The sequence below is a fragment of the Roseiconus nitratireducens genome (assembly GCF_008629675.1).
Lineage (GTDB): Bacteria > Planctomycetota > Planctomycetia > Pirellulales > Pirellulaceae > Stieleria > Stieleria nitratireducens.
The window spans coordinates 1-57,671 of the sequence record NZ_VWOX01000009.1; the positions used below are offsets into that span (position 1 = coordinate 1).

Annotated in this window: 35 protein-coding genes; 23 read left to right on the top strand and 12 right to left on the bottom strand. The window is 60.1% G+C overall.

Going from position 1 to position 57,671, the window contains the following annotated elements; translation table 11 throughout:
* Positions 1 to 323: 323 nt before the first annotated feature.
* The 3 genes from FYK55_RS16040 to FYK55_RS16050 all read left to right on the top strand — a co-directional run bounded on the left by FYK55_RS16040 (position 324) and on the right by FYK55_RS16050 (position 8,922).
* Positions 324 to 1,772 (top strand): hypothetical protein, encoded by a 1,449-nt coding sequence (locus tag FYK55_RS16040; protein WP_201743729.1) that lies wholly within the window; start codon positions 324 to 326, stop codon positions 1,770 to 1,772.
* Between the two features lie 63 nt (positions 1,773 to 1,835).
* A complete protein-coding gene (locus tag FYK55_RS16045) occupies positions 1,836 to 3,038 on the top strand; it encodes a cellulase family glycosylhydrolase (RefSeq protein WP_315854048.1) in 1,203 nt (400 codons plus the stop codon).
* A 178-nt stretch (positions 3,039 to 3,216) separates the two neighbouring features.
* Positions 3,217 to 8,922 carry a sulfatase-like hydrolase/transferase gene (locus tag FYK55_RS16050; protein WP_161604545.1) on the top strand — a complete coding sequence of 1,902 codons (5,706 nt, stop codon included), beginning with the start codon at positions 3,217 to 3,219 and terminating at the stop codon, positions 8,920 to 8,922.
* A gap of 87 nt (positions 8,923 to 9,009) precedes the next feature.
* Here the strand turns inward: FYK55_RS16050 and FYK55_RS16055 are convergent, their stop codons facing one another.
* Complete coding sequence (locus FYK55_RS16055) at positions 9,010 to 10,050, bottom strand: sialidase family protein (protein WP_235908729.1); 1,041 nt, start codon at positions 10,048 to 10,050, stop codon at positions 9,010 to 9,012.
* Between the two features lie 682 nt (positions 10,051 to 10,732).
* Between FYK55_RS16055 and FYK55_RS16060 the strand changes: the two genes are divergently transcribed.
* Both FYK55_RS16060 and FYK55_RS16065 read left to right on the top strand, forming a co-directional pair.
* Positions 10,733 to 12,049, top strand: a complete 1,317-nt coding sequence (locus tag FYK55_RS16060) for an FMN-binding protein (protein WP_161604546.1) — start codon at positions 10,733 to 10,735, stop codon at positions 12,047 to 12,049.
* 111 nt (positions 12,050 to 12,160) lie between these two features.
* Positions 12,161 to 14,620: a 4Fe-4S binding protein gene (locus FYK55_RS16065; RefSeq protein WP_235908730.1), complete on the top strand. Its 2,460-nt coding sequence runs from the start codon at positions 12,161 to 12,163 to the stop codon at positions 14,618 to 14,620.
* Between the two features lie 48 nt (positions 14,621 to 14,668).
* Here the strand turns inward: FYK55_RS16065 and FYK55_RS16070 are convergent, their stop codons facing one another.
* Positions 14,669 to 15,358 carry a trimeric intracellular cation channel family protein gene (locus FYK55_RS16070; protein ID WP_150077466.1) on the bottom strand — a complete coding sequence of 230 codons (690 nt, stop codon included), beginning with the start codon at positions 15,356 to 15,358 and terminating at the stop codon, positions 14,669 to 14,671.
* 131 nt (positions 15,359 to 15,489) lie between these two features.
* On the opposite strand from FYK55_RS16070, the gene FYK55_RS16075 reads away from it, so the two are divergent.
* Both FYK55_RS16075 and FYK55_RS16080 read left to right on the top strand, forming a co-directional pair.
* Positions 15,490 to 17,817 carry an alkaline phosphatase D family protein gene (locus FYK55_RS16075; protein WP_161604548.1) on the top strand — a complete coding sequence of 776 codons (2,328 nt, stop codon included), beginning with the start codon at positions 15,490 to 15,492 and terminating at the stop codon, positions 17,815 to 17,817.
* Position 17,818: 1 nt separating this feature from the next.
* Positions 17,819 to 19,231: an L-serine ammonia-lyase gene (locus FYK55_RS16080; protein WP_150077468.1), complete on the top strand. Its 1,413-nt coding sequence runs from the start codon at positions 17,819 to 17,821 to the stop codon at positions 19,229 to 19,231.
* 84 nt (positions 19,232 to 19,315) lie between these two features.
* Here the strand turns inward: FYK55_RS16080 and FYK55_RS16085 are convergent, their stop codons facing one another.
* Positions 19,316 to 19,894: a sigma-70 family RNA polymerase sigma factor gene (locus FYK55_RS16085; protein WP_150077469.1), complete on the bottom strand. Its 579-nt coding sequence runs from the start codon at positions 19,892 to 19,894 to the stop codon at positions 19,316 to 19,318.
* A gap of 362 nt (positions 19,895 to 20,256) precedes the next feature.
* Here FYK55_RS16085 and FYK55_RS16090 point away from each other — a divergent pair, with 362 nt between their 5' ends.
* From FYK55_RS16090 to FYK55_RS16130, 10 genes are all read left to right on the top strand, one after another.
* A complete protein-coding gene (locus FYK55_RS16090; protein ID WP_161604549.1) occupies positions 20,257 to 22,557 on the top strand; it encodes a TlpA family protein disulfide reductase in 2,301 nt (766 codons plus the stop codon).
* A 60-nt stretch (positions 22,558 to 22,617) separates the two neighbouring features.
* The gene (locus FYK55_RS16095; protein WP_161604550.1) at positions 22,618 to 23,142 is read left to right on the top strand and encodes a hypothetical protein; all 525 of its coding nucleotides are present in this window, start codon (positions 22,618 to 22,620) and stop codon (positions 23,140 to 23,142) included.
* A 216-nt stretch (positions 23,143 to 23,358) separates the two neighbouring features.
* Positions 23,359 to 24,336: a cation diffusion facilitator family transporter gene (locus FYK55_RS16100; RefSeq protein WP_235908731.1), complete on the top strand. Its 978-nt coding sequence runs from the start codon at positions 23,359 to 23,361 to the stop codon at positions 24,334 to 24,336.
* 436 nt (positions 24,337 to 24,772) lie between these two features.
* Positions 24,773 to 24,931, top strand: a complete 159-nt coding sequence (locus tag FYK55_RS29145) for a hypothetical protein (protein ID WP_161604551.1) — start codon at positions 24,773 to 24,775, stop codon at positions 24,929 to 24,931.
* Between the two features lie 1,186 nt (positions 24,932 to 26,117).
* A complete protein-coding gene (locus FYK55_RS16105) occupies positions 26,118 to 26,603 on the top strand; it encodes a HEAT repeat domain-containing protein (RefSeq protein WP_150077472.1) in 486 nt (161 codons plus the stop codon).
* 78 nt (positions 26,604 to 26,681) lie between these two features.
* Complete coding sequence (locus FYK55_RS16110) at positions 26,682 to 27,758, top strand: endonuclease/exonuclease/phosphatase family protein (RefSeq protein ID WP_150077473.1); 1,077 nt, start codon at positions 26,682 to 26,684, stop codon at positions 27,756 to 27,758.
* Between the two features lie 615 nt (positions 27,759 to 28,373).
* A complete protein-coding gene (gene floA / locus FYK55_RS16115; RefSeq protein WP_235908732.1) occupies positions 28,374 to 29,495 on the top strand; it encodes a flotillin-like protein FloA in 1,122 nt (373 codons plus the stop codon).
* 19 nt (positions 29,496 to 29,514) lie between these two features.
* Positions 29,515 to 30,021 (top strand): hypothetical protein, encoded by a 507-nt coding sequence (locus FYK55_RS16120; RefSeq protein ID WP_150077474.1) that lies wholly within the window; start codon positions 29,515 to 29,517, stop codon positions 30,019 to 30,021.
* Positions 30,022 to 30,821: 800 nt separating this feature from the next.
* Positions 30,822 to 32,117 (top strand): DEAD/DEAH box helicase, encoded by a 1,296-nt coding sequence (locus tag FYK55_RS16125; protein WP_235908733.1) that lies wholly within the window; start codon positions 30,822 to 30,824, stop codon positions 32,115 to 32,117.
* A 141-nt stretch (positions 32,118 to 32,258) separates the two neighbouring features.
* Complete coding sequence (locus FYK55_RS16130; RefSeq protein ID WP_449314225.1) at positions 32,259 to 32,531, top strand: cold-shock protein; 273 nt, start codon at positions 32,259 to 32,261, stop codon at positions 32,529 to 32,531.
* 190 nt (positions 32,532 to 32,721) lie between these two features.
* Here the strand turns inward: FYK55_RS16130 and FYK55_RS16135 are convergent, their stop codons facing one another.
* The 3 genes from FYK55_RS16135 to FYK55_RS16145 form a co-directional block, all read right to left on the bottom strand.
* Positions 32,722 to 33,540, bottom strand: a complete 819-nt coding sequence (locus tag FYK55_RS16135) for an endonuclease/exonuclease/phosphatase family protein (protein WP_235908735.1) — start codon at positions 33,538 to 33,540, stop codon at positions 32,722 to 32,724.
* 184 nt (positions 33,541 to 33,724) lie between these two features.
* Positions 33,725 to 35,665, bottom strand: coding sequence for an autotransporter outer membrane beta-barrel domain-containing protein (locus tag FYK55_RS16140; RefSeq protein ID WP_150077475.1), 1,941 nt, complete (start codon positions 35,663 to 35,665; stop codon positions 33,725 to 33,727).
* Positions 35,666 to 35,877: 212 nt separating this feature from the next.
* Positions 35,878 to 38,076 carry a patatin-like phospholipase family protein gene (locus FYK55_RS16145; protein ID WP_161604552.1) on the bottom strand — a complete coding sequence of 733 codons (2,199 nt, stop codon included), beginning with the start codon at positions 38,074 to 38,076 and terminating at the stop codon, positions 35,878 to 35,880.
* 325 nt (positions 38,077 to 38,401) lie between these two features.
* Here FYK55_RS16145 and FYK55_RS16150 point away from each other — a divergent pair, with 325 nt between their 5' ends.
* Complete coding sequence (locus tag FYK55_RS16150; protein ID WP_150077477.1) at positions 38,402 to 39,952, top strand: DcaP family trimeric outer membrane transporter; 1,551 nt, start codon at positions 38,402 to 38,404, stop codon at positions 39,950 to 39,952.
* Positions 39,953 to 40,027: 75 nt separating this feature from the next.
* Here the strand turns inward: FYK55_RS16150 and FYK55_RS16155 are convergent, their stop codons facing one another.
* On the bottom strand, positions 40,028 to 41,473 hold the full coding sequence (locus tag FYK55_RS16155) for a DUF1501 domain-containing protein (RefSeq protein ID WP_150077478.1): 1,446 nt from the start codon (positions 41,471 to 41,473) through the stop codon (positions 40,028 to 40,030).
* The gene (locus FYK55_RS16160; protein ID WP_150077479.1) at positions 41,463 to 45,698 is read right to left on the bottom strand and encodes a DUF1553 domain-containing protein; all 4,236 of its coding nucleotides are present in this window, start codon (positions 45,696 to 45,698) and stop codon (positions 41,463 to 41,465) included. Before FYK55_RS16160 ends, FYK55_RS16155 begins: the two co-directional genes overlap by 11 nt.
* A gap of 760 nt (positions 45,699 to 46,458) precedes the next feature.
* On the opposite strand from FYK55_RS16160, the gene FYK55_RS16165 reads away from it, so the two are divergent.
* From FYK55_RS16165 to FYK55_RS16175, 3 genes are all read left to right on the top strand, one after another.
* Complete coding sequence (locus FYK55_RS16165; RefSeq protein ID WP_150077672.1) at positions 46,459 to 47,952, top strand: carbon-nitrogen hydrolase family protein; 1,494 nt, start codon at positions 46,459 to 46,461, stop codon at positions 47,950 to 47,952.
* Between the two features lie 63 nt (positions 47,953 to 48,015).
* Entirely contained in the window at positions 48,016 to 48,861 is an 846-nt protein-coding gene (locus FYK55_RS16170; protein WP_150077480.1) for a serine/threonine-protein kinase, read from the top strand.
* A 53-nt stretch (positions 48,862 to 48,914) separates the two neighbouring features.
* Positions 48,915 to 49,733: a PP2C family protein-serine/threonine phosphatase gene (locus tag FYK55_RS16175; protein WP_150077481.1), complete on the top strand. Its 819-nt coding sequence runs from the start codon at positions 48,915 to 48,917 to the stop codon at positions 49,731 to 49,733.
* A 32-nt stretch (positions 49,734 to 49,765) separates the two neighbouring features.
* On the opposite strand, the gene corA is transcribed toward FYK55_RS16175, so the two are convergent.
* From corA to FYK55_RS16190, 3 genes are all read right to left on the bottom strand, one after another.
* A complete protein-coding gene (gene corA, locus FYK55_RS16180) occupies positions 49,766 to 50,851 on the bottom strand; it encodes a magnesium/cobalt transporter CorA (RefSeq protein WP_235908736.1) in 1,086 nt (361 codons plus the stop codon).
* Positions 50,852 to 50,874: 23 nt separating this feature from the next.
* Entirely contained in the window at positions 50,875 to 51,954 is a 1,080-nt protein-coding gene (locus tag FYK55_RS16185; protein WP_161604553.1) for a transporter substrate-binding domain-containing protein, read from the bottom strand.
* Between the two features lie 200 nt (positions 51,955 to 52,154).
* On the bottom strand, positions 52,155 to 53,438 hold the full coding sequence (locus FYK55_RS16190; RefSeq protein WP_150077483.1) for a protein phosphatase 2C domain-containing protein: 1,284 nt from the start codon (positions 53,436 to 53,438) through the stop codon (positions 52,155 to 52,157).
* A 263-nt stretch (positions 53,439 to 53,701) separates the two neighbouring features.
* Between FYK55_RS16190 and FYK55_RS16195 the strand changes: the two genes are divergently transcribed.
* Both FYK55_RS16195 and FYK55_RS16200 read left to right on the top strand, forming a co-directional pair.
* On the top strand, positions 53,702 to 54,454 hold the full coding sequence (locus FYK55_RS16195) for a hypothetical protein (protein WP_235908737.1): 753 nt from the start codon (positions 53,702 to 53,704) through the stop codon (positions 54,452 to 54,454).
* Positions 54,451 to 56,139 carry a serine/threonine protein kinase gene (locus tag FYK55_RS16200; RefSeq protein ID WP_150077484.1) on the top strand — a complete coding sequence of 563 codons (1,689 nt, stop codon included), beginning with the start codon at positions 54,451 to 54,453 and terminating at the stop codon, positions 56,137 to 56,139. The genes FYK55_RS16195 and FYK55_RS16200 overlap by 4 nt, the downstream gene beginning before the upstream one ends.
* Before the next feature lie 374 nt (positions 56,140 to 56,513).
* Here FYK55_RS16200 and FYK55_RS16205 read toward each other — a convergent pair whose 3' ends face one another.
* Positions 56,514 to 57,590 (bottom strand): transposase, encoded by a 1,077-nt coding sequence (locus tag FYK55_RS16205; protein ID WP_150077485.1) that lies wholly within the window; start codon positions 57,588 to 57,590, stop codon positions 56,514 to 56,516.
* Positions 57,591 to 57,671: the final 81 nt, after the last annotated feature.

Consider the following 57,671-nt stretch of genomic DNA (forward strand, 5'->3'; position numbering starts at 1 on the left):
CAAGCAAGGGTGAACTGGCCAAGTACGACGTCGCTGGTCACATCCAAAACACGGGAACCACTAGCTGACGGCGCACCGTGAGTCACCCACTCTGGTCAAGGGGTTGATTCGGGTGAAGTCGGCCGGAAAACGTGGTAGGATCGTCCGGCCAGGTTTCCCCGACCGCCGGACTGCGGCACTTCAGAGAGCGACGCTCGCCTACGCGTCGAAGATGCGGCTCAGCCACCGTCTGCAACGGTTGCGACATCAAGCCCGCAACCGACGAGCGTTTTGCTTCAACGTGAGGCTGCCGAGTTGGGATTCCAACAGCACAGGATTCCGCTTTGCTCAGCCCATCCGATCATCCCATTCGTCGAACAGCATTCACAGCCTTGCTCGGCCTGCTCTGGATCAGCACGATCACTTGGTGCCCACTCCTTGCCGTGTCCGCGGCCGATCGTGACGCTCCCTTTCGCATCGAAGTCGTTGATCAGGAGAACGGCTGGCCCGTTCCACTGGTGTCGCTGACCACCACGCATCAAGTCGAGTTCGTCACGGACAACGCGGGCGTCATCGCCATCGATCAGTCCGACCTGATGGGGCGAGAAGTCTTTTTCGACGTCAATGGACGCGGGTATGAAGTCGCGGCGGACGGATTTGGCATTCGCGGCGTCCGCTTGACTCCTGAACGCGGAGGCTCCGCGCGTGTTGAAGTGCATCGAACGATCATCGCCAAACGCGTCGGCCGGCTGACGGGTGCCGGACAGTTTGTCCACCGACAACAGTTTTCCGAGCCTCCCGCGGGCTTCACTGAGACGGGCGTCTATGGCTGCGACAGCGTCCAGTTGGCCACGCACCGCGGTCGCCTGTTTTGGCTGTGGGGCGACACCACGCTGGCGCGCTACCCGCTGGGCATCTTTGACTCCAGCAGCGCCACGACGTCGCTGCGGCCCCTGAATCACGACCGGCCGCCGCTGCAAATCGATTACGAATATTTTCGCGATGACGAGGAGCGTCTGCGTGGGGTCGCAAAAATGCCCGGCAGCGGTCCGACCTGGTTGAGCGGCTACGTCAGCTTGAACGATCACGAAGGCCAGCCGCACCTGGTCGCGACCTACACCAAGATCCGACCACCGCTGGAAGCCTACGAGCGAGGTCTGTGTGTTTGGGATGACGGCACGGAGCGCTTTGAGCGGTCGCAGGTGCTGTGGAGCAAGACCGACGACTCGCCCGAACCACCGCCCGCCCCGATGGGTCACGTCGCATTGTGGAACGATGCTTCCGGACACCGCTGGGCATTGTTTGGCGACCCGTTTCCGACCATGCGCATGCCGGCCACCTTCGAAGCCTGGCAAAATCCGCAGACATGGGAAACGCTGCGTCCCCAAGCCAAACTGGTTGCCGGTGATGGCACCGAAAAGGCGGTCCGCCCCCACAGCGGGTCGATCGCTTGGAATGCGCATCGCAACCGCTGGGTGACCGTGTTCATGCAACGGTTTGGCGATCCCTCGGCATTCGGCGAGTTGTGGTACGCGGAATCGGATGCGCCCACCGGCCCCTGGGGACCGGCCATCAAAATCCTCAGCCATGATAACTATACGTTTTACAACCCCCGGGTTCATCCGGAATTGACCGACCCCGACAGCCCGTACCTGCTGTTTGAAGGGACCTACACCAAACAGTTTGCGGACTCACCGCCGCCGACCCCACGCTACGATTACAACCAGATCTTGTATCGGCTGGATCTGCAGGATGATCGCTTGCAGCCGGCGCACGGCGCGTCACTTGAATGAGTTTCCGCCACGTCCAAAGGTGTCGCAGGGCGACCTGCGACGACTTGCAATCAGGAGCCACCCATGAACCCGTTGCATCGTCTCTTTGCGTCGCTTCGTCTTCCCCTGTTGCTGTGTCTGTCCGTCACCGGCGTTGTGGCGCGCATGGCGACTGGCCAAGAGAATGCACCGCACGAATCCGCGGAAGCAAGCGAACAGCGTTTGCGGCCGATCGCCGTCAGCTCGGACGGAAAGCATTTTGTCTACGACGGAACCGAAGAACCGTTTGTTGTTTGGGGCGTCAACTACGATCACGACCGTGACGGGCAATTGCTGGACGAGTACTGGATGGAGCACTGGGACACCGTGGAACAGGACTTCCGCGAAATCAAAGCATTGGGTGCCAACTGCGTCCGGATCCATTTGCAACTGGGCAAGTTCATGGATCAACCCGACCGCCCCAACGACCGGGCGTTGCAACAGTTGGCAAAGCTGTTGCATCTGGCCGAAGACGTCGGACTGTATTTGGACATCACCGGCTTGGCTTGTTACCACAAGAAGAACATTCCCCCTTGGTATGACTCACTTTCCGCACAGGATCGTTGGAACGTGCAGGCCTTGTTCTGCGAATCCATCGCCAAGACCTGTCACGAGAGCCCGGCGGTGTTTTGCTACGACCTGATGAATGAACCGATCTTGCCCGGAAAGGAACCGGCGACCGAATGGTTGGGCGGTGAACTGGGTGGCAAGTTCTTTGTCCAGCGACTTTCACTGGACCTGGATGGACGCACCCGACAGGAGTTGGCGGGACAGTGGATCCGGCAGATGACCGGCGCGATCAAGCGGCACGACGACCATCATCTGGTCACGGTCGGTGTGATTCCCTGGGTGTTTGTCTTTGGCGGCGGAAAGCCCCTGCTTCATTCCCCCGAAGTCGGTGACGAGCTGGATTTCGTCGCCGTGCACTTTTACCCGGAGTCGGGAAAACTGGACCGTGCCGTCGAATCGCTGTTGGCCTACGAGGTTGGCAAACCGATCGTCGTCGAGGAAATGTTCCCGATGAAGTGTTCGCCGGACGAGCTGATTGAATTCGTTCGCCGTTCGTCCAAACACGTCGATGGTTGGATCAGTTTTTACTGGGGAGCGACGGCGGACGAATTGACCGAATCGCCGCAAAGCGGGCTGGCCGGCGCGATCACCGCGAAATGGTTGAAAGAGTTTGAAAACGAGTCTCAACGAATCCGTGGCGCCGGCGGTTCCACGATCGACGAACCGGAATCAAACTGAGCCAGAGTTGATCCAGCACGTCGGGTCATCGCGCCGCGAACGGACCGTCGGTTCGCGTGCCCCCGACGCGGCCACTATGATGGATCACCGCCGTTCCAACGCCCTCCCCCACCGACTTTTCGATGACCGAACACGCCTGGCGGATCTCCCGCCGCCGCGTGCCCGTCTCGCTTTCGCAATGAAACGATTCCTCTGGCTCACGCTGGCCTTCAGCAGCGTCTGTACCGTTGCCTCCATTCACTCGCCGAACGTCGCGGCGGACTCACCCGATCGGCACGATCGCCCCAACATCGTCGTGCTGTTCGCCGACGACATGGGTTTTTCCGATGTCGGATGCTATGGCAGCGAAATCAAAACGCCGAACATTGACCGGCTGGCTGCGGGCGGTCTGCGGTTTTCGCACTTCTACAACACGGGCCGCTGCTGTCCTTCCCGAGCCTCCATCCTGACGGGGCTGTATCCACACCAGGCCGACATCGGACACATGGCCGGCGATCTGCAAGTCGACGGCTACCGCGACCGCCTGAGCTTCAACGCTGTCACCCTGGCTGAGGTCTTGGGCCAGGCGGGATACCACACGATCATGACCGGCAAATGGCATCTCGGCTGGCGGGATGAAGGCAGTCCGACGGCGCGAGGTTTTCAACACTTCTACGGAACACGCGGCTACATCGACAGTTACTACACGATCGTGCCTCGCACGGAAGTGTATCTGAACAACGAAATCGTCCTGCCGGTTGGGGAACATCCCGTCAACGACCTGCATCCGGATCAGGAATGGTACACCACCGATGTGTTCACCGATTACGCGCTGCACTTCATCGATCAGGTGCGCAAGCAGGATCGCGAGCCGTTCTTTTTGTATCTGGCCTACAACGCGCCGCACTTTCCGCTGCACGCCAAACCGGAAGATATTGGTCAGTACCGCGGCACGTATCGCGACGGCTGGCAACATTTCCGCAAACGTCGCTATGAACAACTGGTCGAGTTGGGCATCCTCGATGACTCCTGGCCGCTTTCGCCGCTGGACGTTCCGGAGTGGGACACGCTGACCGACCAACAACGCGACGACATGGACTTTAAGATGTCGCTGTTTGCGGCGATTGTCGATCGGTTGGACCAGAACATCGGTCGCGTGATCGATCACTTGCAGGCGATCGGCGAACTGGACAACACCTTGATTGTGTTTCTCTCTGACAACGGCGGGACCAAGGAAACGGGGCTGTTTGGAATCAAGGGCCAGCAGCACACCGTCAACAACTATCCCAGTTGGGCGAAGGTCGGCGGATGGACCAGCAGTTACGGCCAGGGCTGGGCAAACCTGAGCAACACCCCGTTTCGACGCTACAAGCGAGAAAACCACGAAGGCGGGATCAGCGCCCCGTTCATTCTTCATTGGCCGGCCGTCATCAAGGACGCCGGCGCGCTGCGGCATCAACCCGCCCACCTGATCGACCTGATGCCCACGTTTGTGGAACTGTCCGGGGCCCAGTACCCCGAACAATTCAACGGCCAGCCCACTCAACCGATGCAGGGAACCAGTCTGACCCCCACGTTCGACTCCGATCAAATCCGCCCACGCACCTTGTACTGGGAACACGAAGGCAATCGCGCCATTCGCGATGGAGACATGAAACTGGTCGGACGTCGCAACGAACCCTGGGAACTGTACGACATTGCTCAAGATCGCACGGAATTGAACGATTTGGCGGCTGACCGGCCGGACACGTTTCAGCGGCTGCGTCGCAAATGGGACGCCTGGGCCGATGACGTCGGCGTTTTGTCGGTCACCGAATTTGATCAGGCCGTTCAAGAAATGCGGCAGCGAAATCGCAAACCGAAATCGGCCGCGCCCGCCCCGTCAACTGAAGGCAAGACGTCAACTGCAACCAAGACGAAGTCACAACCCGATGACTCCGACCCGTCCGAAACGACAAACGCGGGCGACAACGCTGCCAATGCCAACACGCCCTACGTGTTCAACCGAGCTCCGCTGGCGACCAAGCCCTACAGCGAACTGCCGCTGGGCACGATCCAACCCCAGGGCTGGCTCCGGGACGAGCTGACCCGCATGGCCAACGGCATGACCGGTCATTTGGACCAGTGGTACCCGGAGGTTTGTGGGCCACGCAACGCTTGGCTGGGTGGAGACGGAGACACCTGGGAACGCGGCCCCTATTGGATCGACGGCCTGTACCCGCTTGCGAAACTGCTGGACGATCCGGCGTTGCAGGCCAAAGCACAACGTTGGATCGAATGGACTTTGGCAAATCAACGACCCGACGGACAAATTGGACCGCGCGAATTGAAGGATGCGGATCGTGAGGTTCCCCCGCCACCCGGCGCCCAGACCATCAAGCCCGATGATTGGTGGCCGCGGATGGTGATGCTAAAAATCCTGCAGCAACACTATCTGGCGACCGGCGACCAGCGAGTCATCCAATGCCTGACAGACTATTTTCGATTCCAACTGCGTGAATTGCCCGACCGTCCGCTTCACGATCCCTCCAATCCCCGCAGCGGGTCCTGGTGGGCAGCCCAGCGCGGCGGCGACAACCTGATGGTGGTGCTGTGGCTGTACAACGTCACCGGCGATGAATTCCTGTTGGACCTTGCCGATTTGATTCATCAGCAAACGGTACCGGTCACCGATTGGTTCAACCGCAAAGACAATAAAGTCATCCTGCGGGCCGACCAGGGAGACGCGCTGCATTGCGTGAATCTGGCCCAGATGATGAAGACCCCCGTGATCCGCTGGCAACAGGACCAGGACCCGAACCATCTGGATGCGGTGGCAACCGCGCTGGCCGACATCCGCACTTTCCACGGCCAACCGCACGGGCTGTACGGAGGTGACGAGGGGATGCATGGCGACGCGCCCGATCGTGGTTCGGAACTCTGCTCGGCCGTCGAAATGATGTACTCGCTGGAAAAGATGTTCGAGATCACCGGGGATCCCGCACACGCCGACCACTTGGAGCGGGTCGCATTCAATGCACTGCCGACGCAGTGCACCGACGATCATCGTGCCCGACAATACTTTCAGCAAACCAATCAGGTCCAAGTCACCTTTGGGGAACGTGACTTTTTCAATGACAACGGAGACCGCGTCGTCTATGGCTTGTTGCAGGGATACCCCTGTTGCACCTGCAACTTGCACCAGGGCTGGCCCAAGTTCACCCAACACCTTTGGATGGCATCCAACGATGGAGGCCTGGCTGCGGTGAGCTACGCCCCCTGCCGCGTCACGGCAAGAACCGGGGACGGCTCCGAAGTCACCCTGGTCACCGAAACCGGGTACCCCTTCAAGGAAAACACCCGGATCACGGTCAAGACCGATCAACCGGTTTCGTTTCCTGTGCACCTGCGGATCCCGGGTTGGGCCGACGGCAGCGAAATCCGCGTCGACGGGCAGCAGGAAAAAAGCGTTGCCGCCGGGACGATGCATGTGATCAAGCGAACTTGGAACGACGGCGACACGATCGAGCTCCGATTTCCGATGCCGGTGCGCAGTTCCCAGTGGTTCGCCCGGTCACGTGCGATCGAAAGAGGACCGCTGGTGTACGCCTTGGACATCGCTCCGGAATGGAAAGAAGTCGTGCTTCCGCGACCCGAAGGCGTTCCGGATTCAGCGATGCACCGTGGCTACCTGGAAGCGCGTCCCAAAGATGCCTGGAATTATGCCCTCCCCGGTCCCGTTGCGAATCAACCGCAGGGGAAGTTCAAAGTCGAAGTTGATGAAACGATCCCGGCAAATCCCTGGACCCGAGAATCAGCGCCGGTGCGTCTGAAGACGCGGGGCATCCCGCTGGCGGACTGGCAACTGAATCGCAATTCGGCGTCCCCCCCGCCGCTCAGTTCGGCCATGCCGTCGGACGACGCGCGACAGCAAGAGATCACGCTGATTCCCTACGGCGCGACGACGCTGCGGATTGCTGCCTTTCCCTGGATCCGCTGGGAGGATTTGGATGCGACGCAAAATTATCCACCGGACCAACTTCGATTCGCCTCGGCGAGTTCCTCGCACTGCCACCCCGCCGACACCGTCCAGGCGGTGCGGATGCCTCACGAACCGATTTCGTCGGCCGACACCACCATCCGCCGTTGGACCAGTTGGCCGCAAGTTGGGCAGGACCAGTGGGTGGAGATTCGCTTGCAACGCCCCACCCGGATCGATGCCGTCAACGTGTACTTTTACGACGACGGACGAGGCGTCGCCCTGCCGCGACGCTGGCACGTGGAAGCGTTGACGCCGACCGGCTGGCAAGGCGTACGCACCGAGTCCGATCAACCAGCACCGATCCAAGCCGACCAGTTCTGCACCGTTCATCCGGTCGACACCCAGGCAACATCGCTGCGAATCGTGATGCAGCCCCGAAGCCCCCAGAAGGCCCTCGGCATCCTGTCGATCACCGTCGACGGCAAAGCGGTGGAACCATCCGATCGGGAGCACGGCGATGCCGATCAGGAGCGTCCGAACTTCGTCTTCTTTCTCACCGATGACATCAGCCCCGATGACCTCTCGGTCTATGGCAACCCGGTCATCCAGACACCGCACCTGGACCAAATCGCTTCCCAAGGCTTGGTCTTTGATAACGCTTATCTGACAATCAGTTCTTGTTCGCCCAGCCGGGCGAGCATCATCACCGGTCGCTACCCGCACAACACCGGAGCTCCCGAGTTGCATTCGGCGCTCCCGGCCGACCAGGTGACCTTCATCCAGAAGCTTCAACAGAGCGGCTACCACACGGTGATCTCCGGCAAGAATCACATGGCACCGCCGCGGCAACTGGGGTTTGACGTCTCCTCCGACAGCAAACCGTCCGGATGCGAAAAGTGGGTGCAACACTTGCGGGATCGTCCCAAGGATCGTCCCTTCTTCTGCTGGTTCGCTTCGCACGACGCCCACCGGCCGTTCACGCCGGACGAACACGCCCCGACTTACCAGCCGGGGCAAATTCAAGTCCCGCCGATGATGTACGACGGACCTGGAACCCGGCAGGAACTGGCTGATTATGCCCACGAAGTTAGTCGCACCGATCACTATGCCGGGGAACTGATGGCGGAACTGTCTCGTCAGGGGATCGCGGACAACACCTACTTCGTCTACTGCAGTGACAACGGCCGCCCCTTTCCACGCTGCAAGACGTACCTGTATGACAGCGGGATCAAAACACCGCTGATCATCTCCGGTCCCGGTGTCGCCACAGGCCGCACCGACACACTGGTCAGTTCGATTGATTTCTCGGCCACCTTCTTGGAATTGGCGAAGGTCGCCGCGCCGGTCTCGATCCAAGGCGTCAGTTTTGCAGACACGCTCGCCGATCCGCAGGCCGAACCGGCGCGCAACGTGGCGTTCGCCGAGCGTAACTGGCACGTGTACCAGAATCACCAACGAGCGGTGCGCACCGGCGACTGGCTGTACATCTGGAACGCCTGGCCGGAGCGTTACAGCATCGCCGGCGAAAGTTCCGCGTACCGCTTCCAAGCGGCGAAAGAATTGTGGGAAGCGGCCGAACGAGGCGAGCTGAGCGACGCACAAGCGTTGTTGACTCGCGTCCCGCAACCCGCCGAGATGCTGTTCAATGTCAAAGACGATCCGCACCAGCTGAACAACCTGGCAGGCCAACCTTCGCATCGTGACGTCTTGGTGCGGCTTGGTGGTTTGCTCGACCGCTGGAAATCGGAAACCGGTGACAGCGTGCCGGACAACCCGACACCGGATCGCCAATCCCTGCACGAGGGTGTTGAACGGCGGACCGAGCGGGGCGAGTTTCCGGGACAAGCGAACAAAGCCACGTCCATCAATGCGTCCGGCCCGGTCATGGTGCGGCCGATCGATCGGACAGCGAATTTGCCACAGCCAGCCGGCTCCGCGCCCTGAACGGCTGACGGTCCACCAGGCGTGTCAGCGGCGTCTTCGTCGCCACGCTCGCCAGAGGGCGACCTGTCGCAAATCCGAGCTGCTGCATCACTTGTCGGACAATGGAACCTTCACCTTGGCCAAGTAGATCGATGTCGTCGCGTGCGAGGCATCGGCTTCGTGCCCGGAGTAGTAGCTGACCCACAGGTGGTCGTCATGCCAGACCAGTCCTGCGTAGCTGGTGTCACCGCCCGAAGGCAACTCCAGGCATTCGGTCAACGTCGCCCGCGCCGTGTCCAACCAGCACAGCGACGTTCGGGCGCCTCCGTCGTACAAGCGGACCGCGGCGAGGACACGGCCATCGGGTATTTCAATCAGGTGGGGACCGCCGACTCGGACGCCGAGATCGCGCCAATTCCATTCGCGATACGGCGGCTTGGACGTCCCGAGGAGTGCCGAGTTCTCTGCGCCGTCGCGGCGCAACAAGCATTCCGCGGTGTCGTCTTTGCGAAACAGGATCGAAGATTCGTTCCCGAACGAATTCTTTCGCAAATCGGCGACCAACGGCTGAAACGATTTCCCGTCTTCGCTTTGATACAGACGCAAGGTTCCGCGGCTGTCCGCCGTCCCATACCCGATCCCGTAGGCGCGGGGACCGTGCCATGTCACGCGCCACAGCCAGACATCGGGATCACCGACCGGAAAGCCTTCGCTCCAATCGCGTCCGTCATCGGAAAACCAGGACAGCGACTGATGCCGGTGGGTTGCCGACGCGGGGAGCGCTGCGGCGCCGGACAGCATCAATTGGCCGTCGGGCGTCACGGTGATCTTCGCGTCGCGAAGATCGGCTCCGGGACGTTCGATCAGGGCGGCGGACTGCCAACTCTTTCCGTCGGCCGACTCGATCACGCGGATCCGGCCATGCGGCGAAACGTGCCCGTCCCCTTCGCGGAACACGCAGTACCAGCGGTCCTGAAACCGGATCAGATCGGTAAAAGCGTTGTGCGGGGCGCGGTCCCAGATTTTCCGCACGTCCACCAACGTCACTGCATCCTGTGCGGGAGGTTGGGCAAGCAGCGCCGTCGTGGGCAGCAACACTGAGAGCGCCAACAATGACAGCAATTTTTTTCTGATCGTTTCAAGCATCATCAAGAATCCGGCGGGGAAAGTCGTCCACATCAACGCAGCAGGATACCCCAATCCGATCCCCAACACCGGGGACAGCAAAACCGGGGACAGAGCACTGGGCTCTGCTGACCACACGTAGCTACGCTCGCCAGAGCGTGGCGTTCCGCGGGACGGGCAATTGGGGACAGAGCATCTTGGGGAAATCGGCGCGGGGATAGAGCACTCTTGGTCGGGCAATTGGGGAAATCGGCGCGGGGACAGAGCACTCTTGGTCGGAGCACTCTTGGTCGGTAACCAGGCTTTGTCTGAAAACGGAAGGATTTCCGCCGTCTGGCGACGGCAGCTACGGCGATAACCGGGCGATGCGGGAATTGGATGGGATTCGGTCGCAAACGGGGACCTCAAACGGGGACAGAGCACCATCGGTGGTCCGACGGGCGTCGTTTGGCGGTCGCCGATGGCGGTTCGGTTGCGCAGCTTGATCTTCCGTTTGCTAGACTAGCCCGTTCCGCTAGCTGGACAGCGCTACTTTGGGTGAGCCGCGTGGCGCTAGCCGCGGATTTTCTGGCCTCAACCGGCGGATAGCACCTTGCGGTTTATTTCACCGCAAATCACGGTGTTTTGATTGAAAGTGGCGTCGTCCAGCTAGCCCCCCGCCCGCCCCTGCCCCACGGCTGACGTGCCGTCGAGGAGAACTGTGTTGATGTCTTCAACGTCGCGTCCCATCCCAGCCTTTGGCTATTCACGACTTGTCCCGTTCCTGGTGGCACTGCTGCTCGGTTTCGCCCCCGGGATCGGCTACAGCCAGGACCAGGTCGAGTTCCTCAACGGGACCACCATTGAAGGAAAGGTTCAATCGATCCGCAAAACGGATCGGGAATTCGACTTTGAAACCACCGTTGGCGATCGAACGCTAAAACGAACCTATCCGTTTGCCAAGGTTCACGCTGTCATCCTGAAGGGAAAACGCTACGAGCTGACTCCCAAACAAGCCGGTGATTCCGCAGCTTCCCAAACGGCGGACCGTCGCAGCGAATCGGAAATCAAAGCCGTGATCGAGGCCGCCGGCGAAACTCCGCCGGAATGGTTTGAATCAACCGATTTGGATTATCCCAAATCGTTGGATTTGTCCTGGCCACTGCGACCGCCGACCAAGGAATGGGAAAGCCACAAAAACATGGGTCAGTACATCTGGTCGGTCATCAATGAGAATCCGGGACGCTGGCATTCCGGAATCAAACTGGTCCATCACGTTCTGTCACTGCACCAGGATGACCCGGTCCTGCTGCGACGCGACATGGAATCTCTTGGCAACTTGTACTTCACGCTGCTGCAGGATTACGCGCGAGCAGCGTTCTGGTTTCAAAAGGCGAAACCCGATCCGGGAAGTCGCGAGAGCATCCGGTTGGCCGAATGTTATTGGCGGCTCGGAAATCGGCCGATGGCGTTGAAGTTGACACGTGGAAGATCCCTGCCTTTGGCTGCAATCAAATTGCTGGGTGAGATGGGCGAACTCGATCGCGCCGTCCGGCTGGCCGAGGCGTTTGGCCGAACCTCACAAAGCAATCAAGCCCTGCTGCTGGCCGGAGACGCGCTGCGGCAAGCGGGTCGGGCCGAGGAGGCGATCACGATTTATCAACGTGTCGTCGACAACCAGGACTTCCGGAATAAGGAATACGAGAACCGGATGAAGTCGCGTGCGCGCGACAGCATCGAAGCGATCCGGTTGTTCGACCAGGTCGATCTGGCGACTCTTGCCGACGGCAAGTACACGGGCAACGCGATCGGCTACAACGGCAAGTTGGACGTCGCCGTTCAGGTCGGTGGCGGAAAAATTCGCTCGGTCCGCGTGACCTCCCACTCCGAGAAGCAGTTCTACGCGGCGCTCACCGACACGCCAAACCAGATCGTGCAGACACAAAGTCTGACGGAAGTTGACGCAACCAGCGGTGCGACGGTCACCTCCCAGGCGATCGTCAACGCCACGGCCAAAGCGGTTGCCGGAACGCCCGTTGAGTGAGCGAGGGAAAACGCAGATGCGGCGCACCAACAACCGGGGCCAAGCGTATTGGGCCCCTCAACACCGGACCGACTTCTGGGCCGAACCCCACCGGGCCTCACGGGGATGCTCATGAGACGCTTGGCGATTGGTGCGGCGATCGCGATGCTGGGAACGGCGGTCCTGCTGGCCGGCTGGACCGACCATCCGCTTTCTCGCGCGCTGTCTGACGGCTCCAGCTTGTTGACGGTGGCCGTCGGGGGTCTGCTGATCGCGGTGGCCGTGCTCGTGTTGCTGACGACTCTGGACCGAGGTCGGACCGGCGCGTTGTTACGTCTGGATTGCTTCTTGCCGTTTCTCAAACGCATCCGCGACGGCAGTTCGCCGTCGCACTCGGTGGCGGGTCGCATGCTGCGCCGCATCGTTCCCGCATCCTGGCAGTCCGACTGGGCCACCAAAAAGCGTGGGAGTTTCCGAAAACGGATGGGCCAGTTGGGCATCTCCTGGCGGGCGGCACCCGTCCGCCGACTGATTCAATCAATTTGCTTGCTGACTTTTTTGGTCTTGTTCTTCGTCGTGTGTTGGCCCTACTCGGCGCGTCCCGCACCGGTCGGCGAAATCTGGCCGGGCTGGAGTTTTGACGGCGTCGACCAGCAATCGGGCGAGTTCTTGTTTTCCGGTGGAGAGACGGGAAAATCGCCCATCGCGGCTCACCAGCAGCTGTTTGTTTTTGACGAAAGCGTGCCCGACCCCGCGTCCGGCGCGGCCGGCAGCTACGACGTCGTCGAGGTGACAACGGACCAGATTCGTTTGCGATCAACCGACGATTTAAGTGCCGCCTTGGACACGCTGCTTATTGGTGGAGGTCCGTGGACTTTGCGGCAGTCCGATCCGACCGCCTGGCCATCGCACTACGCGGACAATTTGCGGCGCAAGGAGATCATCCCGGCGGAATTGTTCTTGGCGATTGATCCGCTGGTCAGCCTCTCCACAGCGATCGCGTCGCGCAGCTATGTCTGGTCGCTGGTTGCGGCCGGCATCATCTTGCTGATCTGCGTGCTGATCCCGCGAGGTTTCTGCGGTTACCTGTGTCCCTTGGGAACCACCATCGATTTGTTTGACTGGGCCGTCGGCAGGCGGGTCACTCGTTTTCGCGTCGGCAACGACGGTTGGTGGGTCCACATCAAGTACTACCTGCTGGCGGGGACCTTGGTGTGCGCCGTCTTGGGCATTTTGGTTTCCGGCTTTGTTTCGGCGATCCCGGTGATCACGCGCGGCATGCTGTTCCTGGTGGATCCCCTGCAAAGTGGTTCGCTACGCGGTTGGCATTTGGTGCCGGCGATGAACCTTGGGCACCTGATTTCGATCACGCTGTTCATTGGCGTGCTGGCACTGGGTTTTTTGCGTCCGCGATTCTGGTGCAAGTACGTCTGCCCCAGCGGAGCCGTTTTCTCCTTGGGCAATCTATTCCGCGTGACGGAGCGGAAGGTCGAATCCAGCTGCATCCACTGCAACAAGTGCGTGGAAATCTGCCCGTTCGATGCCATCAAACCTGACTTCACGACTCGGACCACCGACTGCACCCTGTGTCAGTCTTGTGGCGGTGTCTGTCCAACTCATGCCATCAAATTCGTGGAACGGTGGAACTTGGTGGAGTTAAAAGCTCCGAACGATCCGCCAACGGGTGAGACCGCGTTGGGACGGCGTGGCTTCCTGTCGCTTGCCGGTGGCAGCGCTGCGGCAGTTGCCGGCGGGGTCGCCATGGCCGGAATGACCAAAACGTTTGGGGCAAATCTGAATGCTCCCGATGCCTTTCACCCCGTTCGACCTCCGGGAAGCGTCCCGGAGCAAGAATTCTTGCAAATGTGCATTCGCTGTGGCGAGTGCTTCAAAGCCTGTCCGAACAACGTCCTGCAACCGGAAGCCTTCCAACAGGGCCTGGAAGGACTTTGGACCCCAATGGTCAACGCCGATTGGGCGGGATGCGAATCCAGCTGCAATGCGTGCGGTCAAGTCTGTCCAACGGGCGCCATTCGTGCGTTGCCGCTGGAGGAAAAGAAAGTGGCACGCATGGGCTTGGCAATCGTCAATTCCGACACGTGCTTGCCATTGGCCGGTCGCGAGGATTGCGATCTCTGTGTGCAAGAATGCAACGCCGCCGGCTACCACGCGATTGAGTACATCAAGGTGCGTGCAGAAGTTGACGACGACGGCCAACCGATCGAAGGCACCGGGTTCCTGGCGCCGAACGTGATCGCCGATCAGTGCGTCGGCTGCGGATTGTGCCAGACACGATGCTACGGAATCAACGTGAAGGAAAAGCACTTGCTGCAGGAGTCCGCAATCATTGTCCAGGCGGGCGAAGGCAGGGAGGACCGCATGATGTCAGGATCCTACCGTCAGAAGCGAAAGCGCGAGCAGGCCGAGCGCCAGCAAACGTCCTCCGAACCCGCTGCGGACTCCTACTTTGTCCCGAATTCCGAACCGACGGAGGATCCGTTCGGCACCTTGCCGGATCCGTCGCAACCGGAACCGAACGCGGGCGTGCCCGACGACGATCCCTTCGGCATCCAGTCAGACGATCCGTTCTGAGCCGCCTGACGGTCCAGGCAACGAGGTGCCAATTCCGGCGTCGACTTGTCACTCGCCCGGATCTTCAAACTCCAACGTCCGCATCCGCCAGTCGAAATGCAGCGATGCCAGACGCGACAGGACGATGAATCCGACTGCCAGGGGAAACGACAGCGCCCGATCCACCCCCCAGGCGTCCATCAAGAACAACAACCAACTCCCGACGAAGGCACACGTCGCAAAAAACGGCGCCGAAGTGAACAGGCTGGGCACGCGGTTGCAGACCACGTCGCCGATCACGCCCCCAAAGGTTCCGGTGATCACACCGAACATTGCCGCGATGAAATGGGACGTCCCCACCTCCAATGCGATCGTCGCGCCGACGACGCTGTACAGCCCCAATCCCAGCGCGTCCGAAACCGTCAACGCTCTTTCGGCCCACCGGGGGATGCGGGGCACCAGAGAGAATGCCACCGCGATCGCGAACACGACCACGGGATAGTGTTCGTGCTGGATCCAAAACAACGGATGCCGATTAAGAAACAGGTCTCGAAGCGTCCCGCCGCCAAAAGCGACGATGAATCCGACGGAGAACACGCCGATGAAATCCATCTGGTGCTGTCGTGCCAGCAACATCCCGTAAATCCCGCTGGCCATCACGGCAATCCATTCGGCTAACTGATACATCAACGGGAACTCCGACGCAGCGATGGACGCCACGACGCGGGGAATCAATCTGACGAGCGGATACCACGGCATGTCCGAACCTTGTCGGGACGGCACGACGTCGGCATGATGAGGAAGGATCTTGCGATCGACAACCCGTTCCTCGTCCGGCAGCCGTGATCATGACCTACCGCTTCGTATTTCCCAGAACGTTGTTTCTCACCGTGTTACTTCTGACAACGTTGTTCCACGCGATGTTGCTGGTTGCGAACCCGTCGTCCGCCCAAGTGGCCTCGGATTCCACGGAACTGCACAGTGACTGGCAAGGAACACGCACCTGGGTCGGACCGGGCTTTTGGGCCAACCCGATGCCGCGCTGGCGGGTGGTCGATGGAGAATTGCGGGGTGTTTCCGGCCGCGGGCACACCGTCCATTCGCTGACGCACCAGATCGAGGCAACCTCCGGAGCGGTCGAGCAGTCGGTGCATGTCCGGTTGATCGAGCGGGGCGGCCGCCCCGGGTCGCGTTCGTGGGCCGGTTTCTCGATCGGAATCCGTGGCACTCTGGACGGCTATCAAAATGCACTGGTGCACCCTCAGACGTCGGTTGACGCCGGTATCCGAAGTGATGGCAAGCTAGTCCTGGCCGATCAACTGGGCGATGACTCCGTCTCTCTGAACGGTCCGGTCCGGCTAACGCTCTTCGTCTCTGCGGCCGGCCAAGCCGTTTTGAAGGCGTCCACGGAAGACCAATCCGAGTTTCAGGTTCGGGCCAACCTGCCGGCGGGATCCTGGGTGGGAAACATCGCCTTATCGGCCGGCACGAATGGACGCGGAAGCGAATCGACGTGGGGATTTCGTGACTGGCACGCCGGTGGGCCGGGATTGGCGGCGCACCCGGATCAAACGTTCGGCCCGATTCTGTGGTCTCAGTACACCTTGAGCGACGCGACGCTGCGGCTGACAGCACACTTTCCCCCGCTGGGAACCGCCGACAACTGGCGTGCTCGACTGCAACTCCAAAGCGACGACGGGCAGTGGGCGGACGCTCAAGAATCGGAGATCGACAAGCTGTCTCGAACGGCAACCTTTGAAATTGGCGCCTGGGATGCGACACGCTCGCGTCGCTACCGCATCGCCTATCGCTGGCGAGGCCAGGACAGCCACTGGCAGGGAGAAATCCGAAGCGACCCCCGCGACCAGCCCCAATTCCGCGTCGCCGTGTTCTCCTGTGACCATGGAGAACTGTTTCCCAATCGCCGCATCGTTGACAACGTGCTGCATCAAAACCCGGACCTCGTGTTCTTTGCGGGCGACCAGATCTACGAAGGCTACGGCGGATTTGGCGCTGCTCGGTCAGCCGGCACCGAAGAGGCCATGTTGGATTACTTGCGTAAGTATTGGCAATTCGGTTGGTCCTGGAGAGACGTCTTGAAGGACCGACCCAGCATCATCATTCCCGATGACCATGACGTCTTTCAGGGAAACCTGTGGGGGCAAGGCGGACGGGCCGTGCCCGGCGGTGGAACGGACGGCGCGGCCTTTGCCAAAGGCGGCTACATCATGCCGGTTCCCTGGGTCAACGCGGTCCAGCGGACACAGGTTTCCCACCTGCCCAAGCCGGTCGATCCAGAACCCTGCCCCAGCGGAATCGATGTGTACTTCACGACCATGCGGTACGGAGGAGCAAGCATCGCCATTCTGGAAGACCGAAAATTCAAAACCGGTCCCGGGTCGGTTTTTCAAGGCAGGCGTCGTGGGTCCGATCCAAGCCGCTATGACCTTCCGGGGCTGGAACTACTTGGAGATCGCCAGGAAGCATTTCTGAAACGTTGGGCGCAGCAGTCCTCGGCAGAATATTTTCGCATCGTCTGTTCCCAGACCATCTTCGCCAAAGCATCGACGCACTCCGGACAGAAACTCCGGCGAAGCCAGCTTGATTTTGACAGCGGCGGATGGCCACAGTCGGCGCGGGACCGCGCCTTGCAGTGCTTGCAACCGGCGGGAGCCGTCATGCTTCACGGAGACCAGCATTTCGGAATGCTTCTGCAACACGGGGTCGATCAGTGGGAAGACTCGGCGGTCGCCTTCATGGTTCCCGGGACTTCCAACGGGTTCCCCCGAGCCTGGTGGCCCGAGGCACCGGGTCAACCGGTTCCGCCCCGAGATTCCGAATCGGATGATGCCACCGAACGGTCTGCCAACGCGCGGTCTGCCAGCGCGCGGTCTTCCAGCGCGTTGGCGGACACCGAGGCAAAGCGATGGACGGGCCGGTTCTTCGATGACCTTGGTAATCGGATCACCGTGTTTGCGGCCGGCAACCCGGACCGTGGCAGCAATGAATTGAAACCATCCGAGGAGCGTTCGGTCGAAGCGATCGAACACCGCAAAGGAAGTGGCCACGGCCTTGTTACCTTCGACCGCCCGTCGAATACCGTCAGATTCGAACTGTATCGATTGCTGTTCGACGCCGAGTCTCCCCAGCCCGACGATCAGTTCCCGGGCTTTCCCGTAACGCTTGACCTGCCCGCACCGCCGGAGTCGGACCAATAACATGCCGTCCCTAAGCGCATTCGACATCTTCAAAATCGGCATCGGCCCGTCCAGTTCCCACACCATGGGTCCGTGGCAAGCGGCGCGGCGGTTTCTAGACGAACGAACATCGGCGGAGCTGGCTCGTGTGAACCGTCTGGTCGTCGATCTGTATGGCTCGCTGGCCAAGACGGGCAAAGGTCACGGGACGGACCTGGCCGTCCAAATGGGTCTCCTTGGTGCCGACCCGCGAACCGTGGAAGTGGATTCGATTCCAACCGAACTGGAATCGATCAAGGCGTCCGGCCGAATCACGGCCAACGGCGTCCGCCAGATCGCCTTCGACCCCCAACAAGACATCGTGTTTCATCGAGAGATCCAGTTGCCGGGGCACCCCAACGGTCTGCGGTTCACGGCGATATTGGACGACGGATCCACGATTCAGTCCGTGTATTATTCGATCGGCGGGGGTTTCATCGTTCGCGAAGGCGAAGCCGAACCGACCACCGCAAAGGCGTTTCCTTTTCCGATCGAGTGCGCGTCGGACCTGCTGACACATTGCCGGGAAAACAACTGCAGCATCGCCGAGATCGTGATGCGCAACGAACTTGTCCTTCGGGACGCAACGCAGATCCACACCGAGATTGATGCGATCCGCGACGCGATGCTGTCGAGCGTGCACCGGGGCTGTCGCACCGCGGGAACCCTGCCGGGCGGGCTGAATGTCAAACGTCGGGCTTTCGGGGTGGCGTCCAGCTTGCTGGGACACGATTGTCCGGAAGGTGCGACGCAATGGCTGGATGCGATTCGTCAGCAACCGCGAGACTTCCAGAGGGTTCTGGACTGGGTCAGTTGCTTTGCACTGGCGGTCAACGAAGAGAATGCGGCTTTCGGACGTGTGGTGACCGCGCCGACCAATGGAGCGGCCGGGGTCATTCCGGCGGTGTTGATGTATCACCTTTGCTTCAATGATCCACCACCGGAAGCATCGCGACGGTTTCTGTTGACGGCTGCCGAAATCGGTTGCATCTTCAAAAAAGGCGCCACCATCTCGGCGGCAATGGGTGGCTGCCAGGCGGAGATCGGTGTCTCCTCGGCGATGGCCGCAGCGGCGCTGACCGAAGGGCTCGGTGGGACGCCTCCGCAAGCAGCGATGGCCGCCGAAATCGCGATGGAGCATCACTTGGGGATGACGTGCGATCCGATCGGCGGGCTGGTTCAGATCCCCTGCATCGAGCGTAACGCATTTGGTGCCATCAAGGCGATCACGGCGGCACACCTGTCGCTGTTGACCAATCCCGTCGAAGCCCGGGTGTCACTCGATGACGTCGTTCGCACGATGTGGGAGACCGCTCAAGACATGAACGCCAAATACAAGGAAACGTCCGAAGGTGGCCTGGCGTTGCGAATCGCCGTCAACCTCAGTGAATGCTGACATCCGATGCCGGATTGAACGGGGGCCGTCGTTCAGGTCCGGGACGTGATGGCACGACCGAGTGCTCAGTGAACCTGCGAAAGATCAGGGCCCGTCGGGGAGCTTGGCCAGCCAGCTGGACTTCAACGATTTCATGCCGCGATAGATCAATGCGGCCACCGCACCCTTGGGCCGATTCATTCGGCGGGCGATCTCTGCCAGCGGCAGCGATTCCAGGTGATGCAATTCAATGGCTTCACGCTGTCCCTCAGGCAGTTCCGCGATCGCTTCCAACAGCAAATGTGTCATCTCATTGCGGGCCGCGGTCTCGGAGGGACTGGTCTGCTCGGCCGCCAGGCAAGCTTCCAGACGCAGCGTCGATCGACCGATCGACTCCTGGATTGACCATTCCCGACTCAATCGACGTTTTTGCGTCCGCAGCTTGCGCAGTTCATCCAGCAGATTGTTCATGAACACACGCCGCAGCCAGGGGAGACGAGCGGCGGACACGTCGGGCACCGTTTGACGCGTTTGGTAGGCCTCCAACATCGTCGTCTGGACGATGCCGGAAAGATCGATCTTGGCAATTAATTCGGGATCCAGCTGGGCCCTGCCCAACAGGTGCAGGTAATCGCGGTGCTGCTCCGGCCAGGGAGCGCGTTCCGGAATCGAATTGTCCTTCATAGTCGCTGCTCGCCGGCGTGAAGGTTGGCGGAGGAGCCCTGCACAGTGCGTTGCACAGTGCCCTGAGCCCGGAAAGGTGCCCTGCACAGTGCCTGAAACAGCAGAGCCCTGACGGGGAGGAGGATTGCGCTGGAAATCTTAAAAAACGAGCATCGAATTCGAATCGAACCTCCCCCGTTCCAAACACGGCGTCGGATTCGATGAGGGCGCCCTGGCAACGGATGCTGCGATGACCCGGCGGAGATCTTTCACGTTTTTTCTTGATGGACCGTCATCCCCCCGGGTACAAAGACGCTACTCCTCTGCGACTCATAGCCCGCGCGCCGAGCGCCCTCATCGCACCCTCGCCCCGGAATTCCTTGATGAACCTTCGCCATCTCGCGATCGCCCTGATCGCCCTTGTCACGTTCACGACCGACGCGTCAGCCGCCGAACAATGGTACGGGACCGCCGACGGGTGGGGCCTGATGGTGGACCCCGATGGCGACTGCAGTTTCACCGTCGCGGCGGACCGAGTGGAAATCGGTGTCCCGAAGACCGCTCACGGGATGAGCATCGAATTGAAAAAAATGAATGCACCTCGGGTGGTGCAATCGGTCACCGGCAGCTTTGACATGCAGGTACAAGTCGGTGGAAAATTCGATCCCCGGGAACCGACCGTGAAGACGCGGACAGCCTACTCCGGCGGCGGGCTGGTGCTGATGCAAGACGACCGCAACTACGTCCGATTGGAACGAGCCGCACTGCGTCGGGGAGAGCGAGTTAGCCACTACGTCAATTTTGAATTGCGCCGCGACGGGCGTCTGCTCCGCTTCGGTGCGCCCGCCGACTTTTCGCTGGGAGCCGACGACCAATTGGACTTGAAGGTCCAGGTCCGAGGCAAAGCCGTGCAAGGTTTTGCCCGCAAGAACGGTGGGGCCTGGAAAGACCTGGGTGTGAAGGAGTTTGCCGCTGTCAAACCGCTGACCGCAGGCATCGCGGCCATCAACGCGACCGATGTTCCATTCAATCCCGTCTTCGAATCGTTTCGGTTGACCAAAGTGGCCGAGGACAGGTTGGAACTGCCCGGCAGCACACCACCCGCCGAACCGGGCGACCTCGAGAAATCCGACGAAACGCCTCCTTTGCAGATCGCTGTGATCCACGGCGCCGACGCCAACGCGGCCCCTCAGTTCCAAAAGTTCTTGCAGCAGAACGAAATGAAACCTCGGTTGGTCGACGTGAAGGGGCTGCAGGCCGACAAATTGGCCGGCGTGGATTTGATCCTGGTCACGTCCGACACCGCGGGAGCATGGGACAACGGCGACGCTGCCAACCTGATTCGCCAGACGGGGCGTCCTGTGATGGGTCTGGGCGAAGGCGGCTACCAACTGCTTGGCAAACTGGGTTTGGCCATCGGTGCCCCGCGCGGATGGCACGGGACGCTGACGTCCGCGCGACCGGTCCCCGGGATCAAGCTGTGGGACGACCTCGGCCCCGCCAAGGACGGTGGATCCCACCAGCTGTATGAGCAGTCGGCTCACGTCGGAATTCACCTTCCCGATCCGGTCGAAGGCGTTCAACCGATCGGACGTGAGCCCGACAACGCGACTCACTACGTCATTCTGTCCCAGGAACCGCACTTTCTGCTGTGGGGATTCACCGGAACGCCGGAGCAAATGACCAAGGTAGGCGGCGATGTGTTCGTGCGAAGCTGCGCCCACGTCGTCGCGATGGACCGTCCAGCCGAAGTCGAGTTGCCGGACTCCACGCCAAAGTCGCCAGCGATGCAACACATGGCCAAGACGCTGCAACTGGGCCGTCAGGTCATGGGACTGAAGCAAATGAAAGCTCAGGAGCGGAAGGAGTTCGTCGATGCGGTCGTCGAATTGCTCAAGTCGCGTCCTGAACAGGTTCCGGTGTCAATCGACAGTCGTTTGGCTTACCAGTTGGGGCGTACACTGGAATCGTTGGACGACCGGGACTTTGCGGTGGCGACCTACAATCGCATGGCCGATGCTTTCAGCGATGCCTCGGGTGAAAACGCGGAACGGCTTGCCAACAGCCTTCGTGGCGCGGCCCGCCGTGCCGATCTGCCGGGCAACTCCATGGACCTGGCCGGCAAAACCCTGGACGACCAATCCTTCGATTGGCAGTCCTATCGCGGCAAAGTCGTGTTGGTCGATTTCTGGGCTTCGTGGTGCGCCCCCTGCCGCCGGGAGATTCCCAATGTGCTTGCTCAGTACGAGAAATACCACGAACACGGATTCGACGTCGTCGGGATTTGTCTGGATACTGACCGCGAGAAAGCGACCTCCTACGTCGACGATTCCGAGATTCCGTGGCCCAGTTTGTTTGCAGAGAAAGCCGGATGGGAGCATCCCATGGCGATCAAGTACGGAATCTCCGCCATCCCGACCGCGATCCTGGTAAACCGCGAAGGCAAGGTTGTTTCGTTGAAGGCCCGCGGGGAGGAACTGCAAGAACTCTTGGCTGGCCTGATCGATTTGCCCGAAGCCGAGAGTTCCGCGGAAGACTCCACGAAGGCGAAATCGGATTCCCCTGATTCCGAGGGCGGCAAGGACTCCGAGCAAGACGAGGGGCACTCCGCCGACACCCCCTCGCAGTCGGAAACGGAAGAAGAAAGCGAAGAAGCTGCGGTGGCCACGGAAGCCGATTCGTGAACCGAGTCGCATCCGTGTTGTCGAGCGGCTTGATGCGTCTCTCCAAGGACCATTCGCTACGTGCCGATCAGCGTAACCCGCGTGTGTTCATTGTTGTCAGCGGTTGATTTCGCCGATTTGATGCGGTGGGCCTTTCAATTCGCAGTCCTGATCGGCGTTGCCCTGGCGATCGCCGTGGTGTTCCGTTTGCACGAATGGTGGATGCATTTCTTTCAGCAGCAGCTTGCCCCAAGGTTGCTCATCTGGATCGAACGGGCCGGCAGTGACCGCAGGCGTGACCCATCATCCGCTGAGGCTGCACCGACGGGCCGAATCAAATTGCGGCGACAACTGCGCCGCTACTTCCTAGCCGGTCTGATCGGCCTGATGATCGGCGGCTCGTTGGGGCTGGCCGCTTGCTTGGCATCAAGCGAACTATGGGCCAGACTGTTCTCCGACCCCTCCCCGAGGACGGGAGACCCGATCGATCACTGGGCTAGCGGAATCACGCAGGCAATCGGATTTGTCCTGGTGACAGGCATTCTGGCGTTGACGGGCCTGCAGTGTGGGCTTCACGTTGCTTCTCGCATGCGATGCGACCGCTAAACCCCGAACGCTATCGGCATTGCGGCCGAAATCTGGCGGCGAGGTGCGAACGTGTATTCGAATCCGAATGCGCGGCACGGGCAATGCGTGGTGCTCGTGTTCTAGAATCGAAGATCACAGGCGCGTCACTCACCCGACGTCGCTGGCAATCGGTTCGTGACGTTCAACCGTTCCCCGTCAAACCGAAACGCGCTCACCAGCTTTTGAATCCAGACCATGATGGCCGAATCACACCACGACCACCCGCATGATCACACACACGATCACGCACACGATTCCGGGGGGCATGTCCACGGGCTAACCCGAGGCGGGGAACTGGCCGGTGTCAGCGATTCCCGTTTGCTGTGGGCCGTTGCTCTGAACCAGCTGCTGACCGTGGGACAGGTCATTGCCGGGATCTTTTCCGGAAGCGTCGCCCTGCTTTCCGACGCGGCACACAATTTCAATGACGCCAATGCGCTGCTAATTGCCTACATTGCCCGTCGCATTTCCCGCCGGGATGCCAACCAGCGGTACACCTTCGGATACCGCCGCGCCGAATTGATCGGTGCAACGATCAACCTGACATCCCTGGGTCTGATCGGGATGTTTCTGATTTACGAAGGGATTCGTCATTTCATCGAGCCCCAAGAAATCGTCGGCTGGTTGATGGCATCCGCTGCGGGTTTGGCATTGATCATTGATGTCGGTACCGCAGTCCTGCTGTGGTCGATGAGCCAAGGATCGATCAACGTCCGAGCCGCGTTTGTGCATAATCTGGTCGATGCGCTCGGATCCTTGGCGGTGCTGCTAGGCGCCGCGGCGGTCATCTGGTGGGATTGGACCTGGATCGATCCGTTGCTGACACTGATCATTGCGGGTTATGTCTTGTGGCAGGTTGCCACGATGCTGCCCCAGGCGGCCCGAATCCTGATGGAAGGTGCGCCCCACGACTTTGATTTCGACGCCATGGTATCCGCTGTTCAAGCCGTCCCGGCCGTCGAAGGGGCGCACCACTTTCACCTGTGGGAATTGGACGAGCAGCGGACCGCTTTGGAGGCGCACGTGGTGATCGCCAAGAGCAATGCCAGAGATCTGGAAGCGATCAAACAAACACTGAAGGAACTTCTTCAGCATGAATTTGGAATTGAGCATTCGACGCTGGAATTCGAATTCTCCGATCATGATTGCCCCGACAACCATGATTGTTATTAGCTGGCCAGCGCCCCTTTTAATCAATCACAGCGTGATTTGCAGTGCAATGAGAGCGGCAAGGGGTTAGCCGCCGGTCGGCGCGAGAAAACCCGCGGCTGACGAAAAAGGCGATCACCAGAGACTGATGACTGGTCGCTGGCAGACCAAGCCGCTGCGCAATCGGTCAGGACCTGCTGCCGTAAACGAGGTCGGCTGAACGTTCATCCGCGATACCGAGTCGATGTTGCCATGAATCCCGTACGGATTCATTTTCTCACATTGGATCGCCACAGCCATGGCGATGGCAGCCATCGTTGCCGGCCGGCAGCAGCTTTAAATCGCGCCGTCTCAGCATTTGTCTAGCGAACGGTCCATCAATTGCGTTGCGAAAAAGCCCTGTGCGTCGGCGATTTCGCGGCGCCCACAATTTCCTACTTGAAACTTCAAGGGCAATGCAATGAAACGTTTTTCAATGGCGCTCATGCTCGTGACTGCAACGTTTGCCGTTCTGGGATGCGAACGCGATGTGATGGAAGCAGAGACTCCGAGCGGAGCGGAAGTCGAAGTCGAAGAGAACATGGCAACGGGCGAGTACGACGTGGAAGTCGATGATTGAGCCCCGGCTGCCAAGTCGTAAAACGCCGAACGTCGCGCCGGGGCGGATTGCACATCCGCTGCCGGTGAATGACGGCGTTTTCATTAGACCGAATCTCGACGTGTGATCAGTTGCGCACGGTTGCCGTTGTACACGGTCGTCTCTGCCCCGCAGCACCAGATAAACCCATGATCATTTTTGGTTTAAGCACGAAAGAGAAACGCAAGCCGGCAGGACAATTCGATTGTCCAGCTTGCAACCGACGTGCGTCGTACGCCAAGCTGGTTCATGCGCGTCGGTTCACGCTGTTCTTTATTCCCATCTTGCCTCTCGGCAGCAACGATACCGGACGGGCGATCTGTCAAAACTGCGGCAGTGAGTTCTCCCGAGGGATGATCCAAACGACAACCTGAACGGTCTGCCTTCTTTCACACCAAGAAGCGTGACAGCCAGCGCGGATACGAGCAGCACTCCGCCGAAGTCGGCAGAGTGATCTGGTGGTACGCGAAAAGGTGTTCGGCAAAGTTTCTAAATCGTTGTTCGGTCAAAACGCTCGGAGCCTCCAGCGAGAACGTCCAAGCGTTTTTCTCTCCGACCCGAACGACGGTCCATTCCAATTGCACACTTTCCGGTGCGGTCGACGATTGCTTCTCCACCCACCCCTGCGTCGTCCAACAATAGTGTCTCAGGCGGCGTTCCTTCGTGACGGCAATCCAATCGGCCCGAATCGACGACCGGAACCTCTGTCGATCCGTCTCGTCGATCTCCGCGGTGAGCTTCCCCCATTGTTCGACAGGACCACCTGCCACGGATCCCAAAGCCACTGAAGGTGGACAAACTCGGATCAAGAACTTTGTTTCCAGTGGCCATCCTTGATCGCCTCGCAGTTTCACGCTGGATGCTTCCGACCGCAGGGGTGCATAAAGATCGGTGCGCACAGTCACGGGAGCCTCCCACGACCGAAATGGTTCGATCGGGTTCGGCAGGAACCATCGCAATTCGAATGTCTGAGCGACCATGCCAGAACGGCCAGCAGTTTTCGTACCGCAGTGCGACCCAGGAAAGCGCCGCCACCGGCATCATTGATCGCTGCCCGGCGTCCCCTCCGACGCCCGCGCCCGCACTGCTCCGCTGGGGGCGGATGATCTTGCCATGACGGCCAAGATTCACTAGTTACCAACGATGGGGACCCGACTCGGAAAAAACCATGATGGACCAGCGAAACCAATTGTGCTGTGCGGACGTTGAGCAGCGAGTTGCCGCGGCGGAGGCACTCAGCACGATGGGAGAATCAGCCGGTGAGGCAGCCGTAGAACTTGTGACGGCCTGTGGCGATGAAGAGCCGCGGGTCCGCGAGTACGCCGTCGTGTCCCTGGAGTCGCTGGGCGTTCCGCCGCCCGAAACGCTCGACGCCCTGACGGACCGGATCAAAGACGACTCGCCGCTGGTGGCTTATTGGGCGGTCACGCTGCTGGGTCGCTCCGGCCCGGCGGGAAAACCCCGTCAAAACGAAATCGCCGCGGTACTCGATTCGGACGCGGATCTGAGCGTCCGGGAACGTGCGGCGTGGGCTCTGGAAAAAGTGGGTGCAGACTCGGACGCCGCCATCGATGCTCTGCAACGTGCGGCGCAGTCTCCCCAGCCCAGGCTTTCCCGCCTGGCCAAAGCGGGCTTGACGCGGTCTCCCGCCTGACGCCCCAAGAAGACCTGACGCCCCGCGGGGATCAGGGCCAGCAATCGCAAGTTGCTTCGACAGGCATGGAGGCCTGGCATGGCACGCAGAAAATCACGACTGAAGGCCTACATTCTGGCCCTTTTGACCGGGGTCTCCGGAGGCGGCCTGGGCGGCTACTTGAATCCGGATTGGCCGGTCATCGGACCGATCGTCAAAAGCATCCAGACCCAACTCGGCAGCGCCGCTACGGACACGGCGGCTGCTCAGCCGGGCGATATCCAGAGGACGAGCCGACCGACGGCCGGCCCTCAACGAACTCCGGGCGGCGGCGTCCAACTGGCGTCCGCACGGCGCCCGCCGGGCAGCATCCTGATCGCCAGTTTCAACATCCAGGTGTTCGGAGAGAGCAAGCTTTCCAAACCCGGTGTCGTCGACGTCTTGGCGCAAACCGTCCGCCAATTCGACTTGGTTGCGATTCAAGAGGTGCGTGCCCAAGCGGACGACATCTTGCCTCGATTTCTGTCGGCAATAAACGCCGATGGAAGTCAGTACAGTTTTCTGATCGGGCCGCGACTTGGCCGAACGGTCAGCACCGAGCAATACGCGTTTATCTACGACACGACACGCATCGAATACGATCCGTCATCGGTCGGAACGATGATGGATCCTTCAGACCTGCTCCATCGTGAACCGTTCGTGACCCGATTTCGCGCTCGCACCAATCCGCCCCAAGCCGGATTCACCTTCTGGTTGGTCAATATTCACACCGATCCGGACGAAGTGTCGGAGGAAGTCGATTCGTTGGCCGAAGTCTTCCAAGTCATGCAGACCGCCCGCACCGACGAAGACGACGTGATCTTGCTGGGCGATCTGAATGCCGACCAGACACAATTGGGACGACTGGGTCAGGTCCCGGGAATCACCTGGACGGTTCGCGACACCATGACCAATACGCGAAAAACCAAAGCCTACGACAACCTCTTGTTCAGCGCCTATGCGACCCGTGAATACACCGGGCGTTGGGGAGTCTTTGATCTGGAGCAGGCGTTCGGAATCTCGCGCGACGACGCCCTGAAAGTATCTGACCACTTGCCGGTGTGGGCCGAGTTTCGATCGCAGGAGGTGGGATCCCAACCACAATTGGCCGACCGGCCCAACGCGGCGACGCGGTGAGGGGGGATACCCGCCGCACCGTCCTGTGAAGGTTTTCGGTCGGCATCCTGCATCGTACCGATCCGTCCGAGCGGCGATCCTGCGGGCAGATTCCACCAAAGCGAAGTGAATTCCGTTGCACGGGCACCCCGCGGCGCTAGAATCCATATAATCGCCGTTGCGTCATTCGCAGCGAATTGCTCGAACAGCGCTCCGGCTTTTTTCCATCGGCACCGTTGGCCTTCACTGATGCACCCTGCCCGACCGGCGCCTGCCGATTGTCTTGATCCTATCTTCAAGCATCACGCGCGCAAGGTGCTGATTCTCCGCCAACGCCGGCGAAACGACGGCACCCGAGTCGGCCGTTCCTAGCAATCTCTCCGGGGCCACTCCGCTGTGCCCCGGCTTCAACGCCTGGCGATCGAAGCTTGTGATCGAATCGCCCTGAGCATGGTCTTGGCCGAAACGCTTTCGCGCGTCGCAAAGACCTGAGGACCCAAAGTCCTTTGCCAACATCCATGTTTGGCGAAGCCCCGTCGGCTTGTTTCCGAGCCGATTGGAGCGGTTGATGGCTGTGTCGAAAGCAATCGTTCTTTCGGCAAGCCCACACAGGTCGGCCTGACTCAGGAGGCAGCCATGACCTTTCCGATGCCGCTGGCGTGGGTTCCCACAACAGCTCAAATCACAGTCGCAGTGGTACTGCTGGGAATCCTGGCGGTCTTGATCGCGGTGTTCGCGCGGTGGGGATCTTATTGGATTCAAGCCTACATGTCCGGCGCCGACGTCAGCATGGCCAGTTTGATCGCGATGAGTTTTCTGAAGATCGAACACCGGCTGATTGTGACCGCCAAGGTCATGGCTCGCCAAGCCGGTCTGGACATTGATCGCAAAGGCGGGATCAGCACGGCGCGTCTGCAGGCGCACCAGCTTGCCGGCGGGGACGTCATGAACGTGATGAAAGCGATCATCGCCGCTCACCGCGCGGGGATCGACTTGAATTTCGATCGCGCCGCGGCGATCGATCTGGCCGGACGCGATGTGCTGCTCGCCGTGCAAACGAGCGTCTCGCCACGAGTCATCCGCTGCCCCATGGAAGGCCATGAGGGAACGGGAAACCGGACCGCGGGGACACTCAGCGCGGTCGCCAAAAACGGCGTCGAGTTGCTGGTCAGCGCTCGCGTCACCGTCCGCACCAATCTGGAACAGCTGATCGGTGGTGCGACCGAAGAAACGATCATCGCGCGGGTCGGCCAGGGCATTGTGACGTCAATCGGCTCGGCCGATTCGCACATGGATGTGCTTGAAATGCCTTCGCTGATTTCTAAAGGCGCCATGGCCCACGGGCTGGATGTCAACACGGCCTACGAAATCGTCTCCATCGACATTGCCGACATTGACGTCGGCGAAAACATTGGCGCGAGATTGCAAAAGGACCAGGCCGACGCGGACGTCCGGGTCGCCCGCGCTGCTGCTGAAGTCCGCCGCGCCGAAGCGGTCGCCAGAAAACAGCAAATGAAAGCTCGCGTCGCTCTGCGGCGGGCCGAATTGGTCATCGCCGAGTCGGAAGTACCGAAGGGACTGGCCGCCGCGTTTCGCGCCGGACAGATCCGTGTCAAACGAATCGCCCCACCCAGGGTTCGCTCACGACGACTCGGAGACGGCGGAGGCGATCATCGCCCGTCCGATCCATCCTCAAGCCCACTTGGGGACCGATCGATGCCAGCCCGAATCAAACCACGTTCCCAAGAAGACTCCTGAAACAAATGGAGACCATGCGATGAATACCGCATCCAGTCCGACCCCGCCTGCGTCGCCCGCATCGCAGGCTCCCACGCCAGCCTACGTGCTGCTGGCCGACAAACAGCGCGTGGCGCCGAAACTGAGAGTTGATGAAGCGCGAGCAGCGATCAAGGTGATCTACGGCTTCTCCGACAAACCAACCTACGACTTGTTCTCTGAAAACTCCCCCACACCGTGTTGCCCCTACCCGCTGGTCAAAGGCTACCTGAGAACGGAACTGAACGCCCTACCGGAAACGCTGTTGCTGATCGCGATCGACCCGCCCGCCCCGGCTGGGGCGGATCTGGACGCGGCGACCTACCAAAGCGTGCTGAAAGCCCAAGAAACCCGATCCGACACCGTGGCGATCGACTACCGATTGAAATGGGACCCCGATTGCCAAGCCTACCGGGTTGAGAAAGACACCCTCGACTCAGACACCAACGCCCTGGCCGCTGCCCCTTTGGACGCGGCACCCACTTCTCGCCCAACCACTCCGGAGTGAGTTCGATGGCATTTGGAAATCGAGTCCCCGAATCAGCTTCAACTGGACAAGCCGACGAGGGCAGCCGGTTGATTCCTGCCGCCGATCCAGGCCGACCGCGTTTTTGTTTTGCCCCGCCGGCTCGCTTTTTCTGATCCCAGGAAAGCTGCGAAACCGATGAAACTGAGGGGAGATCGACCGCCGGACACCTAAATCAATGGGCGGCAGGCGTCCGCCCGTTACAAACGGTCCCCCGAACATCGGAGGCAAATATTCCGTGCATTTGGCCTTGGCCCCCAGCTAGGGCGCGTGTAGAGTCCTGTTGAATCGCAAACCAATTCGACGGTTTGCGAACTTTGACGATCGGATGTTAACGAGAGACGAAGCCGTACCGCGGCAAGCGTAGTCCGATCAGCGAGATGATTTGTTGAGCGAGGTTCTCAACTTTCTCGTCCGGCGAATGACGTTTTTCGCCTTCTGCTGCCAACTATCGGTCCTGTCGATCGCTCTGGAAAGCCGCTCGCGTCGTGAAAGCGACACAACCAATTCCGTGACCTTCTTGTTAGTCCGGAATCTTTGTGAAGCGGCGTCTGCTGTTACCAGAGTTGACCGAAAACGCTTTGCAGCGAACACACACACATCCCCTATTGTCCCGCGCGCACCGAGTGTTGAAGCACGCTTCGACACTGGTTGCCGCGACAGCGACTGATTCGGTCGTTGTCCGTCCGACGACCGGTCTCCATTGATGCGGATATTGATCTGCATTCCGGGAACCAACCGCGATCGGACACGGGGCAACTCTCAAACATCCGAGAACACTTTTGAAAACTTTTGAATCCATGGACCTGTTCGAGCCGCTCAAACGCGCCCTGGCCGAACAGAATTACGAACAACCGACCCCCATCCAAGCTCAAACCATTCCGCCGGCCATCGAAGGACAAGACATCCTGGGATGTGCCCAAACCGGTACCGGAAAAACCGCCGCCTTCGCCCTTCCCATCCTGGACTACCTGGGACAAGAAAAGCCGCGGGCGATGCCCAATCGCCCAATCGCGCTTGTGCTCGCTCCAACCCGCGAATTGGCGATCCAGATTGGCGACAGCTTTCGTGTCTACGGCAAGCATGTCCGTTTTCGTCAAGCCCTCGTCTACGGTGGCGTCGGTCAGGGCGCCCAAGTCAAAGCCCTGCGTGCCGGTGTGGACGTGTTGATCGCGACACCCGGACGGCTGATCGATCTGATGGATCAGGGGCACGTTGACCTCAGCAACGTCGAAATCTTCACGCTGGACGAGGCCGACCGCATGCTGGACATGGGGTTTCTGCCCGCACTGAAAAAGATCATCGCCGCGTTGCCTGAAGAACGCCAGTCGTTGTTCTTCTCAGCCACACTGGCACCCAAGATCCGTGAACTCGCTTCGCAATTGCTGTTCAACCCCGTGTCGGTGAATGTCACGCCCAAACATCCAAGCGTCAAGCAAATCGATCAATCGATCCACGTCGTCGATCGAACCGAAAAGCTGCCCAAGCTTTGCAATGTCCTGGGCGGCAAAGATGTCGATCGCGCGATCGTGTTCACCCGGACCAAACGCGGCGCCAATGCACTGTCCAAAAAGCTGGAGAAGGCCGGAATTCGATCCGCCGCGATTCACGGCAACAAAACCCAAAACGCCCGGCAAAACGCTCTGAAAGCGTTTCGCCAAAGTCGCGTTACCGTGCTGGTCGCCACCGACGTGGCCGCCCGCGGGATCGACGTCGACGGTGTCACACACGTCATCAACTTTGACATGCCGGTCGAACCGGAAAGCTATGTGCACCGCATCGGCCGCACCGGTCGCGCCGGAGCCGACGGAATCGCGATTTCGTTTTGCACGTCGGACGAACGCGAACACCTGCATGCGATCGAAAAATTGATCGGACAACGACTTCCCGTGGACAATCCCGATGCTTGGCAAACCAGCGCGAGTACCAGCAACGGCGGCCGTCGCCCGTCGGGCCGCGGTGGAGCGTCCAAAGGCCGGCGGTCCGGTGGACGCAAGTCGTCCACCCGATCTTTCGGCGGTCGCGGAAAATCACGGGGGCGTTCCGGCGGCAAACGATCGCCCGCCTTGGCATCCTGAACGCGCTCCGGGGTTCGTCCCAGCGATTAACATGGAGTTCCGAGTCATCGCCAGGAATTCCGAAAGCACAACCAACATCACTGCGTCGCTCGATACGTTCAGCGACCGGTGCAATCACGACCACTGTGTCGATTTGACCGCGTGAACGTTTCACCCGAATCAAGTGGACACAACTATTTTGAAGAGTTTTGGATTAGAGAAATGGAACAGGGAACAATCAAACGCATCACCGACAAGGGGTTCGGATTCATCGCGACGAGCGATAGTCGAAGCGACATGTTCTTTCACAGCTCCGCCCTCCAGGGCGTGCACTTTGACGACCTTCGCGAAGGCCAGGCCGTCAGTTATGAAGTCGGTCAGGGACCCAAAGGCCCGCGTGCCGAAAACGTGCAATTGATTGACGACGAAGCTTGATTGCGACCAATCAACGCTGCCAGACGGTAGCGATGACTCGTCACTGAGCATCCTTCGCACGCCGCGTGCGAGCTGCCGACGGCAAGCGATGCAGTAGCGACAAACCGGAACACCGGTCGACCCGAAGGTCACCGGTGTTTTTTGATGCGCCCCGATCGGTCAACGAACTGGTTCTTCGCCAGAAGCGAATTCACTCTCCAACACGAATCGTCAATGTCGCCGCGACCGGTCGATGGTCCGATGCCAATGCTTCATCGATGACCCTCACCCGTTCCACCGTCCAATTGCTTTTCGGATGAACGAAAAGAAAATCGATCTCCTTCTTGGGGTCGACCGACGAGAATGTGAATCGATCCTCCGCGGGCTTCGCCACTTCGAGCGAGTTTTCGCTGAACAGCTTCAAAGTCCGCGACTCTGGCACATCATTGAAATCACCCATCAATAGATAGGGAATCTTCAGCGTCGCGAGGTACTCGTTGAGGGCCCGTGCCTGGTCAAACCGGAAGGAATCATCGCTCACCCAATCGAAGTGCAGATTGACCACCATCAGCGGCGCGGCATTTGGAAGTCGAACTTCGACGGCCAAGGCGACACGGGGTTCATTTCCCCTGGGCAGTCGGATCACGTGCTCCCGGACAATGGGATGGCGTGAAAGAATTGCCAAACCATACTGTCCGCCTTGCAATTCCATGAACGAGCCGAAAGCGGCATGCATCTTCAATTGCTTGGCCAACTCCTCCGGTTGGTCCACGCTGCCGCTTCGGTTCACCCCGCGGTCGACCTCCTGCAAAGCCACCACGTCGGCCTCCAATTCATCCAAGACGCTCCCCGTCCGCTTGAGATCCAGCTTGCCGTCCATTCCCAAGCCGTGCTTGATGTTGTAGCTGACCGCCCGCAAGGTCACGCCTTCGTCCCCGAGGGCGGGCGTGGAGCGAAACAGCGGAAAGATTGCCACACACGCAAACACCAACATGCCAACACGCGGACGGCTGTTGAGACGAGAAAACATCACGTCGAAAGACCTCTGGCTGGGAGCGACGGTTCGTAAGCCCGGTTATCCTAGCCAGCCACCGTGGCCGATGCCAGCGTTTCCGCAGGTACCATCGGCTAGCCCGACGGCGTCCGCTCGCACGCCAGGACTCATCTCGCCAATTCCGCAGCCGACGCTTGCAGGCCTTTCCTCTTCTGCCGACCTACCAGCGATACTGGAGGCCACCGGCCCCGGTGTGGAACGACTGGACATCGTTGAATTGGCCCTCGTAGCTCAACAACAGCGTGCAGTGACAGAACGTCGACCATTGCACGTTGGCGCCAACGACGGCCCAATCGCGACCTAGGTCCAACCCTCGCACCAAGAAACTGTCCTGATCGACAAACGATGAAACGAAATCGTTGCGAGTATCCATGTACTCGTGCATCCAGCCGAAACGCAGTTTCGTCGTTGCGGCCCCCAGATCGGTCGGGCCGGACTGCTGCAGCGAAAGTCCCAGGATGCTGCGGGCCGATTCGGTATCCAACGCGGGACCGCTGAGGGCCACGACATCATCGCCCGTTTCATTGATCGCATCCTGCTCCAAATCCACGTACTGCACCGCCACGTGCGGAATCCACAGAGTGTTGTAATGATTGAACACGCGACCGTGTTCCAAATAAGCGAAACGCTGCGACCCGTCGAAATCGCTGCGGGCAACCCGCAACCTGTCGGCGTTGATTGTGCGCCGGACATCGTATTGCTGCGTTGCACCGCCGGCCATTCCCAAAAGGTAGTGACAGTTTCCAACGTATTGCAGTGAACCGCCGGCCAGGTACGTATCCATTTCGGCAACCTGATCGACACGATCGGCACTGACTTCGCCCGAGGACAGGTTGGCGAAGCCTCCCGCCAACAGCCCGCAAGCCAGCTCGCGTTGCACGCCGAGATCGGTGCCACCCATCCGATAGGTGAAGCCATTGGTGCCGCAATCGTCCGGATCGGCGTCGCCTCCGATCCCATAGCCCCGCACCCACCCCTGGGTTTTCTGCGGAAAGCAACACAACGGGTCATCGACCACCAATTGGTTGCGTGCCAACGCCAGGCTCATGCTGGTGTGTTGCAGTTGTGTGAACAGCAGCGTCGGATAGATCTGGCCGCCCAGCTGCTCCAGACCACTTTGGACTCCACCGACCGTCGATTGTTGGAACGAATTGATGACCGCCAGAAGATCGCCGCTGGCCCCTTCCTCCAGCACGTCCAAGTAGGCCCCGATTGATTGCTGATTGCAGCTTGCCGCCAGACTTTCAAACGTCACGTCGTTGTCTTGCAGAACAAACCCGACGCTGTTCGCCTGGTATTCCAACATCGCATCCAGGAAAGCCAGATTGTCGACAATGTTGTCAAAGGTTCCTGTGACCGCGCCGCCGGCCTCCAGGAAGGTGTAGCTGGTGCCGCTGGTGTAGGTCCCGGTGATGGCGTTGACCCGGACGGTCCCGCCGTTGATCGTCACCGAGCCGCCGACACTGTACAGGTCGCTGTCGACGCCCGGCGTCGTGCCGGTGTCGGCGATGTCCACCTGCACGAAGCCGGCATCCAAAGTCACGTCGCCGTTGAACGTCATCGTGTCAATGTCCGACCCCGGTCCGCCGGCATTCAGTGTCCCCCGACTGGTCGTATTTCCGCCGACCGTCCCGTTGCCGAACAAACTTCCGGAATCGCCGATCGTCAGGTCTTCCCCCAACGTTCCTTCAAAACTCAACCGCCCGGAGTTCAGCCGCGTGGTTCCCAGAAAGTTCGCATCCCCCAGAAATGAGATGCTCGAGGCGGGATCGTTGATCCGCAACAGGTCCGTGACCGCCGGAGCCGTTCCATCGACCACGATGCCCACAGCCTGGCGGGAGTCAAACGTCAGGTTGGAGGGAAACGCTGGCAGGTCGCTTTGCAGCGTGATGGTCTGATTGGCCAAACCGGGATCAAAAACGATCCGGTCGCCTGGATTGGCGTCTGAGATTGCTTGCCGCAATGACCCCATCCCGGTATCGGCAGCCGTGGTGACGCTGATATCGATCGCGTGGCTCTCCCCAACGGCCAGCGCCGCTAGCAGAAAGACCAACGTCCCCATCACAGGGACCCGATCGATCGATTTACGTGCCCGAACCATCGCTCTTCCTCTCCCTGGTCGAAATCCCGTCGCTCACCGTCTTAATCGGAATTCTCGGACCATTCGGGACATCAAATACGCTGCGATCGACCCTTCAATCAGAAACCACTGATACGACCAGCGACAAAATCATCAAAGTCGACCACCGGAGCATGCTCGGCGGAAGAATCAAAGCATTTGCTTTCAATTGCCAACGACGCGCGTTTCAGGATCTACAGCCGCAATCGAGCGTTTGATTCCACATCCAGCCACCGCCACCGGCATTCATAGCGGTAATAGTTCTTCGGATTGATCAGCTCAAACGTGGCGATCGACCCGATGGGCAATTCGTGGGTGGTCGTTGCCTGCACCAATTCGATTTGCCCAGGATTCTCGATCGGGAATCGATTCAGCTTGAACTGATCATGCGGCCGTCCGTCCGGCAGCAGCACCCAGATTCGAACCAATCCGGTGTTCGCGGCAATCGTGAATTTGAAGTGGCCGGTCCCGAATTCTTGCTCTGCCATGTTGGGCGGCATCAGCTGGCGCACCACCAGGGTCGCATCGGAGTCGATGGGGACATGTGAAAAGTCCAACAAGGTTTCGAACACGTATTGTCCCGGACCGGTTTGGGCGCGAAAGTGCTGCGGGCGAAGCGTCTCCGGCAGGTACTCGGCCCGCATCGAATCCTCGCTGGACGGCAACTGGATTCGAACCGTCGGCTTGTCCGCCGCCTGTTCGGTGCGACGCATGCGGAACCTCGCGTGCATCAGTGGGGGCGTGCGATTCCGGGACTCGCGCGTCCAACCGCGCAGGTCGTAAATCCGGTCATCGGACACGACGTCGTATCCCGTAAAGTCCAGCGGCTCCACGGTGTCGACACTCTTGAATTCCAATGCAGGAATCTGTGTCCCAGGTCCGTTCTCCAACAGGTCCAACACGTCGGCATAGAGGGGACTGGTTTCGGCGACGGCGGAAAGCACATGCGCCTGTCGAATGGCCGTCCGCCGGGATTGGATCAGAACCGTGGGGATCGTCAGGACCAGCACCGCCAACAGCGGAACCCAAAAGTAGGTCGGCCAGTCGCGAGGGCTGAACAGCGTGCTGAGTGCTCGCCGCGCAGCGGATCGCTGCAAGATTCTTGCCGCCGCCAACGTCCGGTTGGAGTCCGTCAACAAGCTGGCCGACGGATGGTCGGTTTTCCCCTGGCTGACAGGATCCCACGGTGGATCCGCCGGCATGTTCGGTTCGGTGATCAGGTTTCGTTCGCGACAGCATTGCCGAGCGATGCAATAGCCGTGGCGGATCAGTGCCGACGCTTCCAGATCCGAAAACCGGTCCATGTCGGTCCGGATCAGTGCCGCCTGTCGCTGGATTTCAGGGTGCAGGGCGGTCGCATCCTGGTCTCGCCGAACCAGCCGGTTGATCGGAAAGAACAACGCGCCCGGCGTGTCGCGGAACGATTCCAATTCCAACTGATTGACCCGGTCCATCAGAATGTCAGTCGAGCGGAGTGCAGTGCGGAGCAAACCGCCGGCCCGACCGGACGACCGCACCTTGAATTTGGCACCCGCGTCGCTAACCAGGATGCCGTCGAATTGGTTTCCGGTGCTCTCGACCGACGGGGTTTGGGTTGATTCATCCAGCAAATCGATCTGGGCGTTCCTTGCGTCATCCCGATTTGCCGTTGGCGACTGCCTCGGTTGCTGCAAATGATGGAACATCCGCAACCCCAGGTTGTCGTAGATCCCACCATCGGTGAATGCATGCCGGGTGAATTCTCCTTCGTTCGCCCCGACCTCTTTTCCACGGAGTTCCAAGGGAGGGAAAAACCCCGGAAAAGCCGATGATGCTGCGACCGCCATGGGGACGGTCGCCAACCCCATGTCGACTTCTTCGATCTCGTACCCGGGCCCACCGGCGGCGCGTCGCTGCAACAGCAAGCCGTCCCGGTGGAATGCGCACAACGACCCTTCACTCAGGTTGGTCGCCAGGATGTACAACCGAGGGGAGTTGGGAAGGTGAAAAAGTGGCGTGTCGCCGTACAGGAATTGTTCGTAGTGCTGCTCCAGCAGACCGGCGCGGGTCAATTGACGCTGTGATTCCAACCGCACAATCCTCCGCCCCGTGTTGGCCAGCGAAGCCAGCGGGAATCGCCGAACGATCCGGTTGCGGATATCCATTTGCAGAAACGTCAGCAGTTCATCCGCGACCGCATCAAACTCTTGCTCGGTACCGCAGTAGCGGTCCCAATTGAGCACCAGGTGGGCGCCGATCACGCTCCCCCCGGAGACCGAAGTGATGTGCGTCACCTCGCTCAGCAGGCCGGCATCGCGCAAGAACCGTATCACACCCAGGTGATACAGCACCGCGCGGAACCCTCCCCCGGAAAGAGCGAGTCCGAGACGACGAGGTTGGGCGAGATCGGTCAACGGTCGGCTATCGCTGATTGACAGAGAGATGAATCGGGGACGCTGGTCAACAACGGGCGGGAGGCCAAGGAATTCTAAAATAGGTTCCATCCAACCACCGGGCGATCGCAATCTCCCGGTGAAACTTTGTGAAACTCATGGAATTCCGGCTTCCAGAGCGACGGCCCGGACCGCCGATCGGCAACGAACCGCTCTGCGTCGCGCCGTCTCTACAAAACCCGCAAATCCGGCAGAATCCTTTTTTTCGCTCGATTCCGTCGCTGATTCCTTCGATAGGAAAAGATGAGTGTAAAAGGGTTTTCTCCGAACGCTGCTCGGAACGGGTATGCATCGCCTAAAACGGACGACTGTCTTTCGATGCCTGACATTCCTCTGCAGCTTCTGCTGCGGTGTGACGGCGATGGCGCAGACAGCCTGCAAGCGACTGCCACCTCCCGCGCCGCCGCGACAAGAATCGCCGGCGGATTCTAAAAGGAATGGCAATCAGCCGGACACTTCGGTCACCCCCTCCGGTTCCACGATCACTCCGATCGGCGCGATTCCGACGGGAGCACCCTTTGAAGGGTCGCAGTTTCAACTTGCTTCGGCACTCGCATTGACGCCATTGCAAGACGCGTCCGAATCGACACCCGTGGAAATGGAAAACGTTGCATCGGACGACTACTTCCTGGGATCCGAATCGATCGACCTCTCTTCGCTTGAAGGTCTGACGCTGTCGCCCAACAGCCCTGCGGTGCAATCGCTTCAGTTTGCTTCGGACCAGCCATCGATGGGTCCAGAACTGAAAAACAATTTCACGGCGATCCCGGAATTTGATAAAGGTTTGATCATCGTCGGTGATGGGATCGCCATGAAAATCGGCGGGTACGTCAAGGCAGATCTGATTTGGGACTTCGACCCCATCGATTCGATCGACTCGTTCGTCACCACTTCCATTCCGACCGATGCCGAGCCGCGACGCAATGTTCGCTTTCATGCCAAACAGTCTCGGTTGAGCTTCGACACGCGATGGAAGATTGGTGCGGACACGGCGCAAGCTTTCGTGGAAGCGGATTTCTTCGGCGGCTCCGACGGAGGCAACGGCGATCTTCGGCTACGACACGCCTACGGCCGATTCAAAAACTTCACGGCCGGACAGACATGGACCACCTTCACCGATCCGTCAGCGGTACCCCAGACACTGGATTTTGAGGGTGCGGTTTCCAACGTCAATCGACGTCAAGGATTGGTGCGCTGGGATCAGCCGCTCGCTTGGGACGGACTTTCGCTTGCCGTCGCACTGGAAGACCCTCAGATCATCATCGATGCTCCGCCGATGCTCACCGGTGCCGGCCGCACCGAATCGCCCGACTTCGTCAGTCGCCTGCGTTTGAGCCGAGATTGGGGCAATCTGCAAGTCGCGATGGTTTTGCGTGAACTGGGATTCCAGCCGACCGGGGAACGCGTCATCACCGCCGGCGCGTGGGGATTCAACTTCACCGGATCCCTGATGCTGTTGGAGCGCACGCGGGGTTACTTCCAAGTGACCTTCGGCGACGGCATCGGCAGCTACCGCGGATCCCCCGATGTCGTCGCAACCGGACCACAACAAGGCTCGGTATTGCCGATGTTCGGTTGGATGACTGGCGTCCACCACGAATGGTCGTCGTGTCTGACGTCCAACATCACCATCAGCCAATTGTCGTTGGACCCGATTCCGGGTCAAAACCCTGAGAATCTTCGCGACACCACCTATTTCGCAGTCAACCTGATCGCCAATCCGTATCCCAGCATCTTTTGCGGCATCGAATACCTGTACGGCAACCGCGTCGACATTGACGGTGACCGTGGCAGCGCAAATCGAGTCCAAACGTCATTTGGCTTTTATCTGCCCTAACCGCGTTGGCGCCGATGCGTCGCTGTCGCCGGGCCGACCAACTGACTCTTCTGCCCGGCCCAATGCCAAGCTGACTCAGCCCAAGATCTCGTGGAGCACGTTTCCGTGCACATCGGTCAAGCGGAAGTCTCTGCCGCTGTAGCGATAGGTCAGCCGTTCGTGGTCGATCCCCATCTGGTGCATCACCGTGGCCCACAAATCATAGATGGTGGCGGGCTTCTCAACGGCGTGATAGCCGAGCTCATCAGTCGCCCCATAAGCCATGCCGCCTTTGACACCACCGCCAGCGAGCCAAATGCTGAAGCCGAACGGATTATGGTCGCGACCGTTGTTCCCCTGGGAGAAGGGAGTCCGTCCAAATTCACCGGCCCAAACGATTAGCGTCTCGTCTAGCAATCCGCGCTGCCGGAGATCCGTGATGAGCGCCGCGATCGGCTGATCCACCTGCATTGCCATCGCTCGGTGCCCCCGTTCCAATTCTCCGTGTTGATCCCACGGATTCGGTGCGCCTCCGGCCCCGATTCCGCGTGTCAGGCAGCTCAATTCGATGAATCGCACTCCCCGTTCGACCAGGCGGCGAGCCAGCAAACACTGTCGCCCATACGCGGCCATTTCCGCATCGGGCGAGTCGACACCGTACGCTTTTCGCATCGAAGCGGATTCCCTGCTGATGTCACACAGTTCCGGGACCGCGGATTGCATTCGGAACGCGGTCTCGTAGTTCCGGATCGTCGCTTCCACCTGGTCATCGTTCGACGTTTCCTGCAAGAACGCTTCATCGAAGGTCTTGGTGAATTCCATGCGGGAACGTTGCCGAAGCGGTGTTTCTTGAGGCCGAATGTTGCGAACCGCTGCGGCTGCGTCGGCTTGAAAGACCGATCCCTGGTGTTCCGCTGGTAGAAACCCGTTGCTGAACAGACTGACGCCGCCATGTGGTGCGACCGCCCCACCACTTTGCAGCACCACGTATCCGGGAAGGTTCTGGTTTTCCGTTCCCAGTCCGTACGAAAACCATGCCCCGGCACTGGGATACCCCATGATCGGAAAACCGGTGTGCATGAAGAAGTTTCCCTGGGCGTGTTCGTTGACCGTGGTGGTCATCGAACGGATGACAGCGAGTTCGTCGGCCACCGACGCCAGGTTCGGAAACAGTTCGCTGATCGGCAATCCGCTCTGTCCCGACGGCGTGAACCAGAACGGGCTGGCCATGATGTTGCCGTTGTTGTTGAACTGTGTGCGTTCCACTTTGACCGGCATCGGTTGCCCGTCCAGCGATTGCAATTTGGGCTTCGGGTCAAAACTGTCGACGTGCGAAACGCCACCGGACATGAAGCAGAAGATCACGTGCTTGGCCTTCGGCACGTGATGCGGACGATCCAGCGCGGCGCGGGCCGGAAGACGGCCGATGCTTTCCGGACCATTCGCCCGGACCGATCGATCCCACAGACCGGCCAGTGCCATCGCGCCGAACCCGACCGAGCAGTCACGCAAATAATCTCGACGGGATCGACTACCGAACATAGAGAAACTCCGTCATTGAAAACATTGCCTTGGCCAGCTCTGTCCACGCCGCATGCAAGTCATCCGAGTCGGGCACGCCCCCCAACGCTTCCCGCTGGCGTTTCAAGTCCTCGGCATGCTGCATCAGACGATCCAGCTCTTGGCGCTCGTTTGCTACCAGGGCCTGAACGACCTGCTCCTCGCTGAACCAACGTGGCCGATCGATGTACCGGGCCGCAACCTGCTCATCGGTCAACGCCTGATCGTAAACGGCTGCACGCAGAATTCGTCCACGAAGCAACCGATTGCCCTGAGCGGGAAGGTGTCGCAGGCCCAAGCTGATCACCGTTTGGCCGGCTTGAAACGGAAATGGTCCGTCACTCTGGTAGGGCTGGCCGTAACGCGTCCCATTTCGGTAACCGATGATTGCTCCATCGGCATGGTAGGCAATCACCAGATGGACTGGTTCGTCCGCCGCCTGTGACTCTTCGTCTCCAGAGAACGACTGGGTGCGAGCAAACCTGTCACTTCCGGCAAGCCACTGACGCGGATCGCGTTCCCCGAACACGATGGCATCGAAGGTCACTCCGTCAAGCGTCTGCACCGACAGCACACCTCCGCCGCGCTGCTGCAAATCATCCAGTTGCACCCACGCTTCCAACGTTTTCTCGCTCAGCCCGGTCTCAAGCGGCTGTGTCACCGCGAACCCGGTTCCATCCAGCACCAGCGCTCCGCGAGCGAGTTTTGCGCCCCGCTTCAGATCGTCCGCTCGCAAGCTGTCTTCTCGCGAAGCGTCTGTGCTCGGGTCGGCGGAATCAAACGTCCAGCGACGCAGGGGCTTCGGCCCGCCGGGAGTTCTCACGCGATTCGAACCGGCTTCGGCTTCCAATCTCGCGCGTCCGTCCGCACGCAACGTCTCCACTCGGTCAAGCGCCGCGGTGATTTCCGCATCCAGTTGCTGCGACCGCCGTCGCACGTCGGCAATCTTGCGTTGAACCGAGTGAACGTAGCGGTGCGCCAAACGGATCTCTTTCTCGCTTGCCGGACGCCCCAGAGCCTCTCGAAACATGTGATCGATTCGCGATGCATCGTTTTTGCTCGCGGCTTCGGCAAGGACGCGTTTTGCCCAAGATTCCGCACACCGATCCACGGCAGGATCATTCATCAAAGCCAGTGACTGTGCCGGGACATTGGTTGCATCGCGTCGACCGACCGCGCTGAAGGGTTCGGGAAAGTCAAAGGTCCGCAGGAACGGGTCCAGGGCGTTGCGCTGCACCCGAACGTAAACGCTGCGCCGGTTGGAATCCCCGGAGACGGAATCGCCACCGACCTGGTGCTGCAAACGCCCCGACACCGCCAGCAGCGAATCCCGAATCGCCTCGGCTTCCAGACGCCGCACGTTGCAGTGAGAAAGCAAACGGTTTTCAGGATCGGTCCGGTCGGCCTCGGCAGAAACCTCCACACTGCGTTGCCAGGTACGGGAGGTCACGATCTGTCGGATCAGTTTCTTCAACGACCAACCGTCGCGGGCAAATTGATTGGCCAACCAATCCAGCAATTCGGGATGACTGGGTTGATCCCCCAACCGACCAAAGTTGTCCGGGGTTCGGACAATCCCAGCGCCGAACAGGTGGTGCCAGACACGATTGACCAGCACCCGTCGCGTCAGCGGATTGTCACCGCGAAGCAAGTCCTCGGCCAGTTGAAGCCGACCGCTGGACGCTCCCGTGTAGGGATCGTTATCGATCGCCTCCAGGAAACGTCTCGGAACGGGGGCTGCCGGTGACCGATGATCGCCCCGTTGATACAGCGGTTGATTGGTAGCAACCGTTTCCTGCAACCCCGGCACACGCGTGGCAGCCGGAATCTCTGACTCCAGCTCTCGGTAGCGCAGAATCAATGGTCGTGCCAGCGTCAGCGACGGCAGCCGATCGTCGATCATCCTCCGCCGCAACGCTTCATCCAGCAACAATGCCTGGGCATCACTGGCACATCCGTCGCGCCAGGCTTCGACGGCCTGACGCAGCGTCGCCGTGATCAATTCGATCAGTTCATTGCGCGACGTCGGCGGGGAGGAGCCGGCCGCATCCAAGATCGGCAGCAGGTGCTCGGGAAACCTCCGCGGAGCCGGCTGACCTTTCGGAACCAACCAGATCTGCCGCACGCCGAACCAGGAACGGGGTTGATCGACCGCCAGCAAGGGAGCGTCCCGGGCGGTGGTGAGTTCCAAATGGATTCGATCGCCTTGCCAGTAGGAAACGTCGTGGCGAATCCATTGCCACCGATTGCTCAACTTGTTGACGGGATACACCGTTCCGCGACGCGGGTAATCCTGGACCACATACCGCAAACTGGCCTCGGAGTCACCGATCACGTCCCACCACAGTTCGTAATCTCCATCCAACCCCAGATCTGGAGACGACAGGTGGGCGGCGTGTTTGTCGCTGATCGAATGGGAGTACACGCCGGCCGGATAGATCCCCTTCAAGGCCCGTTCCCCGTCCGGCGAAACGGCAAAGCATCCGCTCGGTTGCGGAGCCGTTTCGAGCCCCGCTCCGACACGGTACCAGCGTTCTATCTGGGAATCCTGGGACATGTCCCACTGCCGAGCGTCTTGACGATTCGGGTCGTCTTCCCACTGTCGACGAGCGTCCCGCAAATCCGCCAAAGACCGTTTCAACGATCGACTCACCCCATCGTCATCGGCTCGCGGCGGCAAGTCGTTCAAGAGGGCAGCAAATGGTTGCGAATCGCCAGCCTTTGGCTCGCGGTTCAGTTCCTTCATGATTCGTTTTGGAGTGTCAGCGAATTGCCCCAGCCAATCATCGGCGATTGCGTGACGAATCTGTTCTTTCAGGACGGCCAGTTGTTCACGATGCTTGTCCAGAAGTTCGGGAAGATCGATGGCATGCCTTGCAGGCCGGCACGATGCCAGGACACCATACAGCGCGTAGTAATCTTGCTGACTGATCGGGTCAAACTTGTGATCGTGACATCGCGCGCACGATACGGTCAGGCCCAGGAAGGCTTTGGAGAACGCGTTGATCTGGTCGTCGGTGAATCGAACCCGTTCCGCCAACGCATCGGTCGGTGCAAAACCGTGAAAAACCATCCGCCAGTGAGCCGTCCCGATGCGGGACTCATTGATTCCTAAGGTCCGGTTGATTCGGGGCTCGGGAAGGAGATCGCCGGCGACGTGTTCCCGGATCAATTGATCGACGGGGACATCCGAGTTGATCGCGCGAATCAAGTAATCGCGATAGATCGCCGCGTTGACGATCGGCGGATCCCCTTCGCTGCCGTGCGACTCGGCATACCGGATCCAGTCCATCCAATGCCGGGCCCAACGTTCTCCCATCGCCGGCCTGTCCAACAACTGATCAATCAGTTGCTCAATCACCAAGCCACGATCCGCCGCGGACGCATTGGCGATGCGTTCGGTCCATCGCTCCGAGGCGGCTGCCCCGGCGGGCAACCCCGTCAGATTGACAAACAGCCGCCGAACCAGCGTTGCCGGATCGGCTGCGGGCGAAGGTTCCAAACCGGCCGATTGAAGGCGGCGGTGGATGAACCAGTCGATCGGATTCTCCGCGGCCGTGTGGTCGGCTCCCGTTGCTGAGCTTGCTCCCACGGCGGGATCGATTGCTTGAATCGGTTGAAAGCTCCACCACTTCTTGCGACGATTCAGAACCGCGGTCCAATCCGTGGCAGCGGCCAGATCCGCGGCCGAAGGTGGGTCATCACGCGGGTCCACCGCACCATCGGCGATCCACTGCTGCAGGTCTTCGATCACTTCCGGATCCAATTTCGGTCCGCCTTCGGGCATCTCCAATCCCGGAATCTCATGACGGACGATTGCCATCAACCGGCTCTGCTCCGGAGACCCGGGAACGACGATCCCGCCCGAGTCGCCTTCGCCGCGCATCCCCAGGCGATGATCGACGGCAATGCCGCCCTCGGCGGTCTCGCTGGAGTTGTGACACGGATAGCAGTGTTCGACCAACACCGGACGAATGCGCGATTCGAAAAACTCCAAACGCTTCTCATCGCCTGCGTCCCCGGCAACGACGGGCACCGGTGCGATCACCTTGGCCTGCTCAGGAACCTTGGCCTGCTTCGAAACTTCAGCCTGCTCAGAAACCTTGGTCGATTCCGGAACCTCCCTCTCCTGCGATTGCACCGCAGCGGCCCGTCCGATGACCAGCAGAACCATTATCAACAGTGCGGTGACGCGACGACCGGGCACGGGAAATCTTTGGGGCAGGTGAGGCGGGCGGACCCACCGGGAGCGGGCTGAGGTCCGATGATCTGGGCGGCCCCTTATGATACACGACGGACCGGTTGTCGATCCAAAGCGCCGTTGCCGTGACTCGCGTTTCCGTTGCTTGACCAACCGATGGGGTCGGCCGAGTTTCCACCATCATCCGTCCAGGAATTCTCCCGCGACCTGGTTGGCTTCCCGCTCTGGGCGGCGCGGATTCTGTCGGTGCCGACGCCGCGAAAATGGTCTCCAAATGCGATCAACAAGCCCTAGACCGACGGGTGTCCGGTCCGATAATCTTCACGTCAGCGGTCGCAAACCGGTCTACCTCGCAACGGCACTTCGGCGTGCCCCAAGAATTCCAAATCGCCATTGATCCCGGCAGCCCTTCTGATCCTGGTGGCCACCCGATCCCAGGTTCGTCCGACCGTTTCCGCACCACGCGCCGCCTCCGGGGTGTCGATCTGCAGCTCCGCGCCGGATCGCACTGGAGCGCAGCCCGAAGTGGGACGTCTGGACCGCGCCGACCAGCAACCTTTCCCTTGCCGGGCACACCGCAAGCGGCGAAGGAGACGGGCTATCAGGCCCTCCTCGGCGAGCGTCCAAGTTTCCGATCTGTCTGGAACCACCCTTTGCATTGCAGAGACTACCCTTGAATCAATCTGACACTCCGTCGCGTGACGCCACCGCCCCCGAACCCGACTTCGATGTTTCCGAGTTCGAACGCAAGCTGGTGGTCCGCCAAATGCGGGTCGACGATTACGACAGTTTGGTCGCGATCCAGCGGAAGTGCTTCAAGAGCATGGAACCCTGGGGCCGGGACCAGATCGAGAGCCAATGCAGACGGTTTCCCGAAGGACAGATCGTGATCGAATGTGACGGCCGGCTGGTCGCCAGCAGCAGCAGTCTGATGCTGGATTTCGATGACAACCTGGAGTGGCACGACTGGAAAAAGACCGCCGACTCAGGCTACATCCGCAATCACCGGCCCAACGGAGACACGTTGTACGGGATCGAAATCATGGTCGACCCGGAGTTTCGCGGGATGCGTTTGTCACGCCGGTTGTACGATGCCAGAAAAGACCTGTGCCGTCGTCACAACTTGGAACGCATGATCATCGGGGGTCGCATCCCGGGCTATCACAAGTACGCCGCCCAGATGAAAGCTTCCGATTACGTCGACCGAGTGATCAACAAATCGATTTTTGATCCCGTCCTGACGGCGCAGATTGCCAACGGCTTTTCCCTCCAGGGTTTGCTGAGCAACTACTTGCCGTCCGATACGGAAAGCTGCGGGTACGCCACGTTCCTGGAATGGCGCAACCTGGACTACACCCCGGCCAACCGCCGCCGACATCGGCGAACCATCCGTCCGGTCCGGATCGGGGCGGTTCAGTACCAGATGCGTTCGATCGACGACTTTGAAGAGTTTGCCCGCCAGATCACCTACTTCGTCGATGTGGCCGGCGACTACAAATGCGATTTTCTGTTGTTCCCCGAATTGTTCTCGACCCAGCTGCTTTCGATCATGCCGGCGTTGCGTCCCGGCGAAGCCGCGCGGAAGCTTTCGGAATACACGCCGCGACTGCTGGAACTGTTCGCCGAGTTGGCCGTGCGGTTCGACACCAATATTGTCGCCGGATCACATTTCACGGTCGAGGAAGAGCGGCTGTACAACGTCGCCTTTCTTTTTCACCGGGACGGACGCATCGACAAGCAGTACAAGTTGCACATCACCCCCAGTGAACGACGGTGGTGGGGCGTCGAAGGCGGACCGTCGATGGAGGTCTTTGATACCGATTGTGGCCGAGTCGCCATCCAAATTTGCTACGACTGCGAGTTCCCGGAACTGGGACGGCTGGCCGCGCAGCAAGGCGCCGACATCATCTTTGTTCCTTACAACACCGACACGCGTGGCGGCTACCTGAGGGTGAGGACTTGTGCCGCGGCCCGATGCGTCGAAAACGATGTGTATGTCGCGATCGCCGGCTGCACCGGCAACCTGCCTTTCGTCGAGAATGCCGATATCCACTACGCCCAATCGGCCATCTTGACCCCCTGCGACGTGACCTTCGCCCGAGACGGCATCGGTGCCCAAGCCAACGCCAATGTGGAAACGGTGATCATTCACGACGTGGACCTGGAACTGCTGCGTCGGCACCGCGAACGCGGCAGCGTCACCAACTGGAAAGACCGCCGCACCGACTTGTACGATGTCACCTCGCTCCGCCAGGAATAGCCCGACAAAGTCCCGACCCCGACTGGTGATTGGGGCATCCACCGTTTGCAACGCGAAGTGTTCATGTCAAAAACATCCAGCCTGCCAGAGGAAGGACCGCACAAATCGCTTCGCATTGGAAGCCGTTTGGGTAAGTACCGCTTGGAACGCCGAATCGGTCGTGGCGGTTTCGCCGACGTTTACGCGGCGACCGACACGCTGCTGTCGATCAAGGTCGCGTTGAAGATCCCCAACACGAACTGGGTCTCCGACGACTTGATCCAGGAATTTCGTCGGGAAGCAAAGCTGACCATCGGGTTGGAACATCCGAACATCCTGCCGATTCGAGATGCCAGCTTCATCGATGGGCACTTCGTGATCGTCACGCCGCTGGCTTCACGCACGCTTGATGACCGACTGAAAAAGCGGATGCGATTCGAAACGGCCTACGAGTACACGTCCCAGATTCTCGCCGCGGTCGCCTATGCCCACGCGGCCGGAGTGATCCATTGCGATATCAAACCCGAGAACGTGTTGTTGTTTGATGACGGCCAACTCCGTCTGGGAGATTTTGGGATCGCCAAGGTGGCGCAGCGCACGATCAGTGGATCGGGCACCGGAACACTCGGCTACATGGCGCCCGAACAGGCGATGGGCAAACCCTCGACACGGAGCGACGTCTTCTCCATCGGATTGATCGCCTACCGGTTGTTTTCGGGCAAGTGGGCGGAGTATCCCTTCCAGTGGCCGTTTCCCGGCGCGGCGTCGATGCGGCGACGTGTCCATCCCGACCTGATCGCGATCATCCGCAAATCTGTTGCAATCAAACCGCGCGACCGTTTCGCAGATGCCGGAAAAATGGCCCAGGCTTGGGAGAAAAGCCGTCTGAAAGCCGTTCGCTTCGCTAAACGAAATCGCGTGGGAACGTAGAATGAGGTGCCGAGCCGATCGGCTGCTCTCCGTTCCAATTCTCGATCGATGCGATGTCATCCAGCGCCCTCGCCGCCCGCACCCTGAAATTCCTGGAAAGCGATTTGGATCAGCCCGAGCTGATCGATCTCGCCGAGGACGGGCACATCGTGGCGTTTCTGAAGACGTGTCCGGGAAAGCAGGAACCGAACGACGATAGCGCCGCTGTGATTCGCACCCGTGACGGAGGGATCGTGTTGGCCGTCGCTGACGGCGTCGGGGGCGCTCCGCTGGGATACAAGGCATCGGCGATCGCGATGCACTGCCTGGCCGAATCTCTGAACGAGTCCGCTGAAGGGGCGGACCTTCGCCCGGCCATCCTGGACGGAATCGAACGAGCCAATGCCGAAATCTTGGACATGGGTACCGGTGCCGCCACCACGATCTCCGTGGTCGAAGTCCAGAACCGCAAGGCCCGCGGCTATCAAGTCGGCGATTCGATGGCTCTGGTCGTCGGCCAACGCGGCGCGATCAAATGGAAATCTTTGTCCCACTCCCCCGTCGGCTACGCGATCGAATCGGGGATGATCGCCGAAGAAGATGCGATGCACCACGACGAACGCCACATCGTTTCCAACTTGGTGGGATCGCGCAGCATGCACATCGAAATCGGCCCCGCGGTCCCGCTGGCCCCCCGAGACACCATTCTGGTGGCCAGTGACGGCTTGCAGGACAATCTGCACCTCGGCGAAATCACCTCACTGGCCCGCGTCGGTCGACCGCTGGACCGGATGAAATCGCTGATTGCCCTGGCCGATGAACGCATGTCCGGCGGCGCCGAGGGCACGCCGGGGAAACCCGACGATCTGGCCATCATCCTGTTGACCCCTTGAATGCCGAAGCGGCCCGTCAAACTGTCCGTCGGTCAATCACGCGTCCGCATCCCGATCCATCCCTTGCGATAGAAATAGATCAACATCCCCGCGGCGGTGACGGTCATCGCGATCACCAATGACGGGTACGCCCAGCGGTAATGCAACTCGGGCATGTGTTCGAAGTTCATTCCGTAGATTCCCGCCATGAACGTCAACGGAATGAAAATGCTGGCCATGATTGTCAGTACCTTCATCACCTCGTTGGTCCGGTTGGCGATCGCCGACAGATAGGTGTTCATCAATCCGGTGACCATTTCGCGGTACATTTCGGCGACCTCCGACGTCTGCACACAGTGGTCGTAGGTATCCCGGAGATAGACCCCGACGTCTTTGCTGATCACCGCGTGGTCGCCGCGGACAAGCGAGTTGACCGCCTCCCGCTGTGGCCAGATCGCGCGGCGCAAATTGATAAGCTGGTTCTTCATCGCGTTCAATTCCGCCAACACTTCCGGTGACGGGTTGTAAATGACTTCGCTCTCCAGCGATTCCAGCCGGTCACCGATCGATTCCAGCGCCGGATAGTATCCGTCGATGATCGTATCGGCGATCGCGTACGCCAAGTAGTCAGATCCCAACTTTCGGATCATGCCCTTCCCGGATCGGATCCGCCGGCGCACCGGGTCCAGGACGTCACCGTAACGCTCCTGAAAAGTGATCAAGTAGTGCTTCGACAGGATCATGCTGACCTGTTCCATCTCGATCCGGGTTTCATCGTCCAAGCTGACCATTCGCACGACGATCAACAGGTGATCCCCGTAAGATTCGGTTTTTGGACGCTGCGGAACGTTGACGACGTCTTCCAGCAGCAACGGATGCAAATCAAACATCGCGCCGATCTCACGCATCACCGAGCGATCCCCGAAGCCTTGCACGTCAATCCAGCTGACCGTCTCGGCGTCAAAGGCAGCGCGCAAGGAGTCGACGCCAACGACGTCGGGCTCTTCGCATCCCTGCGGCCCATAGTGCATGATGCTGATCCGCGGGGCAGGAGCCTCTTTGGGAATCACCAAAGTGCCCGGACGGGCACCGACCTTGGGGTGCTGTTTGCGAAAGAGCGAAGGGATCAAAGGATTCACCCGGATGAATAAGGCGATAAACGTTACGGCAAGCTTTCACCCAGGTAGCCCGCCAGAACCGCCTCCCACTCCGGGCTGGAGATCTCTCGAAGCAAAACCTGGTTGACGCGTTCACGCAGCGGGCTTGCCTCGGGCAACGCGAAAGCATAGTTCTGTTCAGCGAACGTGATCGGCAACACGTACGCGTCGCCGCTCTGGTGCTGGAAGACTTCATACCGCAGAATCGCGTCGTCGTACACGACCGCGTCACATTTGCCGTCCTTGAGGTGTTGCAGCGCCTGGCCGACGTCGGCAAACGTCTGGTGCCCGATATGACGCGAACGCAGGTAGTCGGCCGAAGTCGAATTGGTCACCGTGGCGACCCGGACCCTGGCCAGGTCCGCCGGTCCGGAGATACGCGAGCGCAGCTGCGTGACGGTCAACGCCGACGTGACCGCCGCGGTGAAGCTGGCGACAATGAACAGTCCCAAAAACATCCAAACGGCTCCCATCAGGCGCCCCGCCGTCGTTCTGGGGACCTTGTCACCATAACCGACGGTGGTCAACGTGACCGCGGCCCACCACAGTCCGCTGGCGATCCCACGCGTCCAACCTCCCTTGAAATCGCCATCGGATTGCTTGCGTTCGAAAACGTAGATGGCAATCGCGCTCAGCAGCATCATTGCTCCCAGCGTGGCAACGATCCGCAGAAACGCCGGCGAAAAAACTGCCTGGATCACTCCGGTCCAGCCCGGCTTGCGTTGCTCGGTCCCCACCGCAATCGCCAACCCCGCCTGGTGGATCGGATGTGAGAAATCCATCCGTTTTTCCCGCTCGTAGTTCATCGTCAACGCGGCTGCCGCCATATCCACCTCGCCCCGTTCGACGGCATCGAGCATCTCGCCCAGCGCCAAGTCGCGAAACTCCAACGGCAGTTCGCGGCCGGATTCTGCCTGGAGTTCCGCGGCGACGACGCGTGCCAGATCAATGCTGATCCCCTGCCATGCCCCCCCTTCATCGCGCATCGCAAAGGGCGGCACGTCACGCGTCGCGATGACCAGCTTGTCCGGCAGATCCGGGTTCGAAGCCGACGGTGCGTCGGACGGGTCGATCCGCTCCGCCACTCCTTCCGCTTCGTCCGTGTCGGAGGTATCCGAGCCCGAAGTATCCCTGCCCGAAGTGTCCGAGCTACTTGTTGGCGCATCTGAAACAGATGGCGATTGTCGATCCGCCTGCGCCCAAACGGCAGCGGTCATGCACCCGAACAAGACCAGGCCTTGAACTGCAACCCACTGAAAGCTCCGTCTTCGGCTGCGACGCTGACTCATAACAACGGTCCGGTATCATCCAGATTGAAGGCGTCCACCGATTCCGCTTCGGCCAAACGCTTGCTCAAGTGCCTGCTCAGATTGCGCAACAACACGTTGCCCAACCGCGGAAGCTTGCGGGTCAGCGTATTGAATCGTGCCCGTTCGATAAACAGCAACTGCGACGGTACGGCCGCTTTAAAGCACGCGCGAGACATCGCCGGTTCGACCAGGGCCGTTTCGCCGAAGCAATCACCGGGCCGGAACTCCTGTCCGCAAACCTCGTCGTCGTCGGTCGAGATGCGTCCCCTCAACACCACCCAAAAACCCGCGAATTCCTGTCCCGGTGCGATCAGTTCCTTACCGGCGGCACATTGAATCGTCGACGCGATCGATAGCAGATGCATCAGCCGTCGGACGGACAAACGTTTGCAGAGAAAGGTCGATTGCAGTCGCGCGATCCGTTGTTGCGTGTCGATGGACGGACGGCTGTCACAATCCGACCTGGCTTCGACAACGACCGCGGTGATGTTGTCCGCCCCACCGGCTTCTTTGGCAAAGTCGATGAACCGGTGCAGCTGGTCCAAAATATCCCGTTCGGCCAAGATCCGCTTGACCGTTTTCTGTTCGTCAAAGTAATTGCTCAGACCGTCCGAGCAGATCAAGAAACGATCACCGGGAAGCAGGTCAAACAGCAACGTTTCGACGGCCACAAACTCTTGCGGACCGATGCTGCGAGTCAAAACGTGTTGGAATCGACTGCGAGCGGCTTGCTCCAACGTCAGACCGCCGGCCAGGTACATCTCGTTGGCCAGCGTGTGATCGGTGCTCAGCTGGTGCAGATCGGAATCTCGTAGCAAGTACAAACGAGAATCACCGACGTGGGCCATCACCGCTTTGTCGTCGACAACGATCAACATCGTCATCGTCGTTCCCATGCCCCGGAACTCGGGACTGGACCGCGCCAAGTGGTACAACTCGTGACTGGCAGTTTGAACCGCCTGTTCGGCAATCTTCAAAACGCGGTAGTAACCGTTGGGTGTTTCCTTGGCGGAACGCATCATCGGCAAATGGCGAGCGATGTACTGGGCGGCAAACTCGATCGCCCGGCCCGCGGCAATTTCGCCCGCGGCGTGCCCCCCCATGCCATCACAAACCACGTACAGCCCCAGTGTTTCGTCGATCAGGTAGTGGTCTTCATTGCCGTCCCGCCGCAATCCCCGATCGCTCAACGCCGACGCTGCCGTTTTCACAATTCTGCTCTCCTCCGATCGGACGCTTTGGGCGGCAGAAGGAAGCATCCGCGGCGCTCATCGCCCGATGGTCAGCTCCCAGGAACCCTTTGATTGTAATGGCTGGTCCAGCCGGATCCCACCTGCCGCAGCAGGCTGCGATTGGCCAGAACCCGCCTTTCACAGGCTTGCCGCGGCGATCCGTCCGACCGCGGTGGCCCGTTTCGGATCAAATCTGACTCAAATTTCACGCCGGGGCGCAACGTCTAGGACCATCTCGGGCTCCAGTGAATGGTACCGCGATCCGTCGCCTCCTCGGCCCCAGGCTCCCTATGAATCTCGAAATCTCCGATACTGCCCTGTCTGATGTTGACGCCCGATCGGACTCCACCGCCCGCACCGTCCCCGCCAAACATCGCTCCATTCCGCTGGCGGTCAAATTGGCGTTCTCCGCGTTTGTCGCCGTTTTGGTGCCGTACTATTGGATCGAGTACGGCCCGACCAATTTTTTCTACTACTGCGACGTTGCACTGTTCCTGGCCCTCGCCGCCGTCTGGACTGAGCGATCGCTGTACGCTTCGATGGCCGCCATCGGGATCACCGTCCCACAACTGTTGTGGCAGGTCGACTTCACCGGACAGTTGGCCGGGCTCCCGGTGACCGGCATGACCAGCTACATGTTCGACAGCGGAATCTCGTTGTTCGCCCGCGGACTCTCCTTCTTCCACTTCTGGCTGCCGATCCTGCTGGTCTTCTTGGTGGCTCGGTTGGGCTACGACCGCCGCGCCCTTGGGGCGTGGACGGCCACCGCATGGTGTTTGATGGTGATCTGCTATTTCGTTTTGCCGCCGGCCGGAGCGGAACTGGCGTACCCCAACCAGCCCCACAACGTTAACTATGTCTTCGGAATGGACGACGCTCAACCGCAACAGTGGATGGCGGCGGAAATGTGGCTGGCGTTGTTGATGGTCGGGTTGCCGTTGCTGGTTTATCTCCCCACCCACCTGACATTCTCAAAGTTCTTCACCGATCATCGGGATCGAGTCGAGCAACGTCTCCCGACGGAACCACCCAGCGCGTCATGAATGTCGACGATCGCCAGCGCATACCCCCGGACAGCGTATTTGAACGGTTGCTGGCCGAGCAGGTCGAAGCCCAGCAGCGTGGTGAGAGCATCGACCGCTCGCGGCTGTACCGCGACCATCCAGAACACGCCAAATCGATTTGCCAGTTCTTGGACGACCAGGAGTTCCTGTATCAGGCGTTGGAATCCAATGGCGCTTCATCGGCCGGTCCGGCGCATCAAGACACGCTCCCATCGAACCCATCGACGGATTCAACGAAGCGTCCCAATCAATCGAATTGGTCCCTGGCCAGAATCGGCGATGCGGAGTTTCCGATCGAATTCGGTGACTACACGCTGCTTCGCGAGATCGATCGCGGTGGGATGGGGATTGTCTTTCAGGCCTGGCACGAAAAACTTTCCCGGATTGTCGCGTTAAAAATCATTCGCTCCGGCGAATTGTCCAACCCGGAGGAGTTGGCGAGGTTTCGTGCGGAGGCCGAAGCATCCGCGTGCATTGATCACGTCAACATTATCTCGATTTTCGAGGTGGGAGAGGTGCACGGCCTGGTCTACTTCACCATGAACTTTGTCGACGGCACGGACCTTGGCAAACTCAACAAGACGCGGCGACTGGGCTTCAAAGAATTAGCCAGGATCATGCTGCGGGTCACGGATGCGGTCGAAGCGGCCCATCGATGCGGCATCATTCACCGTGATTTGAAGCCGTCCAACATCTTGATCGACGCGAGCGGCGAACCGTACCTGATCGATTTTGGTCTCGCCAAGAACCGACACAACCAGGCGCTCACCGGTACCGGGCAGATCCTCGGCACCCCCGCCTACATGGCGCCCGAACAAGCTCAAGGCCGAGAACTTTCGGCGGCAACGGACGTGTACTCATTGGGCACCGTCATGTACGAGCTTGCCACCGGGCAGCCGCCGTTCTCGGGACCGACGACGGTCGATGTCTTGCTGCAAGTTCTCAATCGAGAGCCGCCTTCGCCGCGTCACTTGGACAAACGCATCCCGCGAGCGTTGGACCAGATCATCACGCGTGCGATGGACAAGCAGCCGCGGCATCGATATGCGACCGCAGCTGAAATGCAGGCTGACCTGCAACAATTCATACTCGATGAACCCATTACTCGCCCCCGTCCTAGTTGGTCCGATCAGGCCAGCATTTGGTGGCGTCGACAACCGGTCTTGGTCAGCCACTTGCTGGGGACAACGTTTGCGCTGTTGATCGTGCTCATCTCGCTGCTGGTCCGGGGCAGCCTGTTGACGCAATCGTACTGGATCTTGGGGCTGCTGGCGGTGTGGGCGGGATCCAGCTTTGTCTTTCAACGGATGACCCTGATCGAAGGCAAGCAGATGCAGGTGCAATGGGCATGGACCGCCTTCGACGTGCTGATCTACACCTGGTTGATCTGCATCGCGGCGCCTCCGCGTGGGTTGCTAATGATTGGATACCCGATGATGATCGCGGCCAGTGCTCTGTTCTACCGGTCGCGTTTCGTGCTCTTCGTAACGGCGATGTGCTGCCTGGGATTCTTGTTCATCTTGGCGACCGTCCAGGACCCCATGTGGGAACGCCCGGAGTTTGCGGTCATCTACCTCTCCGGACTTCTGGTCTTGGCGCTATGCCTGACCTCCATGATCCGCAAGATACGCGGCCTGGCCGACTACTTCACCGGAACCCACTAATCACCCCGCTCCACCAACCGGGGACAGAGCACCTTCAATTGGCACCAACCGGGGACAGTCCACCAACCAGTCACCAATGGGGGACAGAGCACCAACCGTCCACCAACCGTTCAATCCGGGGACAGAGCACCGTCAATCCGCCCAGCACCAACCGGGCGACCACCAACAAGGTCAAACCAGGAGGGAGGGTCAAACCAGGGACAGAGCACTTTCCGTCGGTCCGGAAAAAACACGCAGTCAAAAAACACGCAGTCAACGCGTTGCCCCTCAGTCCCGAAGGGACGACCGATGTGTCATCCGACTGCCGCGGTCGACGCGCCGAACGCCGATCGAGCAATCGGTACATTCGCCCAGCCGGAACCGCATCTTGAGGTTCAGGCAGCTGCCGGAAGAAGACGTCGGGCCAGGGGGCGGACTCGGAATCGCCTGCCTGTGTGATGGCTACGTACCGACTGCACGCGGTCGCAACGACCGGCCACCAGGTAAAAACAGCGATCGAAGTCGGCGACCAACTCGCACCAAGACGATTGCTCAAGTCCCAAACGCTTCAAGATCGGTGGCAGCCGCATGGGTGTCGATCCTCGTTTCCCTGGAGCGATCTGGCGGGCGGTCCAATCCAACAGCTCCAGATAAGCATCCTCACTGAGCGAGAGAAATCCCTTGTCGCTGCATCGGCGTCCGTTTTCCGCGGGAGCCGCACCCACCGCATCACTTTTTTCGATCGTCAGCTTTGCTAGAAATGCATCCCGGCGGGCCGCTGACGAAGTTCGAGGGCCGCGGCAACACGCGACGCTCGTGGGGCGAACGTCAAAACGGGACTCAAGTCGACGTTGGACCGAAGTGTGGTCGCTGGCCTCAACGGTTTCGGCAAGCCCGGCACGGATCGGGTTGAGGTCCACGTAGGCGGCGCACGCCAACAAGGACTCTTCGTCGTCCAGCCGTGTTGCCCGATAGCGATCTTGCCAGAATCGTCCCGATTGCTCGTCCTCGCGATTGGCGCGTTGGGCGATGTTCTGGTTCAACAAACGCATCCACCAGGAAATACTGCTCAATCGGCGACGCACTTCGGCCAACCGCACGGGGCAACGGCGGATCGAATCGAGTTCCGCTTCGGTCGGATCGGCGGATTGACCTTTCTTACGCGTCGGTGGGCAGATCATCAGCCACCGACGAGCCACTTCCGTGTCGTCCCACGTTGCGACGACGTCCGGCCGAGAGCGGAGGATCAGATGGTAGTGATTCGACAGAATGGCGAAACACAGCAAGTCGATCCCGAAGCACCCGGCGAACCGTTCCAATCGCTCTTCGATCCAGACTTTGCGGTGATCGAAGTTTTTGCCGCTGACGGGATCGTCACCAAACAAGAAACACCGACGGACGGTGCGGTTGACGACGTGAACGAGTGTGATTTGATCGGGATCGATCAATTCGGCACGGCACAGGCGGGCCATGGCGGCACCTCCGAATGGGCGTAACTCGACTAACGATGCCAGCTGCCAGAGGAGTCCGATCTCCCGAACGCAGCTGATCGA

Bases quoted from the DNA above. Each gene is read 5' to 3' on its own strand.
- FYK55_RS16165 (WP_150077672.1), top strand. From the start codon at position 46,459: ATGCGGGTCGACGATTACGACAGTTTGGTCGCGATCCAGCGGAAGTGC.
- FYK55_RS16190 (WP_150077483.1), bottom strand. From the start codon at position 53,438: ATGCTTCCTTCTGCCGCCCAAAGCGTCCGATCGGAGGAGAGCAGAATT.
- FYK55_RS16045 (WP_315854048.1), top strand. From the start codon at position 1,836: ATGAACCCGTTGCATCGTCTCTTTGCGTCGCTTCGTCTTCCCCTGTTG.
- FYK55_RS16100 (WP_235908731.1), top strand. From the start codon at position 23,359: ATGATGGCCGAATCACACCACGACCACCCGCATGATCACACACACGAT.
- FYK55_RS29145 (WP_161604551.1), top strand. From the start codon at position 24,773: ATGAAACGTTTTTCAATGGCGCTCATGCTCGTGACTGCAACGTTTGCC.
- FYK55_RS16135 (WP_235908735.1), bottom strand. From the start codon at position 33,540: ATGTTTTCTCGTCTCAACAGCCGTCCGCGTGTTGGCATGTTGGTGTTT.
- FYK55_RS16050 (WP_161604545.1), top strand. From the start codon at position 3,217: ATGAAACGATTCCTCTGGCTCACGCTGGCCTTCAGCAGCGTCTGTACC.
- FYK55_RS16105 (WP_150077472.1), top strand. From the start codon at position 26,118: ATGATGGACCAGCGAAACCAATTGTGCTGTGCGGACGTTGAGCAGCGA.
- FYK55_RS16085 (WP_150077469.1), bottom strand. From the start codon at position 19,894: ATGAAGGACAATTCGATTCCGGAACGCGCTCCCTGGCCGGAGCAGCAC.
- FYK55_RS16065 (WP_235908730.1), top strand. From the start codon at position 12,161: ATGAGACGCTTGGCGATTGGTGCGGCGATCGCGATGCTGGGAACGGCG.
- FYK55_RS16155 (WP_150077478.1), bottom strand. From the start codon at position 41,473: ATGTTCGGTAGTCGATCCCGTCGAGATTATTTGCGTGACTGCTCGGTC.
- FYK55_RS16200 (WP_150077484.1), top strand. From the start codon at position 54,451: ATGAATGTCGACGATCGCCAGCGCATACCCCCGGACAGCGTATTTGAA.
- FYK55_RS16080 (WP_150077468.1), top strand. From the start codon at position 17,819: ATGCCGTCCCTAAGCGCATTCGACATCTTCAAAATCGGCATCGGCCCG.
- FYK55_RS16195 (WP_235908737.1), top strand. From the start codon at position 53,702: ATGAATCTCGAAATCTCCGATACTGCCCTGTCTGATGTTGACGCCCGA.
- floA (WP_235908732.1), top strand. From the start codon at position 28,374: ATGACCTTTCCGATGCCGCTGGCGTGGGTTCCCACAACAGCTCAAATC.
- FYK55_RS16140 (WP_150077475.1), bottom strand. From the start codon at position 35,665: ATGGTTCGGGCACGTAAATCGATCGATCGGGTCCCTGTGATGGGGACG.
- FYK55_RS16055 (WP_235908729.1), bottom strand. From the start codon at position 10,050: ATGATGCTTGAAACGATCAGAAAAAAATTGCTGTCATTGTTGGCGCTC.
- FYK55_RS16205 (WP_150077485.1), bottom strand. From the start codon at position 57,590: ATGGCCCGCCTGTGCCGTGCCGAATTGATCGATCCCGATCAAATCACA.
- FYK55_RS16110 (WP_150077473.1), top strand. From the start codon at position 26,682: ATGGCACGCAGAAAATCACGACTGAAGGCCTACATTCTGGCCCTTTTG.
- FYK55_RS16120 (WP_150077474.1), top strand. From the start codon at position 29,515: ATGAATACCGCATCCAGTCCGACCCCGCCTGCGTCGCCCGCATCGCAG.
- FYK55_RS16150 (WP_150077477.1), top strand. From the start codon at position 38,402: ATGCATCGCCTAAAACGGACGACTGTCTTTCGATGCCTGACATTCCTC.
- FYK55_RS16170 (WP_150077480.1), top strand. From the start codon at position 48,016: ATGTCAAAAACATCCAGCCTGCCAGAGGAAGGACCGCACAAATCGCTT.
- FYK55_RS16070 (WP_150077466.1), bottom strand. From the start codon at position 15,358: ATGCCGTGGTATCCGCTCGTCAGATTGATTCCCCGCGTCGTGGCGTCC.
- FYK55_RS16090 (WP_161604549.1), top strand. From the start codon at position 20,257: ATGAACCTTCGCCATCTCGCGATCGCCCTGATCGCCCTTGTCACGTTC.
- FYK55_RS16060 (WP_161604546.1), top strand. From the start codon at position 10,733: ATGTCTTCAACGTCGCGTCCCATCCCAGCCTTTGGCTATTCACGACTT.
- FYK55_RS16175 (WP_150077481.1), top strand. From the start codon at position 48,915: ATGTCATCCAGCGCCCTCGCCGCCCGCACCCTGAAATTCCTGGAAAGC.